Below are 55,502 nucleotides of genomic sequence, written 5' to 3' on the forward strand. Positions count from 1 at the left end.
GTGTGGACGGGATAAGTGCTGAAAGCATCTAAGCATGAAGCCCCCCTCAAGATGAGATTTCCCATAGTGCAAGCTAGTAAGATCCCTGAAAGATGATCAGGTTGATAGGTCAGAGGTGGAAGCACGGTGACGTGTGTAGCTGACTGATACTAATCGATCGAGGACTTAACCAAATTAGAAAAGCGAAGGCGACTGTTCAATTGTGAAAGGAGCCGTAGCTAGACAGTAAACTTAGTACTCAGCAAAATGTTATCTAGTTTTGAGAGAATAATCTCAATTCATGTCTGGTGGCGATAGCAGAGAGGTCACACCCGTTCCCATGCCGAACACGGAAGTTAAGTTCTCTAGCGCCGATGGTAGTTGGGACTTTGTCCCTGTGAGAGTAGGACGTTGCCAGGCACATTTAAAAGGATTAGCTTATAGCTAATCCTTTTTTTATTTCTCATTAATTTCAATAAATTACGTTTTGAACCCTATTTTAGTGGAAACCATAAAAGTAAGACAAAACTTATCAAACTACATAGTTGAAATTTCTTTCATTTCCTTTTATATTTAACTTAATAAGGTCAAATATAGTCAAAGTCAGAAGGAGGGTGCAATGTGCCAAATATCTCTGACATCATTGAACAGTATTTAAAAGAAGTGCTTGAATTAAGTGACAGAGAAATTGTGGAGATTAAACGTAGCGAAATCGCCGATAAGTTTCAATGTGTTCCGTCTCAAATCAACTACGTTATTAATACTCGCTTTACAATTGAAAGAGGTTATGTGGTTGAGAGTAAAAGAGGTGGAGGCGGCTTTATTAGAATTGCTAAAGTCCGAACTCATAATGCTTCTCATTTATTTCAACAAGTCATTGATCTTATCGAATCACAAATTTCACAGTCCTATGCTGAAAGCGTCATTTTCAGGTTAGTTGGAGAAAAGGTCATTACAGAGCGAGAAGCTAAGATAATGCTTAGCGTAATTCATCGATCGGTTATTGATCTTGAGCTACCATATCGTGATGAACTTCGAGCCAAGTTACTAAAAGCTATGTTAAATTCATTGAGGTATCGCTAATTGAATTGATTTTATGTAGACAGGGAGAGATGATTGCATGATTTGTCAGCAATGTGAGATTCGACCTGCAACACTTCACTTTACAAATGTAGTGAATGGGAATAAGACAGAAGTACACCTTTGCGAACAATGCGCTGCAGAGAGTGGAGATGTATTTTCTATATCATCTCAGCAAGGCTTTTCAATTAATAGTCTATTAGCAGGACTATTAAATTTTGAACCTTCTGCTACAGGTCCGAATACAATTAAAAAAGAACCACTACGTTGCCCTACATGCGGAATGACGTATCATCAATTTTCTAAAGTAGGTCGTTTTGGCTGTTCGAATTGTTATGAAACTTTTGAACAACCACTTGTTCCGTTTTTAAAGAGGTTACATGGGGGGAATTATTTACATCATGGTAAAATTCCAAAGAGAATTGGAAGTAATCTTCATTTAAAAAAGGAATTACAGGCTCTGAGATTGAATTTAAAGGAGTATATTGAAAAAGAGGAATTCGAAAAGGCTGCAGAGCTTCGAGATGAAATCCGCCTATTAGAGAAAAAAATTAATGAATCTACGGGAAAGGAGACATAGCCGAATGTCTGAACTATTCTTCACAAATCCCGTAAGCTCTTGGATGAAACAAGAAGCACCGGACTCTGATATTGTACTAAGCAGCAGAATTCGTCTAGCTAGAAACTTAACAAATTTTCTTTTTCCTACAATGTTAGCAAAAGAAAAAGCTGATGAAATTGTAAACGATTTTGATCAAGTATTTGAAGAAATAAGAAAAGCGGAAGATTTTGAGTTATCTTCTTTAAAAATGAGTGAATTAAAGTCACTAGAGAAACGAGTATTAGTAGAGAAGCATTTAATTAGCCCTCAATTAGCTGAATCTAATGCAGGAGCTTGTTATTTATCAAAACAAGAAGATTTAAGTATTATGGTTAATGAAGAAGATCATTTACGCATACAATGTTTATTTCCAGGCCTTCAATTATCTGAAGCATTGGAACGAGCTAATGAAGTAGATAATTTGATTGAAAATCGTGTAGATTACGCTTTTGATGAACAAAGAGGTTACTTAACGAGCTGTCCCACGAATGTTGGTACAGGACTTCGTGCTTCGGTTATGATGCATATGCCTGCGTTGGTTATGACTCGTCAAATTCATCGAATTATTCCTGCGATTAATCAATTAGGTTTAGTTGTAAGAGGAATTTATGGAGAGGGTAGCGAAGCACTAGGTAATATCTTTCAAGTTTCTAACCAAATTACGCTAGGAAAATCTGAAGCTGATATTGTATCAGACTTGAATAGCGTTGTAACACAGTTAATTGCTCAAGAAAAATCTGCAAGAGATGCATTATTTAAAACATCTCATTTAGAATTAGAAGATCGTGTTCATCGATCATATGGAGTATTAGCTCATAGTCGCATAATTGAATCTAAAGAAGCGTCTCAATGCTTGTCAGATGTTCGGTTAGGAATCGACTTGGGGTATATAACAGACATACCTAGAAATATTCTAAATGAACTTATTATAATGACGCAGCCAGGCTTTTTACAAAAGTATTCAGGCTCAGCATTAGATGCCCATGAGCGAGATGTTAAGAGAGCTACCTTAATTAGAGATCGCCTTAGCAATATTAAAAATATAGATTAAACGTGGAGGGTGACAGCCGTATGATGTTTGGAAGATTTACAGAGCGTGCACAGAAAGTATTAGCGTTAGCACAAGAAGAAGCTTTACGACTTGGACATAACAATATTGGAACTGAGCATATTTTATTAGGTATTGTGCGTGAAGGTGAAGGTATTGCTGCAAAGGCACTATCTGCACTAGGATTAAGTACTGAAAAAATTCAAAAAGAAGTTGAAGCGCTTATCGGAAGAGGTCAAGAGTTAACTCAAACAATTCATTATACGCCTCGCGCTAAAAAGGTAATTGAACTTTCAATGGATGAAGCAAGAAAACTAGGTCATTCATATGTAGGAACTGAGCATATTTTACTTGGTTTGATTCGTGAAGGCGAGGGTGTAGCAGCTCGCGTACTTAATAATTTAGGAGTGAGCTTAAATAAAGCTCGTCAACAAGTATTACACTTATTGGGTAGTAACGAAGCTGCTTCTAGCCATCAAGGTGGTGGAACTTCAAATGCAAATACACCAACTCTTGATAGTTTAGCTCGTGATCTAACAGTGGTAGCACGTGAAGGAAGTCTAGATCCAGTTATTGGGCGTAGTAAAGAAATTCAACGTGTTATTGAAGTGTTAAGTCGTCGTACAAAGAATAACCCGGTTCTTATCGGTGAACCAGGTGTAGGTAAAACAGCCATTGCAGAAGGGTTAGCCCAGCAAATTGTTAATAACGAAGTACCGGAAATTCTTCGAGATAAGCGCGTTATGACTTTAGATATGGGAACAGTAGTTGCTGGAACAAAATATCGTGGTGAATTTGAAGATCGTTTGAAAAAAGTAATGGACGAAATTCGTCAAGCTGGTAATATCATTCTATTTATCGATGAGTTGCATACACTAATTGGTGCTGGTGGTGCAGAAGGAGCAATTGATGCTTCAAACATTTTAAAACCATCCTTAGCACGTGGTGAATTACAATGTATTGGTGCTACTACTCTCGATGAATATCGAAAATATATTGAAAAAGATGCAGCTTTAGAGCGACGCTTCCAACCAATTCAAGTTGATGAGCCAACTCTAGATGAATCTATTCAAATTTTAAAAGGTTTAAGGGATCGTTATGAAGCTCATCACCGTGTATCGATTTCTGATGAAGCTATTGAACAGGCAGTAAAGTTATCCGATCGTTATATTTCAGATCGCTTTTTACCGGATAAAGCAATTGATTTAATTGATGAAGCTGGTTCAAAGGTTCGTTTACGTTCATTTACGACGCCACCTAACTTAAAAGAGTTAGAACAAAAGTTAGAATCTATTCGAAATGAAAAAGATGCTTCTGTTCAAAGTCAAGAATTTGAAAAAGCAGCATCATTACGTGATACAGAGCAACGCTTAAGAGAAGAATTAGAAGAAACAAAAAAAGCTTGGAAACAAGAGCAAGGTAAAGAAAATTCAGCTGTTACAGTAGAAGATATTGCGATGGTTGTATCTAGCTGGACTGGGGTACCAGTTTCAAAATTAGCTCAGGAAGAATCAGAGCGCTTGCTAAACATGGAAGAGATTTTACACTCTCGTGTTATTGGCCAAGAAGAAGCTGTAAAAGCAGTGGCAAAAGCTGTTCGTCGTGCAAGAGCAGGCTTGAAAGATCCAAAGCGTCCAATCGGTTCATTTATTTTCTTAGGACCAACGGGTGTAGGTAAAACAGAACTTGCTAGGGCTTTAGCTGAATCAATGTTTGGTGACGAAGATGCGATGATTCGCATTGATATGTCAGAGTACATGGAAAAGCATTCTACTTCTCGTTTAGTAGGGTCTCCTCCAGGTTACGTTGGATATGATGAAGGTGGACAGTTAACTGAGAAAGTTAGAAGAAAGCCATATTCTGTTGTACTGCTAGATGAGATTGAAAAAGCACATCCGGATGTATTTAACATCCTACTACAAGTGCTAGAAGACGGCCGCTTAACTGATTCAAAAGGTCGTACAGTAGACTTCCGAAATACAATTTTAATCATGACTTCAAATGTTGGTGCAGATACGTTAAAACGTAGCAAGCACCTTGGATTTACGGTTGAAGCAGAGGGTCAGGACTATAAAGATATGAAAGGGAAAGTAATGAGTGAGATGAAACGTGCTTTCCGCCCAGAGTTTCTTAACCGTATCGACGAGATTATTGTCTTCCATTCGTTAGAGAAACCACACCTAGCTGAAATTGTGAAGCTAATGGCTGATCAATTAACTAGACGCTTAAAAGAACAAGAAATTGAGTTGGAATTAACGACTGCAGCAATTGATAAGATTGCAGAAGAAGGCTTTGATCCAGAGTATGGGGCGCGTCCTTTACGTCGAGCAATTCAAAAGCATGTTGAAGATCGTTTATCTGAAGAGTTACTAAGAGGCGTAATTCAAAAAGGTCAAAAGGTAACGTTAGATGTAGAAGGTGAAAACTTTACTGTTAAATCTTCTTCACCGAGCAGCATTAGCTAAAGAGTTAAGAACATGTGGGGCATACGACAAAATACGTATGCCTCCATTTTTATTTACCATATAAAGATAGTGTACAATAGCATCAAGGACTTTTATAAAGAACGAGGAGAATATACTAAATAATGAGTAAAAGAAAAACAAAATTTTCATGCCAACATTGTGGATATGAATCGGCTAAATGGATGGGAAAGTGTCCTGGGTGTGGCAGTTGGAATTCGATGGTAGAAGAAATTGAAGAGACAAAGTCTTCAAGGCGAGGAGGAGCTTTTTCTGGCGCAACTTCTACAAAGGTGCAAAAGCCTCAATCTATTACAAGTATTGAATCAACGACTGAACCAAGGATATATACAAAATCGCCTGAATTAAACCGTGTTTTAGGCGGAGGAATTGTCAGAGGATCACTAGTCTTAATTGGAGGAGATCCTGGTATAGGTAAGTCAACTTTATTGCTCCAAACGTCAGCTCAGTTAGCTATGAATAAGCATAAAGTGCTTTATATATCTGGTGAGGAGTCAACAAAGCAAACAAAGCTAAGAGCCGATCGCTTAGGTATTAAAGCGGAAGATTTGTATGTGCATGCAGAAACAAACTTAGAGTCAATTACAGAAGCTATCTCAAGTATGAATCCAGAACTTGTGATTATTGATTCAATTCAAACAATTTATCACGGTGACGTTACGTCAGCGCCAGGAAGCGTTTCTCAAGTACGTGAGTGTACTGCTGAGTTAATGCGAATTGCAAAAACAAACGGCATCGCCATTTTTATTGTAGGTCATGTTACCAAAGAAGGAGCTATTGCCGGTCCAAGGTTACTTGAACATATGGTAGACAGTGTTTTGTATTTTGAAGGAGAACGTCACCATACGTATCGAATTTTAAGAGCAGTAAAAAATCGCTTTGGTTCAACAAACGAAATGGGTATTTTTGAAATGAAGGAAAGTGGTTTGGAAGAAGTGCTCAATCCATCTGAAATCTTTTTAGAAGAACGCTCTCAAGGTGCAGCCGGTTCTGTAGTTGTGGCTTCGATGGAGGGGACTCGTCCTGTATTGGTAGAGTTACAGGCACTGATTAGTCCAACAAGTTTTGGAAATCCTAGGAGGATGTCCACAGGGCTTGATCATAACCGTGTATCGCTTATTATGGCGGTATTAGAAAAGCGAGTAGGACTGCTTTTGCAAAATCAAGATGCATACTTAAAAGTAGCAGGTGGAGTAAAGTTAGATGAGCCGGCTATTGATTTGGCGGTTGCAGTTAGCATTGCATCTAGTTTTAAAGATGCACCTTCAAATCCTACAGATGTAGTAGTAGGAGAGGTTGGGTTAACAGGTGAAGTTCGAAGAGTGTCTCGAATTGAACAACGAGTACAAGAAGCTGTAAAGTTAGGGTTTAAGCGAATCATTGTTCCTGAAAAAAACTTAGGTGGTTGGAAAATACCAGAAGGCATTGACGTAGTAGGGGTGTCCACTGTGTCAGAAGCGTTACAGTACACGTTAGGAGGTTAAAACGGATGAATGATGAAAAGACAACAGAGCAAAAGCAAATCTCTGATATTTTAGAATTTGTGGCTCCTGGAACCCCTTTTCGCGATGGTATTGAAAATGTGTTAAGAGCTAAGACTGGAGGGTTAATCGTAATTGGATACAATGATCAAGTGAAAAAGATGGTAGACGGAGGGTTTTCAATTAACTGTGCATTTACACCAGCTCATTTGTATGAGTTGGCTAAAATGGACGGAGCACTTATTTTAAATGATAGTGGTAGTAAGATCTTGTTCGCAAATGCTCAATTAATGCCTGATCCTTCTACTCCTTCTTCACAAACCGGTATGCGACATCGTACAGCAGAGCGGGTTGCGAAGCAGTCAGGAGTATTGGTTATTGCTATTTCACAGCGTCGAAATGTTATTACGCTGTATAAAGGGTCGTCTCAATATGTACTTAAAGATATTAGTGTTATTTTAGCAAAAGCAAACCAAGCACTTGGTACCTTGGAGAAATATAAAGCAGTTTTAGATGAGTCCATTAATAGCCTAAGTGCTTTAGAGTTTGAAGAACAAGTAACTCATACAGACGTTTTGCAATCTTTGCATCGCATTGAAATGGTATTGCGAATTAAAAACGAAATCTTAAGTTATATTAGTGAGTTAGGAACCGAAGGAAGGTTAATTCGTCTTCAGATGAATGAATTGCTGTCTCACCTAGAAGAAGAAGCAATTCTATTAATGAAAGATTATATGTATGATACAAGCGTAGAGCCAACAAAAGTAATTGAAAAGATGCAGCAACCATCTAATAACGTGTTATTAGATGATCAAACTCTCTTAAGACTAATGGGGTACCCAATCTATACGAGCTTTGAAGAGGGAGTTGTTCCGAGAGGGTATCGAATGCTTCATAAAATCCCGCGACTACCGTCTATTATTATTGAGAACTTAATTGAAGAACTAGGTGACCTCAAATCTATTACGGATGCAACCGTTCAGGAGCTTGATGAGGTAGAGGGTATAGGTGAAATACGTGCTCGTAAAATTCAACAAGGATTAAAGCGTCTCAAGGAACAACATTTGCTAAACCGTCAGCTCTAGGATATTAATTGACTTTTTAATCTTGATTAGGATATTGTGAAAATACTAAAAGAGTGACATTTTGTTTACAAATTATGTTTTCAATTAAATAAAAGGTTTCAATCATTGTAAACTGTTTATAATGATAAAGGGAGGTGAAGGCGTGTTAAAGCGTTTTGTTCAATTGTTTTTTATCATAACAGGTGGTACATTAGGAATCTTTCTTATTCCAGAACTTATTGAATTATTAAGTCTAAAAGATATTGCATTACTAGACAAGTCATACATTCACGCCCCTTTAGGTGCAATTCTCTTTTATGTGATAACATTCTGGCTAGTAGATTATGTTGTAGGCTTCATTCGCCGCATTGAAGAGTCTCTTGTAAAGGCACCAGTAACAGATGTTTTATTTGGGAGTTTAGGCTTAATATTAGGCTTAATTGTGGCCTATTTAGTTGGTACGTTCCTAGGGAAAATTCAGCTACAAGTAGTTAGTACAGTTTTACCAATCTTCTTAAGTATTTTGTTAGGTTACTTAGGCTTTCAAGTAGGGTTTAAAAAGAGAGATGAGTTGGTTAATGTTTTTTCAATGCCTACTCGTATTGGTAAGAAAAAAGGCTCGGAAGAAGAGCAAGAGAATAATCAATCCTTGCAATCTTTAAAGATTTTAGATACAAGCGTTATTATCGATGGACGCATTGCAGATATATGTCAAACTGGCTTTTTAGATGGAACGATTGTCATTCCTCGCTTTGTATTAGAAGAGCTTCAGCATATCGCAGATTCATCAGATGTTTTAAAGCGCAATAGAGGTCGTCGAGGTCTTGATATCTTAAATCGAATTCAAAAAGAATTGTCTATGAAGGTAGAGATTTACGAGGGTGACTTTGAAGACATTCAAGAGGTGGATAGTAAACTTGTAAAGTTAGCAAAAGTTACTTCAGGCCTCGTTGTAACAAATGATTTTAACTTAAACAAAGTATGCGAACTGCAAAATGTAGGGGTTTTAAATATTAATGACTTAGCAAACGCTGTCAAACCAATTGTTTTACCAGGAGAAGAAATGAATGTACTTGTCATTAAGGATGGTAAGGAACATAATCAAGGTATTGCCTACTTAGACGATGGTACAATGATTGTTGTAGAGGAAGGCCGCAACTATATAGGCAAGCAAATTGATGTGCTTGTGACAAGCGTGCTCCAAACATCAGCTGGTCGAATGATTTTTGCTAAGCCTAAGCTCTTAGAAAAAGCCCTCTAATTTTCAGCTATAAGGGAGAAGGAACATGCAATACGATGTAATTGTTTTAGCAGCAGGACAAGGTAAGCGGATGAAAGCAGGGCGCAATAAGCAGTTCTTATTAATTCGAGACGTACCTCTTCTTGTTCATACACTAAATATATTTGAAACTGATCATACATGTAACAGCATTATTTTAGTTATCAATGACCAAGAACTAGAGGATATTACATCACTTTTAGAGCAATATCCGATGCGTAAAGTTAAGTCAGTGGTATCGGGTGGTCAAGAACGTCAGCATAGCGTGTATAATGGATTGAAAGCCCTTAAGCTTTCCAAAGTGGTTCTTATCCATGACGGTGCTAGGCCATTTGTGAAACATCACCACATCCACAAACTTGTACAAGAAGCAGCACTTAAAGAAGCGGCAACCTTAGGCGTTCCTGTTAAAGAGACGATTAAGAAAGTAGAAAACAACATCGTAGTGGAAACGATTGAACGCTCTAGCTTGTGGTCTATTCAAACCCCACAAGCTTTTCTTTCGTCTACGATTCAAAAAGCTCATCATTTAGCGAAAGAAACTGGCTATCTAGGAACAGATGATGCAAGCTTAGTGGAACAGTTAGGGCAGAAAGTCGCGATTGTACAAGGAGACTACGATAATATAAAATTAACAACACCAGAAGATTTGATTTATGCAGAAGCTATTTTAACAAAGTTGGAACAAAACAACTAAGAGGTGAAGGAAATGAATATACGTGTTGGGCAAGGGTTTGACGTTCATCAATTTGCAACAGGACGTCCACTAATTATTGGAGGAATTGAAATCCCATATGAGAGAGGGTTACTAGGCCATTCTGATGCGGACGTACTTCTACATACGATTGCAGATGCACTGTTAGGAGCAGTAGCTCAAGGAGATATCGGTAAGCATTTTCCAGACACTGATCCTGAGTTTAAAGATGCAGATTCAGCTAAGCTTTTACAACATGTTTGGAAACTAGTGAAAGAAGAAGGCTATGCACTCAGCAATGTAGATTGTACAATTATTGCACAGAAGCCTAAGATGGCACCGTACATCCAGCCAATTCGAGAGCGTATTGCCGAATTATTAGAAGCTGAAGTGTCACAGATTAATGTTAAAGCAACGACGACAGAAAAACTAGGCTTTACTGGCCGTGAAGAAGGGATTGCTTCACAAGCCGCGGTGTTAGTATATCAAAAATAATCCAGAGTCTTTAACAGAATTACATTTGGTGATAAAATTAACAATGTCGAAAAATAATAAATTACATACCTACGTAAAATAAACTGGAGGTTATCCTACTTATGTCAAAAGAAGTACGCGTTCGCTATGCACCGAGTCCAACTGGGCACCTTCATATCGGAAACGCACGAACAGCTTTATTTAATTATTTATTTGCTCGCAATCAAAACGGTAAATTCATTATTCGTATTGAAGATACAGATCAAAAGCGTAACATTGAAGGTGGAGAAGAAAGCCAGCTTCGCTATTTAAAGTGGTTAGGTATTGATTGGGATGAAAGTATTGATATCGGTGGAAAATACGGTCCTTATCGTCAATCCGAACGCACAGAAATTTACCAAAAATATACGGACGAACTATTAGAAAAAGGTGCAGCTTACTATTGCTACTGTACAGAAGAAGAATTAGAAAAAGAACGTGAAGAACAGACTGAAAATGGTCAAATGCCACGCTACTCAGGCAAATGCCGTAACTTAACAGAAGAGCAACAAAAAGAGTTAGCGGCAGAAGGTCGTAAGCCAAGCATCCGCTTCCGAGTTCCAACGGGTACAATAGTTAAGTTCAACGATATTGTTAAAGATGAAGTAGCATTCGAGTCTGATGGTATCGGTGACTATGTTATCGTGAAAAAAGATGGTACGCCAACTTATAACTACGCTGTAGCTGTTGATGATCATTTAATGGAAATGACGCACGTTTTACGTGGAGACGATCATATCTCAAATACACCAAAACAAATTATGATTTATAATGCGTTAGGCTGGGAACCACCTGTATTTGGTCATATGACATTGATTGTAAATGAAAGTCGTCGCAAACTAAGTAAGCGTGATGAGTCTATTATCCAATTTATCGAGCAGTATAAAGAATTAGGCTACTTGCCTGAAGCTCTGTTCAATTTTATTACAATGCTTGGATGGTCACCTGTAGGGGAAGAAGAAATCTTCTCAAAAGAGCAGTTTATTGAAATTTTTGATCCTGCTCGTTTATCTAAATCACCAGCATTGTTTGATACGAATAAACTTCGTTGGATGAACAATCAATATATGAAACAGCTTGATTTAGATGAAGTTGTAGACCTGTCTCTTCCTCACCTTGTAAAAGCTGGTCGTGTAGAAGAGCAAATGACGGAAGAACAAACGAAGTGGGTAAAAGAACTCATTGCCCTTTATCAAGAACAAATGAGCTACGGTGCAGAAATCGTGGAGCTAACAGAAATGTTCTTTAAAACAGAAATTGAGTACAATGAAGAAGCGAAAGCTGTACTTGCAGAAGAGCAGGTACCCGAAGTCCTACAAGCTTTTGCAGCGGAAATTGAAGCAATGGAAACATTTAGTCCTGAAGAAATTAAAGCAGCAACAAAAGCTGTTCAAAAATCAACAGGCCACAAAGGTAAGAAACTATTTATGCCAATCCGTGTAGCTACAACGGGTGAAACACATGGGCCAGAATTACCAAAAGCTATTTCACTACTTGGTAAAGACACAGTTTTAGCTCGTCTAGCAAAAGTTTCTGGTTAACAAATTGATTTAAAACCCATATAGTTAATATATATTGAAATCGTTGATAAGGAGAAGTAAATAGGTTATGGCTTTTTTAGAGAGGATTACCATCGGCTGAAAGTAATCCATGCTCATACCTATTGAAATGCACCTTAGAGACTTTTGCTGAAAACAGAGGTTAGTAAGCAGGAGCGGGTATCGCCGTTACACGAGATGAGTTGGAGTGCATATTTGCATTCAAGCAGAGTGGAACCGCGTATAAGAAACGTCTCTGTGTCAGTTGACACAGAGACGTTTTTTTTATAAAAAATGGGGGGTGAGAAAGTGATAAAGATGTTAAAAGAGGATATTGAGGTGATATTTGAACAAGACCCTGCTGCTAGGAGCTACATTGAAGTGATTTTAACGTATTCTGGGCTCCATGCTATCTGGTCACATCGTTTAGCTCATGCGTTGTTTAAACGCAAATGGTTCTTTTTAGCACGTGTAATTTCACAAATCAGTCGCTTCTTCACAGGAATCGAAATTCATCCGGGGGCAAAAATAGGACGACGCTTTTTTATTGACCACGGAATGGGAATTGTAATTGGAGAGACTTGTGAAATAGGAGACAATGTCACGGTTTATCAAGGAGTAACTTTAGGTGGTACGGGAAAAGAGAAAGGAAAACGTCATCCAACTATTAAAGACCACGTTCTTATTGCCACGGGTGCTAAAGTTTTAGGATCGATTACCATTAACGAGAACTCAAAGATTGGTGCTGGTTCGGTTGTTTTAAATGACGTTCCTGAGAATTCAACGGTTGTAGGAATTCCAGGTCGAGTCGTCATTCAAAATGGGGTTCGTATTAAAGATTTAAATCATCAAGATTTACCAGATCCAGATGCAGAACGATTTAAGCAGCTTGAATACCAATTAAGTGAACTACAACAAGAAATTAAGCAGCTCAAAGAAGGGAAGATTTATCATGACAATTAAGCTATATAATACATTAACTCGTCAAAAAGAAGTGTTTACACCTTTAGAAGAAAACAAGGTTAAAATGTATGTCTGTGGTCCAACTGTTTATAACTATATTCATATTGGAAACGCAAGACCTGCTATTGTATTCGATACAGTACGTCGTTATCTAGAGTTTAGAGGGTATGAAGTACAATATGTTTCAAACTTCACGGACGTTGATGACAAGCTAATTCGAGCAGCTAAAGAGCTAGGTGAAGATGTACCAACGATTGCAGAACGATTTATTAACGCTTATTTTGAGGATACGACAGCACTTGGTTGCAAACATGCGACTATACATCCTCGCGTAACGGAAAATATGGATATTATTATTGATTTTATTGATGAGTTAGTTAAAAAAGGCTATGCATATGAGTCAGATGGAGACGTTTATTATCGCACAAGAAAGTTTGAAGGTTACGGCAAACTTTCACACCAGTCAATTGATGAGCTGCAATCAGGTGCTCGTATTGAAGTTGGGGAAAAGAAAGAAGATCCGTTAGACTTTACGTTATGGAAAGCAGCAAAAAATGATGAAATTGCATGGGATAGCCCATGGGGACAAGGAAGACCAGGGTGGCATATCGAGTGTTCAGCAATGGCTCGCAAATACTTAGGGGATACAATCGATATTCATGCCGGTGGTCAGGATTTATCGTTTCCGCATCATGAAAATGAAATTGCGCAGTCTGAAGCATTGACGGGTAAGACATTTGCGAAATATTGGTTGCATAATGGTTATATTAATATTGATAACGAAAAAATGTCGAAGTCATTAGGTAACTTTGTACTTGTACATGACATTATTCAAAAGCATGACCCATCACTACTAAGGTTCTTTATTTTATCAGTACATTACCGTCATCCAATCAATTATAACGAAGAAATTCTAGAGAATACTCGCAAAGGATATGAACGATTACAAACGGCTTATATGAATTTAAAGCACCGTTTGGATGCAGCCACAGACTTAAGTGATGATAATTCTGAATGGGCAGCTAAAATTGATGAGCTTCACAACAGCTTTATCAAAGAAATGGATGACGACTTCAATACAGCAAATGCTATCTCTGTATTGTTTGAACTAGCTAAGCAAGCAAATGTGTATCTGCTTGAGAGTACGACATCAAAAGAAGTGATTGAAGCATTCATTAATGAATTTAACCAGTTAGGTGGAGCTTTGGGCTTAACATTTGGTGCTCAAGAATTAGTAGATGAGGAAATTGAAAATCTCATTCAACAGCGAATTGATGCCCGTAAAAACCGTGATTTTAAATTAGCTGACCAAATTCGCGACGAATTAAAAGCTAAAAATATTATTTTAGAGGATACGGCTCAAGGAACGCGTTGGAAAAGAGGATGATTGTTTGATGATTGAAAAGAAGTTAGATGTAAAGCAGTTGAATAGTCTAGCATTAGCTTATATGGGTGATGCAGTATTCGATTTACATGTTCGTAAACATTTGCTTGGGTTAGGGACAGTGCGCCCTAACCAACTTCATAATAAAGCTAAAAAATATGTGTCTGCTAAAGCGCAGGCTCAAATTGTCTATCATTTCAAAGAAAATGATTTTTTAGATGATGAAGAACTAGCTGTGCTAAGAAGAGGGCGTAATGCAAAATCAGGAACAGTTCCTAAAAACACAGATGTACAAACATATCGCTATAGCACAGCATTTGAAGCGTTAGTTGGCTACCATTATTTATTGGGTAACGATGAACGTGCTCATGAAATTATTACAAAAGCAATCTCTTTCATCTTTGAAGGAGAGGGAGGAAATTAATATGCAGCAACAAGATTATATTATCGGACGAAATGCCGTATTAGAAGCATTAAAATCAGAAAGAGAAATTAACAAGCTATGGATTGCAGAAGGATCTCAGGGTGGCTCTATGGGAGAGATTGTAAAATTTGCTAAACGAAATGGCGTATTGGTGCAGTATGTGCCTAAAAAGAAAATCGAACAAATGGTTCAGGGGACACATCAAGGTGTATTGGCTTTAGTTGCGGCGTATTCATATGCTGAAGTTGATGAACTGTTTGAAAAAGCAGCACAAAAAAATGAAGATCCTTTTTTCTTAATACTAGATGAGTTGGAAGATCCACACAACCTAGGTTCAATTATGAGAACAGCGGATGCAGTTGGTGCTCACGGCATTATTATTCCAAAGCGTAGATCTGTTGGGCTAACATCAACTGTGGCTAAATCATCAACAGGAGCTATTGAACATATTCCAGTTGCTCGCGTAACGAACTTAGCTCGCACCATTGATGAATTAAAAGAAAGAGGAGTATGGGTAGCTGGTACGGATGCAAAAGAAAGTGATGACTACCGAAATTTAGATGGTACAATGCCACTGGCTTTAGTTATCGGAAGCGAAGGTAAAGGAATGAGTCGCCTTGTTCGAGAAAAGTGTGACTTTTTAGTAAAGCTTCCAATGGTTGGTCACGTAACATCTTTAAATGCATCAGTAGCAGCAAGTTTATTGATGTATGAAGTGTATCGTAAACGTCACCCATTAGGAAGATAAAATGGACATTTTATTAGTAGATGGTTATAACATGATTGGTGCATGGCCTAACTTACGGAATCTACGTGATCATGATTTAGCGGGAGCCCGAGATTTACTTATTGAAAAGCTCGCCGAGTACCAAGCTTATACAGGCTACCGTGTCATTGTGGTATTTGATGCGCATATGGTTCAAGGGATTGAAAAGAAAGCTCATAATTATAAAATTGAAGTCGTGTTTACACGTGAAAATGAAACAGCTGATGAATACATTGAAAAGCTGGCTCAAGATTTAAATAATGTAGCCACGCAGGTTCATGTTGCGACATCAGACTTTACTGAACAGTGGGCGATATTTGGTCAAGGAGCATTACGTAAATCAGCCCGGGAATTATATAATGAAATTCAAGAGATTGAAAGATTTATTAAAATTGAAGTAAAGTCCATTCAAACGCAAAAACCAGCGGCGAGGATTAAATTGTCTGACGGAGTTGCTGAAATTTTCGAAAAATGGAGACGTGGTGAGAAGTGACGCTGTTGACGGTGAAGAATTAGCTACTGTATAATATTTCTATCTACTGTGCGGTCAGGGGGATCGATATGGGCGATAACTATGGGAGAAAACTTCATGCTCATTTCGAACAACAAGAAGATGAAGAAGTTGTCGAGCTTGTGCATAAAGGTGACATTGATGCATTAGAGTATTTGATTCACAAGTACAAGAATTTTGTTCGAGCTAAGGCACGGTCGTACTTTTTAATAGGGGCAGATAGAGAAGATATTATTCAAGAAGGCATGATAGGGCTGTATAAAGCTATTCGTGACTTTAGAGAAGATAAGCTTACTTCATTTAAAGCATTTGCTGAACTATGTATTACGAGGCAAATCATTACAGCCATAAAAACGGCTACAAGACAAAAGCATATTCCGCTAAATTCTTATGTGTCGTTGGACAAGCCTATTTACGATGAGGAATCTGATCGAACATTGCTAGATGTTATTTCAGGAACCAAGGTCATGAACCCGGAAGAACTCTTGATTAACAGAGAAAAGTTCGATGATATCGAGTTAAAGATGGCAGAACTTTTGAGTGATTTAGAAAGAAAAGTATTAGTATTGTATTTAGACGGTCGTTCTTATCAAGAAATCTCAGAAGATTTAAACCGCCACGTAAAATCGATTGATAATGCTTTACAAAGAGTTAAGCGTAAGTTAGAGCGCTACTTAGAAATCCGTGAAATTACCACATAGCCTGTATTGACACAGGAAGAAAGTGTGTGATACTTTCTTATAGACATTATCACTTATATAGGTGGCTAATAAAATGCGTAAAAAAGTTGTAATGGCATGTGTAGAATGTGGTAGTCGTAACTATACAACGATGAAAAGTACAGAGCAAAACAACATTCGTTTAGAGATGAAGAAGTTTTGCAAATCTTGCAACTCACATGTCCAGCATCGTGAAACAAAATAGATCAAAAAGCTGCACAGATTAATACCCCTTTTATTTTAATGGAGGTTACAAACATGAACCGTGTAGGGAAATTTTTGCGTGACGTTGGTCGTGAAATGAAGAAGGTCAGCTGGCCTAAACGAAATGAACTAGTTCGCTATACAATTACAGTTGTTTCTACAGTTATTTTCATGACCGTCTTTTTCGCAATTGTCGATTATGGAATCTCATCATTGATTCGTTTAATCCCTTGAATAATTTAATGATAATCATGGTATAATGAAACTAAATGATGATTTCTTCTTAAAAAGCCCGTTTACGGGTTTTTTAATTTGTTTTGAGAATGATATGAACTAGAGTGGATTTATATTCTAGTTTATCTTCTGTGCAATAGATACTTGAACACTTTACAGGAAGCTGGGAGGGAAGGACATTACGTCCTCAAAAATGGAGAAAAATTGGTATGTTGTTCATACTTATTCAGGGTATGAAAATAAAGTAAAGACAAATTTAGAAAAGCGTGTAGAAACAATGGGCATGCAGGATAAAATCTTTCGTGTAGTTGTACCTGAAGAAGAAGAAAGAGAAATTAAAAACAATAAAGAAAAGATAACGAAGAAAAAAGTATTTCCAGGTTATGTGTTAGTAGAGATTATTATGACAGATGATTCATGGTACGTGGTGCGTAATACCCCTGGTGTAACAGGCTTCGTCGGATCAGCTGGTTCAGGTTCTAAACCGACACCTCTATTACCAGAAGAAGTGGAAATGATTTTAAAACAAATGGGTATGGATGAAAGCCATGCTGGATTTGACTTTGAACTAAAAGAAACTGTTCTAGTTAAAGAAGGCCCGTTTGCAAACTTTGAAGGTACAATTGAAGAAATCGACACAGACAAGCGCAAAATTAAGGTTCATGTTGATATGTTTGGACGTCAAACACCTGTTGAGTTAGAGTTTACACAAATTGAAAAAATATAACCTTTAAAACCTTGCAATTCATTTGTTTTAATGTTAATATTTCATAAGTCAGTATGTCTCAATCCTGAGACTAAAACAACTATTTCTTTATTTTATATATAAAGAACTTGGAGTGGGAGGGCATCGCCCTATTACCACATCACGGACTTAAGGAGGTGTGTCTCGTGGCTAAAAAAGTAATTAAACTTGTAAAATTACAAATTCCTGCTGGTAAAGCAAACCCAGCACCACCAGTTGGTCCTGCATTAGGTCAAGCCGGTGTTAACATCATGGGATTCTGTAAAGAATTTAACGCTCGCACAGCTGATCAAGCTGGTTTAATCATTCCTGTTGAAATCACGGTATTTGAAGACCGTTCATTTACATTTATTACGAAAACTCCACCTGCTGCTGTATTACTTAAGAAAGCGGCTGGTATTGAGTCAGGTTCTGGTGAACCAAACCGTAATAAAGTTGCAACAGTCAAGCGTGACAAAGTACGTGAGATTGCTGAAACAAAAATGCCTGACCTAAACGCTGCTAACGTTGAGTCTGCAATGCGTATGGTAGAAGGTACAGCACGTAGCATGGGAATCGTAGTTGAAGACTAATCCCAAATGATTAGGTGTTAGAAGGTTGCGAGATAGGGGATAGCTTCCATTTCGCAACCTTTATTAGTGGGAGGTTATTCCGTTAATACCACATAAGGAGGAAAAGAACATGGCTAAAAAAGGTAAAAAGTACATTGAAGCTGCGAAGCTTGTAGATCGTACACAAGCTTACTCAGTTCAAGAAGCAATTGAATTAGTAAAGAAAACAAACACAACTAAATTTGATGCAACTGTTGAAGTAGCATTCCGTTTAGGTGTTGACCCTAAGAAAGCTGACCAACAAATTCGTGGTGCAGTAGTACTTCCAAATGGTACTGGTAAAACTCAACGTGTATTAGTATTCGCTAAAGGTGAGAAAGCGAAAGAAGCAGAAGCTGCTGGAGCTGACTACGTTGGCGATTCTGATTACATCAACAAAATCCAACAAGGTTGGTTTGAGTTTGACGTAATCGTTGCTACACCAGACATGATGGGTGAAGTTGGTAAACTTGGTCGCGTATTAGGACCAAAAGGTTTAATGCCAAACCCTAAGACTGGTACTGTAACATTTGATGTTGAGAAAGCAGTTAACGAAATCAAAGCTGGTAAAGTAGAATACCGCGTTGATAAAGCTGGTAACATCCACGTGCCAATCGGTAAAGTATCATTCGAAGATAGCAAGTTAGTTGAAAACTTCACTACAATCTTCGAAACTATGCAAAAAGCTAAGCCTGCAGCTGCAAAAGGAACATACATGAAGAACTTAGCTGTATCTTCAACTATGGGCCCTGGTATCAAAGTTGATATCGCAACTTTCAGCGCAGCTAACTAATTATTGGAAATAAATTGGTGTTGACTTTCTAAGTCGAACTGATTACAATAGATAATGTTGTTAAAAAAATAACATTTGTACCGTAGACAGTAGGTGCCTACAAGGCTTAATTTCCTACCGAGGTGTGTGTGATAAATTAGTGAACGTTCTGATTCGCTTATAACACCTCCATGTCTTAGTTGTCATGGAGGTGTTTTATTTGCACCTTGTATGAGTGTACGGAAGGAAATCTACAGGAGGTGTAAAAATGAGCAACGTAATTGAACAAAAGAAACAAGTTGTTGATGAAATTGCTGATAAGCTTAAAGCAAGTGGATCAGCAATCGTAGTTGACTACCGTGGCTTAAATGTTGCTGAAGTAACTGAACTTCGTAAGCAATTACGTGACGCGGGTATTGAGTTCAAAGTATACAAAAACACTTTAACTCGCCGTGCTGTAGAAAAGGTTGAGCTAAACGACCTTAACGAAGCGCTAGTTGGTCCAAACGCAATTGCATTTGGTGGAGAAGACGTTGTTGCTCCAGCTAAAATTCTTAACAGCTTCGCTAAAGAGCATGAAGCATTAGAAATTAAAGCTGGTGTTATCGAAGGTAACGTAGCAACTGTTGAACAAATTAAAGCTATTGCTGAACTTCCATCTCGCGAAGGCTTACTTTCTATGTTACTTAGCGTTCTTCAAGCTCCAATCCGCAACCTTGCTCTTGCTACAAAAGCTGTGGCAGATCAAAAAGAAGAACAAGGTGCATAATTTAGTCTGTTATATATAACACAATCACAAGGAGGAAATTAACAATGACTCAAGAACAAATCATTGAAGCAGTTAAAAATATGACTGTTTTAGAACTTAACGATTTAGTAAAAGCAATTGAAGAAGAATTTGGCGTAACTGCTGCTGCTCCTGTAGCTGTAGCTGGCGGTGCTGCTGGTGAAGCTGCTGCTGAGAAAACTGAATTTGACCTAGTACTTGAAAGTGCTGGCGGCCAAAAAATCAAAGTTATCAAAGTAGTACGTGAAATCACTGGTCTTGGCTTAAAAGAAGCTAAAGAAATCGTTGATAACGCTCCAAAAGCTCTTAAAGAAGGTATTTCTAAAGAAGAAGCTGAAGAAGCAAAAGCTAAACTTGAAGAAGTTGGCGCTTCTGTAGAAGTTAAGTAATTACTACTTAACATTTGATATGAAAAAGCTCGCTTATTCAAGCGAGCTTTTTTGCTTCTGTTTCTCTATTCGTTTATAGTAATAGAGGATGCCTTTTAGAAGGAGGAGTTCAGTTGACAGAACACTATTTTTCAAACACACCATCGGCTAGTAGTAATGAAGAGACGTTTTCGTTTGAACTTCGAGGACAAACTTTCCGTTTCACTAGTGATCGAGGTGTTTTCTCTAAAAAAGAAGTTGATTTCGGTTCGCGGGTACTAATTGATAGCTTTGAAGTTAATAATGTAAAAGGTCCTATTCTAGATGTCGGTTGTGGATATGGACCTATCGGTTTAACAATAGCTAAACTTCGTCCGGATGAGCAAGTGCATATGGTTGATGTTAATGAGCGTGCATTAGCTTTGTCAGAAAAAAATGCAAAAGCTAACGGTATTAACAATGTTCAAATTTATCAAAGCTCTTGCTACAGTAATGTGGAAATTAATCATTTCTCTACTATTCTTACCAACCCACCAATTCGTGCTGGTAAGAAAATTGTACATGAAATCCTTGAAGGGGCATATAATCACCTCGTTGAACAAGGTGAATTATGGGTCGTTATTCAAAAAAAGCAGGGAGCTCCTTCCGCTTTGGCGAAACTAGAGTCTCTATTTGAGGAAGTAGAGGTAGTAGAGAAGAAAAAAGGCTATTATATCATACGTGCTAAAAAATGTTGACTAATATTTTTTAGTATGTTAGCATTATAAAATGCCAATATATAAATATTCCATATAGGCCTCTGTTATACATAAAATTACACGTATAATTTGAGAATGTATGGGAAAACTAATAAAATCAATAGTACGTTTTATGAAATTGTGGTTTTCTATTTAAAGAAACCATTTTTCTTTTGTTCAATAATAAACAATAGTTTATTATATGTCTTGAATAATAACGCTTGATTTGAGGGGTGAATCAGTTGACAGGTCAACTAGTTCAGTATGGACGCCACCGCCAGCGCAGAAGTTATGCTCGTATCAGTGAGGTTCTAGAATTACCAAACTTAATCGAGATTCAAACGGCTTCATACCAATGGTTTTTAGATGAAGGATTACGAGAAATGTTCCAGGATATTTCTCCAATCGATGATTTTACTGGTAATTTATCACTAGAATTTATTGACTACAGCTTAGGTGAGCCAAAGTATTCAGTAGAAGAATCTAAAGAACGTGATGTAACTTATGCAGCACCTCTTCGTGTTAAGGTGCGTTTAATTAATAAAGAAACAGGTGAAGTAAAAGACCAAGATGTGTTTATGGGTGATTTCCCATTGATGACGGAAACTGGTACGTTTGTTATTAACGGTGCTGAGCGCGTTATCGTATCACAGTTGGTACGTTCACCAAGCGTCTACTACAGTGGAAAAGTAGATAAAAACGGTAAAAAAGGATATACAGCTACTGTTATTCCTAACCGTGGAGCATGGTTAGAATATGAAACTGATGCAAAAGACGTTGTTTACGTGCGTATTGATCGTACTCGTAAACTTCCAGTATCAGTATTGTTACGTGCATTAGGTTTTGGTTCAGACCAAGAGATTATTGATCTAATTGGAGATAATGAGTACATCCGTAATACGCTTGAAAAAGATAATACGGAAAGTACTGAAAAAGCGTTGCTAGAAATCTATGAGCGCTTACGTCCAGGTGAGCCACCAACTGTAGAAAATGCAAAATCACTGCTTGTATCTCGATTCTTTGATCCAAAGCGCTATGATTTAGCAAATGTTGGTCGTTACAAGATTAATAAAAAGCTTCATATTAAACATCGTTTGTTTAATCAAAAATTAGCAGAAACATTAGTTGATCATGAGACGGGTGAAATTATTGCTGAAAAAGGTGCAATGATTGACCGCCGTACGTTAGATCGCTTAATTCCAATGCTTGAAAGTGGAGTAAACTTCAAAACTTATAGCCCAGTTGGCGGAGTTTTAGAAGACGATGTTACGTTACAATCTATTAAGATTTATGCTCCAAACGATCCGGATGGAGAAAAAGTAATTACAGTTTCAGGTAATGCTTACGTAACAGAAGAAGTGAAGAATATTACACCTGCTGATATTCTAGCATCAATTAGCTACTTCTTTAACTTGCTTCATCAAGTAGGAGATACAGATGATATCGACCATCTAGGAAATCGTCGTCTTCGTTCTGTAGGGGAATTATTACAAAACCAATTCCGTATTGGGTTATCTCGTATGGAGCGTGTTGTTCGTGAGAGAATGTCTATTCAAGACACGAATACAATTACTCCTCAACAGTTAATCAATATTCGCCCTGTAATTGCTGCTATTAAAGAATTCTTTGGTAGTTCTCAGCTTTCTCAGTTTATGGACCAAACAAACCCGTTAGCTGAATTGACACATAAGCGTCGTCTGTCTGCATTAGGACCAGGTGGTTTAACTCGTGAGCGTGCTGGATTCGAAGTTCGTGACGTTCACTACTCTCACTATGGCCGTATGTGTCCGATTGAAACGCCTGAGGGACCAAACATTGGGTTAATCAACTCATTATCTTCTTATGCAAAAGTGAATAAATTTGGCTTTATTGAAACGCCATATCGTCGTATCGATCCTGAAACAGGTAAAGTTACGTCAAGAATTGATTACTTAACTGCTGATGAAGAAGATAACTATGTAGTTGCCCAAGCAAATGCACGCCTAGGCGAAGACGGCTCTTTCTTAGATGAAAATATTGTGGCTCGTTTCCGTGGTGAAAATACAGTTATCCGTCGCGATCGTTTAGATTACATGGATGTATCGCCAAAGCAAGTAGTATCTGCGGCAACAGCTTGTATTCCATTCTTAGAGAATGATGATTCAAACCGTGCATTAATGGGTGCCAACATGCAACGTCAAGCAGTGCCGTTGTTAAATCCAGAAGCACCACTTGTCGGAACAGGTATGGAATATGTATCTGGTAAAGACTCAGGGGCTGCAGTTATCTGTAAGCATCCTGGTGTTGTTGAGCGCGTAGAAGCAAAACAAGTTTTTGTTCGTCGTTATGAAGAAGTAGATGGACAAAAGGTTAAAGGAAACTTAGATAAATACAAGCTTCTTAAGTTCATTCGTTCTAACCAAGGTACTTGCTACAACCAACGTCCAATTGTTTCAGTTGGCGATGAAGTTGTAAAAGGTGAAATCCTAGCTGATGGCCCTTCTATGGAAAAAGGAGAGCTTGCATTAGGACGTAACGTTTTAGTAGGTTTCATGACTTGGGACGGATATAACTATGAGGATGCTATTATCATGAGTGAACGTCTTGTAAAAGACGATGTATATACTTCTGTTCATATTGAAGAATATGAATCTGAGTCTCGTGATACAAAACTAGGACCAGAAGAAATCACACGCGATATTCCAAACGTGGGTGAAGACGCTCTTCGTAACCTAGATGAGCGTGGTATCATTCGCATTGGTGCCGAAGTTAAAGATGGTGATCTTTTAGTTGGTAAAGTAACGCCTAAAGGTGTTACGGAACTAACTGCTGAAGAGCGCTTATTACATGCGATCTTTGGTGAAAAAGCACGTGAGGTTCGTGATACTTCATTACGTGTACCACATGGTGGAGGCGGAATTATCCTTGACGTTAAAGTCTTCAATCGTGAAGATGGCGATGAATTACCACCAGGTGTTAACCAACTTGTTCGCGTATATATCGTTCAGAAGCGTAAAATTTCTGAAGGTGACAAAATGGCCGGTCGTCACGGTAACAAAGGTGTAATTTCGCGTATTTTACCAGAGGAAGATATGCCTTACTTACCAGATGGAACGCCAATCGATATCATGTTAAACCCATTAGGGGTACCTTCTCGTATGAACATCGGGCAAGTATTAGAGCTTCATTTAGGTATGGCGGCTCGTAAACTTGGAATTCATGTTGCATCTCCAGTATTTGATGGTGCTCGTGAAGAAGATGTTTGGGCTACGATTGAAGAGGCAGGTATGTCACGTGATGCGAAAACTGTATTATACGATGGTCGTACAGGTGAGCCTTTCGATAATCGTGTGTCAGTAGGTATTATGTACATGATTAAACTTGCTCACATGGTAGATGATAAGCTTCATGCACGTTCTACTGGACCATATTCACTTGTTACGCAACAGCCATTAGGTGGTAAAGCGCAATTTGGTGGACAACGTTTTGGAGAGATGGAAGTATGGGCACTGGAAGCATATGGTGCTGCTTATACACTACAAGAGATCCTAACTGTGAAGTCGGATGATGTTGTAGGTCGTGTGAAAACATATGAAGCCATCGTAAAAGGTGAAAACATTCCAGAGCCAGGTATACCTGAATCATTTAAAGTATTAATTAAAGAGTTACAAAGTTTAGGTATGGATGTAAAAATGCTTTCAGCTGACGAGCAAGAGATTGACATTGTAGATTCAGAGGATGATCAAGAACAGCAGTCGGAATCTATTATGTCTGATGTAGAACCAGAAGGAATTTCTGAAGGTCAAAAAGACCCTGTTATTAAAGAGTAAGGAATTACTTTCATATAAAAGCTATACGCACGTTAAGGGAAAAAACCTGTAGATTAAAAGGGAGGTAGGCTCCTTGCTAGATGTAAATAACTTTGAGTATATGAAAATTGGTCTAGCTTCGCCAGATAAAATTCGCTCTTGGTCATACGGTGAGGTAAAAAAACCGGAAACGATCAACTATCGTACATTAAAGCCTGAAAAAGATGGTTTGTTTTGTGAGCGTATCTTTGGTCCACAAAAGGACTGGGAGTGCCACTGTGGTAAATACAAACGTGTTCGTTACAAAGGCGTAGTATGTGACCGCTGTGGAGTAGAAGTAACAAGAGCAAAAGTACGTCGTGAACGTATGGGACATATTGAACTAGCTGCACCTGTTTCGCACATTTGGTACTTCAAAGGTATCCCTAGCCGCATGGGACTTGTCTTAGACATGTCCCCTCGTGCGCTAGAGGAGATTATCTATTTTGCTTCATATGTTGTGACAGATGCTGGTGATACACCGCTTGAAAAGAAACAGCTGTTATCTGAAAAAGAATATCGTGCATATCGTGAAAAGTACGGAAAAACTTTCCATGCTGCGATGGGTGCGGAAGCTGTTAAGAAATTATTACAAGACATCGATCTTGACAAAGAAGTAGATGCTCTAAAAGAAGAGCTTAAAACTGCTCAAGGTCAACGTCGTACGCGCGCAATTAAGCGTTTAGAAGTGTTGGAAGCTTTCCGTCATTCTGGTAATGAACCTTCTTGGATGATTTTAGATGTTTTACCGGTTATCCCACCGGAACTTCGTCCAATGGTTCAATTAGATGGTGGACGTTTTGCAACATCTGACTTAAACGATTTATATCGCCGTGTAATTAACCGTAACAACCGCTTAAAACGTTTACTTGATCTTGGAGCTCCTAGCATTATCGTTCAAAACGAAAAGCGTATGCTTCAAGAAGCTGTAGATGCTTTAATCGATAACGGTCGTCGTGGTCGCCCTGTAACAGGTCCTGGTAACCGTCCGTTAAAATCTCTTTCACACATGTTAAAAGGTAAGCAAGGACGCTTCCGTCAAAACTTACTGGGTAAACGTGTTGACTACTCTGGACGTTCTGTAATCGTTGTAGGACCGAACTTAAAGATGTATCAATGTGGCTTACCAAAAGAAATGGCGTTAGAGTTATTTAAGCCATTTGTTATGAAAGAGTTAGTTGAGCGTGGTTTAGCTCATAATATTAAGAGTGCGAAACGTAAGATTGAGCGTGTCCAACCTGAGGTATGGGACGTATTAGAATCGGTTATTAAAGAGCATCCAGTTCTTTTAAACCGTGCACCTACGCTTCACAGACTAGGTATCCAAGCATTTGAACCTACATTAGTAGAAGGGCGTGCAATCCGTCTACATCCACTTGTATGTACAGCATACAATGCGGACTTTGATGGTGACCAAATGGCCGTTCACGTACCGCTATCTGCGGAAGCACAAGCAGAAGCTCGTATCCTAATGTTAGCTGCACAAAACATCCTGAATCCAAAAGATGGTAAACCAGTTGTTACACCATCTCAAGATATGGTATTAGGTAACTATTACTTAACACTTGAGCGTGAAGACGCAGTGGGTGAAGGTATGGTATTTAAAGATACAAACGAAGCATTGCTTGCATACCAAAACGGATATGTACACTTACATACTCGTGTTGGTGTCTACGCTGGTTCTTTAAATAACCAAACATTTACCGAAGCACAAAACCAACAATTATTAGTGACGACTGTAGGTAAGCTTGTATTTAACGAAATCTTACCAAAATCGTTCCCGTACATTAACGAACCAACAAGAGAAAATCTTGAAGTTAAGACACCGGATAAATACTTTGTTGAAAAAGGTGCTAACGTAAAAGAATTTATTAAAAATCAACCTGCAATTGCACCATTTAAGAAGAAAATCTTAGGTAATATCATTGCTGAAGTATTCAAACGCTTCAAGATTACTGAAACGTCTAAAATGCTTGATCGCATGAAAGACCTAGGGTTCAAATATTCTACTAAAGCTGGTATTACAGTTGGTGTAGCAGATATCGTTGTATTAGGTGAAAAAGAGGTTATCTTACAAGAAGCGCAAGCTAAAGTAGATAATGTTCTAAAACAGTTCCGTCGTGGTTTAATTACTGAAGATGAGCGTTATGATCGCGTAATCTCAATTTGGAGTAGTGCGAAAGACGTTATCCAAGGTAAGCTGATGGAATCCTTAGATAAACGAAATCCAATCTTTATGATGAGTGACTCTGGTGCCCGTGGTAACGCATCTAACTTCACGCAGCTTGCTGGTATGCGTGGTCTGATGGCTAACCCGTCTGGACGTATCATTGAGTTACCGATCAAATCAAGTTTCCGTGAAGGTTTAACAGTATTAGAATACTTTATCTCTACTCACGGTGCGCGTAAAGGTCTTGCCGATACAGCCCTTAAAACAGCTGACTCAGGTTACCTTACTCGTCGTCTTGTTGATGTGGCTCAAGATGTTATCGTTCGTGATGATGATTGTGGTACAGACCGAGGAATCTTGGCTGTTGCAATCAAAGAAGGTACGGAGGAAATCGAAAAGCTGGATGAGCGTCTAATTGGACGTTATGCACGTAAAACTGTTGTTCATCCAGAAACAAACGAAGTACTTGTAGCAGAAAATGAATTAATTACAGAAGATCTAGCTGAAGAAATCGTAAATGCTGGTGTTGAAGAAGTATGGATTCGTTCTGCATTTACTTGTAACACTCGTCATGGAGTATGTAAAAAATGTTACGGACGTAACTTGGCGACTGGTTCAGAAGTTGAAGTTGGTGAAGCAGTTGGTATCATCGCTGCTCAATCAATCGGTGAGCCAGGTACACAGTTAACAATGCGTACATTCCATACTGGTGGGGTTGCCGGAGATGACATCACTCAAGGTTTACCTCGTATCCAAGAGATTTTCGAAGCTCGTAATCCTAAAGGGCAAGCTGTTATTTCAGAAATCGAAGGTACCGTTACTTCAATTACTGAAGGACGTGACCGTCAACATGAAATTACAGTTCAAGGTGACATTGAAACGCGCTCTTACACAGCTCCTTATAGCGCACGCTTGAAGGTAACTGAAGGCCAAGAGATCGCTCGTGGTCAAGAGTTGACAGAAGGTTCAATTGATCCGAAAGAATTATTAAAAGTAAAAGATATCACTGCTGTTCAAGAATACCTACTGCGTGAAGTACAAAAAGTATACCGTATGCAAGGGGTAGAAATTGGTGATAAGCACGTTGAAGTAATGGTACGCCAAATGCTTCGTAAAGTGAGAGTAATGGATTCTGGAGATACAGATGTATTACCAGGTTCACTACTGGACATCCACCAATTTACAGATGCTAACGAAAAAGTATTACTAGAGGGTAATCGTCCAGCTACTGGTCGCCCTGTACTACTTGGTATCACAAAAGCATCTCTTGAAACAGATTCCTTCTTATCAGCAGCATCATTCCAAGAAACAACTCGTGTTCTTACAGATGCAGCTATTAAAGGAAAACGTGATGAGTTATTAGGTCTTAAAGAGAACGTTATTATTGGTAAACTTGTTCCTGCTGGTACTGGTATGACGAGATATCGTAATGCTGAACCAGTTAAGAATCAAGTTGAAGAGCCAGTAACAATCGATTAATAAGTAATCATTTTTCTAGAATGGATGTTTTTTTTAAAAAACTGCATCGTGTAGTTGACATCCATTCTAGGGAATGATACTATATCAAAGGTGCTCCTATAAACTACCTGTTGCTTTGGAGGATATGATAATGTCTTATGAAAAAGTATCACAGGCTGATCATATTATTGTAGGAACTAAGCAGACAGTGAAAGCTTTAAAAAAAGGAATTGTAAAGGAAGTTATACTTGCGGATAATGCAGACACCTACATTACCGACTTGGTAGTGAAAGTTGCTGTGCAAGAAAACACTCCCTACAGTTTTGTTAATTCTATGAAAGAGCTTGGAAAAGCTTGTGGAATAGAAGTAGATGCGGCAGCTGTTGCAATTATTAGTTAACACGTTTTTGGACTAGTGTTCAAAGACTTTGTTTTTTGCTAAAAAATGAACCACCTGGATGTGTGGTCTTACAAAAGCCGAAAGGAGGAAATTCAAATGCCTACTATTAATCAATTAATCCGTAAAGGTCGTGTGAGCAAGGTTCAAAAATCTGACTCACCTGCTTTAAACAAAGGTTACAACAGCTTCAAAAAAGCTCAAACTAACCTATCTTCTCCACAAAAACGTGGTGTATGTACACGTGTGGGTACTATGACACCGAAGAAACCGAACTCGGCTCTTCGTAAATATGCTCGTGTACGTTTAACTAACGGTATCGAGGTTACTGCTTATATCCCAGGTATCGGTCACAACTTACAAGAACACAGCGTGGTACTTATCCGCGGTGGACGTGTAAAAGACTTACCAGGGGTACGTTACCATATCGTACGTGGTGCGTTAGATACTGCTGGTGTGGATGGCCGTATGCAAGGTCGTTCTAAATATGGTACTAAGCGACCAAAAGCAGCTAAAAAATAATATAAACAACAAATAGAACTATTCTCATAAGTGAAAGGAGGAAATTAGAATGCCACGTAAGGGTCCAGTCGCAAAGAGAGACGTATTACCAGATCCAATTTACAATTCAAAGCTTGTATCACGCTTAATCAACAAAATGATGCTTGATGGAAAGCGCGGTAAGTCACAAGCTATTCTTTATAGAGCATTCGATCTAGTACAAGAGCGCAGTGGTAAAGAAGCTATGGAAGTATTCGACCAAGCTCTTAAAAACATCATGCCTGTATTAGAAGTTAGAGCACGCCGTGTAGGGGGTTCTAACTACCAAGTTCCTGTAGAAGTACGTCCAGAGCGTCGTACAACTCTAGGTCTTCGTTGGTTAGTAAACTATGCTCGTCTTCGTGGAGAAAAAACGATGGAAGAGCGTTTAGCTAACGAAATCCTTGACGCAGCTAACAACACTGGTGCTGCAGTTAAGAAACGTGAAGATACTCACAAAATGGCAGAAGCGAACAAAGCGTTTGCTCACTACCGTTGGTAATCTTTTAACGAATCAACTAAAAAAACTAATTATAATATGGAAGGAGAAATACCTAACATGGCAAGAGAGTTCTCCTTAGAAAACACTCGTAATATTGGTATCATGGCTCATATTGATGCTGGTAAAACAACAACAACTGAGCGTGTTCTTTATTATACTGGTCGTATCCATAAAATTGGTGAAACTCACGAAGGAGCTTCACAAATGGACTGGATGGAGCAGGAGCAAGAGCGTGGTATTACAATCACGTCTGCTGCAACAACTGCTTCTTGGAAAGGTCACCGTGTTAACATCATCGATACTCCTGGACACGTAGACTTCACTGTAGAAGTTGAACGTTCACTTCGTGTACTTGATGGTGCGGTGGCAGTTCTTGATGCTCAATCTGGTGTTGAGCCTCAAACAGAAACTGTATGGCGTCAGGCTACTACATACGGTGTACCGCGTGTAGTATTCGTAAACAAAATGGACAAAATTGGTGCTGACTTCTTGTACTCTGTTAAAACGATCCATGATCGTTTAGGTGCAAATGCGCACCCAATCCAATTGCCAATCGGTGCTGAAGATCAATTCACAGGAATCATTGACTTAGTGGAAATGAAAGCTTACCACTACGGTAATGACCTAGGAACTGATATTCAAGAAATCGAGATTCCAGAAGAATACAAGGAATTAGCTGAAGAATATAATGCTAAACTTGTAGAAGCTGCTGCAGAACTTGATGAAGAATTAATGATGAAGTATCTTGAAGAAGGCGAGCTTAGCGTTGAAGAACTAAAAGCTGCTATCCGTAAAGGTACTTGTGACGTTGAATTCTACCCAGTTCTTTGTGGATCAGCGTTCAAAAACAAAGGTGTACAATTAATGTTGAACTCGGTAATTGATTACTTACCAGCTCCAACAGATGTACCACCAATTAAAGGTATCACTCCTGATACTGATGAAGAAGTTGTACGTCCATCTAGCGACGATGCTCCATTCTCAGCTTTAGCGTTTAAAGTAATGACAGATCCATACGTAGGGAAATTAACATTCTTCCGCGTATACTCTGGAATTCTTAACTCTGGTTCATACGTACAAAACTCTACAAAAGGTAAGCGTGAGCGTGTAGGACGTATCCTACAAATGCATGCTAACTCTCGTGAAGAGATTTCATCTGTACATGCTGGAGATATCGCTGCTGCTGTAGGTTTGAAAGATACTACTACTGGTGATACTTTATGTGATGAAAAGAATCTTGTTATTCTTGAGTCTATGGAGTTCCCAGAGCCAGTTATTTCATTATCTGTTGAGCCTAAATCAAAAGCTGACCAAGATAAGATGACAACTGCTCTTCAAAAGCTACAAGAAGAAGATCCAACTTTCCGTGCGGAAACTAACACAGAGACTGGTCAAATTATCATCTCTGGTATGGGTGAACTTCACTTAGATATTATCGTTGACCGTATGCGTCGCGAGTTCAAAGTAGAAGCTAACGTTGGTGCTCCTCAAGTAGCATACCGTGAGACTTTCCGTGGTTCTGCGAAAGTTGAAGGTAAATTTGCACGTCAATCTGGTGGTCGTGGACAATTCGGTCACGTTTGGATTGAATTTGAACCGAACGAAGAAGGTAAAGGCTTCGAATTCGAAAACAAAATTGTTGGTGGTGTAGTTCCACGTGAATACATCCCTGCAGTTCAGGCTGGTCTTGAAGATGCACTTCAAAATGGTGTATTAGCAGGCTACCCAGTAATCGACGTTAAAGCTGCTTTAGTAGACGGTTCTTACCATGACGTTGACTCAAGTGAGATGGCGTTTAAAATTGCCGCTTCTATGGCACTTAAAAACGCAGTTTCAAAATGTAACCCAGTTATTCTTGAGCCAATGATGAAAGTTGAAGTTGTAATTCCTGATGAGTACTTAGGTGACATCATGGGTGACATCACTTCTCGTCGTGGACGTGTAGAAGGTATGGAAGCTCGCGGAAACGCTCAAGTAGTACGCGCATTCGTACCACTTTCTGAAATGTTTGGTTATGCAACTGCATTACGTTCTAATACTCAAGGTCGTGGAAACTACTCTATGCACTTTGATCACTATGAAGAAGTACCAAAATCAATTTCAGAAGAAATTATTAAAAAAAATAAAGGTGAATAATTGATTTTCACCCTTTATTAAAGTATAACTACTTATGTACGCTGTGAAAGTGGAGTTGATTCCCTTTCACGGCCTCATAAATTTACATTATAAGAAATTAAGGAGGCGTTACGAATGGGTAAAGAAAAATTCGACCGTTCAAAAACACATGCCAATATTGGTACAATTGGTCACGTTGACCATGGTAAAACAACTTTAACAGCTGCTATCACTACTGTACTTGCTAAGAAGAGTGGTAAAGGTGCAGCTATGGCTTACGACATGATCGATGCTGCTCCAGAAGAGCGCGAGCGTGGAATCACAATCTCAACTGCACACGTTGAGTACGAAACTGACACTCGTCACTACGCACACGTTGACTGCCCAGGACATGCTGACTACGTTAAAAACATGATCACTGGTGCTGCACAAATGGACGGCGGTATCTTAGTAGTATCTGCTGCTGACGGCCCAATGCCACAAACTCGTGAGCACATCCTTCTTTCTCGTCAAGTAGGTGTTCCATACCTAGTTGTATTCTTAAACAAATGTGACATGGTAGACGACGAAGAGTTACTTGAATTAGTAGAAATGGAAGTACGTGACCTTCTTTCTGAATACGACTTCCCAGGTGACGATGTACCTGTAATCAAAGGTTCTGCTCTTAAAGCTCTTGAAGGAGATGCTGATTGGGAAGCTAAAATCATCGAGCTTATGGACGCTGTTGATGAGTACATCCCAACTCCAGAGCGTGACACTGAAAAGCCATTCATGATGCCAGTTGAGGACGTATTCTCAATCACTGGTCGTGGTACAGTTGCTACTGGTCGTGTTGAGCGTGGACAAGTTAAAGTTGGTGACGTTGTAGACATCATCGGTTTAGCTGAAGAATCAAAATCTACTACTGTAACTGGTGTAGAAATGTTCCGTAAGCTTCTTGATTATGCTGAAGCTGGTGACAACATCGGTGCTTTACTTCGCGGTGTTTCTCGTGAAGATATCCAACGTGGACAAGTACTTGCTAAGCCAGGTACAATCACTCCACACACTAAATTCAAAGCTGAAGTATACGTTCTTTCTAAAGAAGAAGGTGGACGTCACACTCCATTCTTCAGCAACTACCGTCCTCAGTTCTACTTCCGTACAACTGATGTAACTGGTATTTGTAACCTACCTGAAGGCGTAGAAATGGTAATGCCTGGCGACAACATCGAAATGACTGTTGAACTTATCGCTCCAATCGCGATTGAAGAAGGAACTAAATTCTCAATCCGTGAAGGTGGACGTACAGTAGGCGCTGGCGTTGTAGCTACAATCACTGAGTAATCTCTTACTCTTAAAAAAGAAGCAGGATTTCCTGCTTCTTTTTTTTGGTCATAAAAGGTAAATAGAGATTTTATTATTACACTTGCATTGTGTATTTGTTTTATATATAATGAGAAAAGTGCGCAACAGAAAAAAAGTTTTATATTTTTTATAAAGACTGTTGCAATGCCGGCCCATTTTTAGTACAATAAGAATGTTGGTCTTTGACTGCGATGATGCGGAAGGTTGCCGATACACCCGGCCGCTTTGCCATGGCGAGTGTGGGGAAATTTCCGCGGAGAATGTCTATTTAGAAAGATAGGCGAAAAAGGAGGGAAAATAATGGCAAAAGAAAAAATTCGCATTCGTTTAAAAGCATACGATCACAGAATTCTTGATCAATCAGCTGAGAAAATCGTAGAAACTGCTAAACGCTCTGGCGCTACAGTATCTGGTCCGATTCCGTTACCAACTGAGAAATCAGTTTATACAATTCTACGTGCTGTGCACAAATATAAAGATTCTCGTGAGCAATTCGAAATGCGCACGCATAAACGCTTAATTGATATCGTGAATCCAACACCACAAACTGTTGATTCATTAATGCGTTTAGATTTACCATCTGGTGTAGATATCGAAATTAAACTTTAATTTAAAATAAAGAATGAAGACATACTTAGGAGGTGTGACTAATGGCCAAAGGAATCTTAGGAAGAAAGATCGGTATGACTCAAGTATTCGCTGAAAACGGTGATTTAATCCCTGTAACAGTAATTGAAGCTACTCCAAACGTAGTTCTTCAAGTTAAAAACGCTGAGACAGACAGTTACGAAGCAATCCAATTAGGTTTTGAAGATATTCGTGAGAAATTATCTAATAAACCTGCTAAAGGACACGCTTCTAAAGCTAATACTGCTCCTAAGCGCTTCATCCGTGAGTTACGCGGAGTGAACGCTTCAGAATATGAAGTTGGTCAAGAAGTCAAGGTTGATATTTTCGCAGAAGGCGATGTAATCGATGTAACAGGAGTTTCAAAAGGTAAAGGTTTCCAAGGTGCTATTAAACGCCACGGACAATCTCGTGGACCAATGTCTCACGGTTCTCGTTACCACCGTCGCCCAGGTTCAATGGGTCCTGTTGCTCCAAACCGCGTATTCAAAGGTAAATTATTACCAGGACGCATGGGTGGAGAGCGCATTACAGTTCAAAACTTATCAATCGTAAAAGTTGACGTAGAACGCAACCTTTTATTAGTAAAAGGTAACGTGCCAGGAGCTAGAAAATCTCTAGTAACTGTAAAATCTGCGGTTAAATCTAAATAATAATTCTTCGAGAAAGGAGGAATAACCAATGCCAAAAGTAGCATTGTTTAACCAAGACGGTAAAAACGTTGGTGAAATCGAATTACAAGATGCCGTTTTCGGTATCGAACCTAATAACAAAGTACTTTTTGATGCAATCATCATGCAACGTGCAGCGATGCGTCAAGGTACTTCTAAAGTAAAAAATCGTTCTGAAGTACGTGGTGGTGGTCGTAAGCCATGGCGTCAAAAAGGTACTGGTCGTGCGCGTCAAGGATCTATCCGTTCTCCACAATGGCGTGGTGGTGGCGTAGTATTTGGTCCAGTTCCAAGAAGCTATAGCTACAAGTTACCTAAAAAAGTTCGTCGTTTAGCTATTAAGTCTGCTTTATCTACAAAAGTTCAAGATAACAGCATTGTTGTACTTGAAGCTTTATCTTTTGATGCTCCAAAAACAAAAGATATGGTAGCAGTTCTTAAAAACCTAACAGTAGAGCGCAAAGCATTAGTAGTAACTGCTGATCTTAATGAAAATGTTGCACTTTCAGCACGTAACATTCCTGGTGTAACAGTTGTTACAGCTAACGGATTAAGCGTATTAGACGTTGTTAATCACGATAAGCTTGTAATTACTAAAGACGCAGTTGAAAAAGTAGAGGAGGTGCTTGCATAATGAAAGATCCTCGTGATATTATTAAGCGCCCCGTAATTACAGAACGTTCAACAGACTTAATGACTGAGAAGAAATACACTTTTGAAGTTGATGTTAAAGCTAATAAAACTGAAGTTAAAGATGCGATCGAAAGAATCTTTGACGTAAAAGTTGAAAAAGTAAACATCATGAACTACAAAGGTAAATTCAAACGTGTAGGTCGTTATAGCGGTCTTACAAACCGTCGTCGTAAAGCGGTAGTAACGCTAACTCAAGAAAGCAACGAAATCGAATTCTTCGAAGCTTAAGATTAATAGAGAAGGAGGGAAATTGAGATGGCGATTAAAAAGTACAAACCAACCTCAAATGGTCGTCGTGGTATGTCTGTTTCAGATTTCGCTGAAATCACTACTGACAAACCAGAAAAATCGTTACTTGCGCCTGTTACACGCAAAGGTGGTCGTAACAACCAAGGTAAAATCACTGTTCGTCACCAAGGTGGTGGGCACAAACGTCAATACCGTATCATCGACTTTAAACGTGATAAAGATGGAATACCTGGACGCGTTGCTACAGTCGAGTATGATCCAAACCGTTCAGCGAACATCGCATTAATCAATTATGCTGATGGTGAAAAACGTTACATTCTTGCTCCTAAAAACCTTAAAGTAGGTATGGAAGTTATGTCAGGTACTGAAGCTGACATTAAAGTAGGTAACGCTCTTCCATTAGCAAACATTCCTGTTGGTACAGTAGTACACAACATCGAATTAAAACCAGGTAAAGGTGGACAATTAGTACGTTCAGCTGGTGCTTCTGCACAAGTACTTGGTAAAGAAGGTAAATACGTATTAGTACGTTTAACTTCTGGTGAAGTTCGCATGATCTTAGCTACTTGCCGCGCTACTGTAGGTCAAGTAGGTAATGAGCAACACGAACTAATCAACATTGGTAAAGCTGGTCGTTCTCGTTGGTTAGGTATCCGTCCAACTGTTCGTGGTTCTGTAATGAACCCTAATGATCACCCACACGGTGGTGGTGAAGGACGTTCACCTATCGGACGTAAGTCTCCAATGAGTCCATGGGGCAAACCAACACTTGGATTTAAAACTCGTAAGAAGAAAAATAAATCCGATAAATTTATCGTTCGTCGTCGTAAAAAATAACGGGATTGAGCTACGGTTCAAACGAACCGTAGAACAATCACGAAGGGAGGTTCACTTATGGGTCGCAGCTTAAAAAAAGGACCTTTTGTTGATGGACACTTAATTAATAAAATTGAGAAGTTAAACGAAACAGACAGCAAACAAGTTGTTAAAACTTGGTCTCGTCGTTCAACTATTTTCCCTCAATTCATCGGTCACACTATTGCTGTATATGACGGTCGTAAACATGTACCTGTTTATGTAACTGAAGATATGGTAGGTCATAAACTTGGTGAATTCGCACCAACTCGTACTTATAAAGGTCACGCAAGTGACGATAAGAAAACAAGACGCTAATATGAGAGGAGGCTTTTAAATGCAAGCTAAAGCTGTTGCGAGAACAGTACGTATTGCTCCTCGTAAAGTTCGTTTAGTTGTAGATTTAATTCGAGGTAAGCAAGTGGGTGAAGCATTAGCAGTGCTACTTCACACGCCTAAGGCTGCTTCTCCGGTTGTTGAGAAACTATTAAAATCTGCTATTGCCAATGCAGAACACAATTATGAAATGGACGCTAACAACTTAGTTGTTTCTGAAGTTTTTGTTGACGAAGGTCCAACTTTAAAACGTTTCCGTCCACGTGCTCAAGGTCGTGCAAGCCAAATTAACAAACGCACAAGCCACATTACAATCGTGGTATCAGAAAAGAAGGAGGGATAATTCATGGGTCAAAAGGTAAATCCAGTTGGTCTACGCGTCGGCGTCATCCGTGATTGGGAATCAAGATGGTTCGCTGGTAAAGACTATGCTGACTTATTACATGAAGACTTAAAAGTACGTGAATATATCGCTAAACGTCTTAACGATGCAGCTGTTTCTAAAGTAGAAATCGAGCGTGCTGCTAACCGTTTAAACGTAACGATCCACACTGCAAAACCTGGTATGGTAATTGGTAAAGGTGGTACTGAAGTTGAAGCACTTCGTAAAGCTCTTAACCAATTAACAGGCAAGCGTGTACACATCAACATTTTAGAAATCAAAAGAGCTGACTTAGATGCTAAGCTTGTAGCTGAAAACATCGCTCGTCAACTTGAAAATCGTGTATCATTCCGTCGTGCGCAAAAGCAATCAATTCAACGCACAATGCGTGCTGGTGCACAAGGTATCAAAACAATGGTATCTGGTCGTCTAGGCGGAGCTGACATTGCTCGCTCTGAATACTATAGTGAAGGTACAGTTCCACTTCATACACTTCGCGCTGATATCGATTATGCTCATGCTGAAGCAGATACAACTTACGGTAAGCTTGGCGTGAAAGTATGGATCTATCGTGGAGAAGTCCTTCCTACTAAAAAGAAATCTGAGGAAGGAGGAAAATAATAATGTTATTGCCAAAACGCGTTAAATATCGTCGCGAACACCGCGGAAAAATGCGAGGACGTGCAAAAGGTGGTACTGAAGTACACTTCGGTGAGTTCGGTTTACAAGCTTTAGAAGCTTCTTGGATTACAAACCGTCAAATCGAATCTGCTCGTATCGCTATGACTCGTTACATGAAACGTGGCGGTAAAGTATGGATTAAAATTTTCCCTTCTAAACCTTATACTGCTAAACCACTAGAAGTGCGCATGGGTTCTGGTAAAGGTGCACCTGAAGGTTGGGTAGCTGTTGTTAAGCCTGGTAAAGTAATGTTTGAAATCTCAGGTGTATCTGAAGAAGTTGCTCGTGAAGCATTACGTTTAGCAGCTCACAAGCTACCAGTAAAGTGTAAGTTTGTAAAACGTGAAGAAATTGGTGGTGAATCTAATGAAAGCTAATGAAATTCGTGACCTTACCACTGCCGAAATTGAACAAAAAGTTAAAGCTTTAAAAGAAGAGTTATTTAACCTTCGTTTCCAATTAGCGACTGGACAATTAGAGAATACTACTCGTATTCGCGAAGTACGCAAAGCGATTGCTCGCATGAAGACTGTAGTTCGTGAAAGAGAGATCGCTGCTAATAAATAATAAGTCTGAGAGGAGGCTTTCAGAATGAGTGAACGCAATCAACGTAAAGTTTACACTGGCCGCGTAGTTTCTGACAAAATGGATAAGACTGTTACTGTTCTTGTAGAAACTTACAAAAAGCATTCGCTTTACGGTAAACGTGTAAAGTACTCAAAAAAGTTCAAAGCTCACGATGAGAATAACACAGCTAAAGTGGGCGATATCGTGAAAATCATGGAAACTCGTCCGTTATCAGCTACTAAACGTTTCCGTCTAGTAGAAGTTGTAGAAGAAGCTGTTATTATCTAATAGTGAAAGACAGATCGGATAAGAATGATTCATCCGAAGGGAGGTTTCGTACATGATTCAACAAGAATCTCGTTTAAAAGTTGCAGACAACTCTGGTGCGCGTGAAGTACTTACTATCAAAGTATTAGGTGGTTCTGGTCGTAAGACAGCTAATATTGGTGATGTTATCGTTTGTACGGTGAAACAAGCAACACCAGGAGGCGTTGTTAAAAAAGGTGACGTTGTTCGAGCAGTAGTAGTACGTACAAAACGTGGTGTTCGTCGTAACGACGGTTCATACATCCGTTTCGACGAAAATGCTTGCGTAATCATCCGTGACGATAAGAGTCCACGTGGTACTCGTATCTTTGGACCAGTTGCTCGTGAATTACGTGACAACAACTTCATGAAGATCGTATCTTTAGCTCCAGAAGTTATCTAATTATATATTAATGAATAAAAACAAAATGCCTTTTAAGGAGGTGCGAATAGGATGCATGTAAAAAAGGGCGACAAAGTAGTGGTTATCTCTGGTAAAGATAAAGGCAAACAAGGCGAAGTACTTGCTGCTTTTCCAAAGAAAAACCGTGTACTTGTAGAAGGCGTAAACGTAGTGAAAAAACACTCTAAACCTTCTCAAGTAAATCCACAAGGTGGAATCGTTAGCCAAGAGGCACCTATCCACGTATCTAACGTAATGCCATTAGATCCGAAATCTGGTGAGCCAACACGTGTTGGTTACAAAGTAATCGACGGCAAAAAGGTACGTGTAGCAAAAAAATCTGGTGAAACTTTAGATAAATAATTATTGAAATGTGAAGGGAGGTATAGTTCACATGAACCGTCTTAAAGAGAAGTTTACAAAAGAAATTACACCTGCTCTAGTGAGCAAGTTTAATTATGAATCTGTAATGCAAGTGCCAAAGATCGAAAAGATCGTTATTAACATGGGTATCGGTGAAGCTGTTTCTAACTCAAAAGCTCTAGATAACGCTGTTGAAGAATTAGCAGAAATCACTGGTCAAAAACCTATCGTAACTCGTGCTAAGAAATCTATTGCAGGTTTCCGTCTACGTGAAGGTATGCCAATCGGTGCTAAAGTAACTTTACGCGGCGAGCGCATGTATGAGTTCTTCGATAAATTAGTTTCAGTTTCACTTCCACGTGTACGTGATTTCCGTGGAGTATCTAAAAAAGCATTTGATGGTCGTGGAAACTACACATTAGGTGTTAAAGAGCAATTGATCTTCCCAGAGATCGATTATGATAAAGTGAGTAAAGTTCGTGGTATGGATATCGTTATTGTTACAACAGCAAATACTGATGAAGAAGCTCGTGAGCTTTTAACTCAGTTCGGTATGCCATTCCAGAAGTAATAACTGCCAACGTTAAGCAGAGGAGGCGAAAATGTGGCTAAAAAATCAATGATTGCGAAGCAAAAACGCCAGCAGAAGTTCAAAGTACAAGAGTACACACGTTGCGAACGTTGTGGACGTCCACACTCAGTACTACGTAAATTCAAGCTTTGCCGTATTTGTTTCCGTGAGCTTGCTTATAAAGGTCAAATTCCTGGTGTTAAAAAAGCTAGTTGGTAAAACCCAAGTTTGGGAAGGAGGTAAATTAATATGGTAATGACTGATCCTATTGCAGATTTACTAACTCGTATCCGCAATGCGAACATGGTTCGTCATGAAAAAATCGAAGTTCCTGCTTCAAACATTAAGAAGCAAATTGCAGAAATCCTTAAGCGTGAGGGTTTTGTGCGTGATGTAGAATACATCGAAGATAACAAACAAGGTATCATCCGTATCTTCTTAAAATACGGTGCAAACAATGAGCGTGTAATTACAGGCTTAAAACGTATCAGTAAACCTGGTCTACGTGTATATGCAAAAACAAACGAAGTACCTCGTGTACTTAACGGTTTAGGAATTGCAATCGTTTCTACTTCTCAAGGTGTTTTAACTGACAAAGAAGCTCGTCAAAAACAAACAGGTGGAGAAGTATTAGCATACGTTTGGTAATAAGTTTTTAAAGTGAATGGAGGTGTAAGTTATGTCACGTGTTGGTAAAAAGCCTTTAGAACTTCCTGCAAGTGTTACAGTTACAAACGAAAACAACACTGTAACTGTAAAAGGGCCAAAGGGTGAATTGACTCGTACATTCCACCCTGAGATTGAAATCAAAGTTGAAGATAACGTATTAGTTGTAACTCGTCCTAGCGACAACAAGGAGCACCGTGCTCTTCACGGAACTACTCGTAGCCTATTAGGTAACATGGTTGAAGGTGTTACAAATGGTTTCGAACGTGGTTTAGAATTAGTCGGTGTTGGTTACCGTGCGCAAAAATCTGGTAGCAAATTAGTATTGAGCGTTGGATACTCTCATCCAGTTGAGATTACTCCAGAGCAAGGTATCGAGGTTGAGGTTCCTTCTCAAACTAAAATTGTTATTAAAGGTATCGATAAAGAGCGTGTAGGTGCATTAGCTGCAAATATCCGTGACGTTCGCCCACCAGAGCCTTACAAAGGTAAAGGTATTCGTTATGAAGGTGAATATGTTCGTCGTAAAGAAGGTAAAACTGCTAAGAAGTAATGCCAGTTAGGTAAAAGAAAGGAGTGACCGAAATGATCACGAAGCAAGATAAGAACAAGGTTCGTAAGAAAAGACATGCTCGTGTTCGTGCTAAATTGTCTGGTACTGCAACTCGTCCACGTTTAAACGTGTACCGTTCTAACCAACATATTTATGCACAAGTCATTGACGATTTAAATTCAGTAACAATCGCTAGTGCGTCTACTCTAGATAAAGATCTTTCTTTAGAAGGTACTAGTAACGTTGAAGCTGCTACAAAAGTTGGCGAATTAGTTGCTAAGCGCGCAGTAGAAAATGGCGTGAAAGAAGTAGTATTCGATCGTGGCGGTTATTTATATCATGGTCGCGTAAAAGCTTTAGCTGACGCTGCTCGTGAAGCTGGATTACAATTCTAATTGTAAAAGGAGGGAAAATCATGCGTCGTATTGATCCAAATAAATTAGAGCTTGAAGAACGTGTTGTTACCGTTAACCGCGTAGCTAAAGTTGTTAAAGGTGGACGTCGTTTCCGCTTTGCTGCTTTAGTAGTAGTTGGTGACAAAAACGGTCATGTTGGATTTGGTACTGGTAAAGCACAAGAGGTACCAGATGCAATCCGTAAAGCAATTGAAGATGCGAAGAAAAACTTAATCACTGTACCTATGGTTGGTACTACAATTCCACACGAAATCCTTGGACAATTTGGTGCAGGTCAAATTTTCTTGAAACCTGCTTCTGAAGGTACGGGAGTTATCGCTGGTGGTCCAGTTCGTGCGGTATTAGAATTAGCTGGCGTAAGTGATATTCTATCTAAATCTTTAGGTTCAAATACTCCAATTAACATGGTACGTGCAACTCTTAACGGTTTAGCTAACCTAAAGCGTGCAGAAGAAGTTGCAAAACTACGTGGTAAGTCTGTAGAAGAACTGTTAGGATAAGGAGGGACACAGAATGGCAAACAAATTAGCAATTACCCTCACTCGTAGCGTAATTGGTCGTCCAGAAGATCAACGTGTAACTGTTCGTACACTTGGCTTACGTAAAGTAAACCAAACTGTCGTTCAAGACGATAATCCTGCAATTCGCGGTATGATTAACAAAGTAGCTCACCTTGTTACAGTAAAAGAGCAATAATTATAAATTGTCACTCTAAGGAGGTGCTCCGGAATGAAACTTCATGAATTACAACCAGCTGCAGGTTCACGTAAAGTGCGTAACCGTGTAGGTCGTGGTACTGGTTCAGGTAACGGAAAGACTTCAGGTAAAGGTCACAAAGGGCAAAACGCTCGTTCTGGCGGTGGCGTAAGACCTGGATTCGAAGGTGGTCAAACTCCTTTATTCCGTCGTCTTCCAAAACGTGGCTTCACTAACATCAATCGCAAAGAATATGCGATCGTTAACCTTGAAGCTTTAAATCGTTTTGAAGATGGAACTGAAGTAACACCAGAACTATTAATCGAAACTGGTTTAGTAAGCAAAGAGAAGGCTGGTATTAAAGTACTTGGTAACGGTACATTATCTACTAAGCTAACTGTTAAAGCTGCTAAGTTCTCCTCATCTGCTAAAGAAGCTATTGAAGCTGCTGGCGGAACTGCAGAGGTGATCTAATAATGTTTCAAACAATCTCCAATTTAATGCGCGTACGTGAAATTAGACAAAAAATCTTTTTCACATTGTTAATGTTAGTTATTTTCCGAATCGGTACTTTTATTCCTGTACCTAGTGTTAATACGGATGTACTGAAGTTGCAAGACGAGTTAAATGTATTTGGAGTTCTAAATACATTTGGCGGTGGGGCTCTTCAAAACTTCTCTATTCTTGCAATGGGCATTATGCCTTATATTACAGCATCCATCATTGTTCAATTATTGCAGATGGATGTTGTACCTAAGTTTACGGAATGGTCAAAGCAAGGAGAAGTTGGACGTCGTAAACTTGCTCAAGTAACTCGTTACGGAACAATTGTGCTTGGATTTATCCAGGCATTAGGTATGTCTATAGGATTTAACAATATGTCGGGTGGGCAATTAATTGCTAATCCCGGAGTCGCTACTTATCTTTTAATTGCTGTCGTATTAACGGCAGGAACAGCGTTCTTAATGTGGTTAGGCGAACAGATTACAGCAAAAGGCGTTGGTAATGGTATTTCTATCATTATCTTTGCTGGTATCGCTGCTGGGATTCCTACAACACTCAACCAGATCTACGCTCAGCAATTTGAAGATGTTGGGGATCAGTTATTTATTCGTATTGTGACAGTTGTTTTAATTGCACTTGCTGTATTAGCTATTGTCGTTGGTGTTATTTACTTCCAACAAGCATTACGAAAAATACCTATTCAATATGCAAAGGGTTCAGCCGGTCGTAATCCTGTTGGTGGTCAGTCCACACATTTACCGTTAAAAGTAAATGCTGCTGGGGTTATCCCTGTTATCTTTGCAGTTTCATTCATTATTACTCCACCAACGATTGCATCATTCTTCGGTCCGAATGATGTGACAGATTGGATACAAAAGACGTTTGACTATACTCAGCCAATTGGTATGATAGTATATGTTGCGTTGATCATTGCTTTCTCATATTTCTATACATTTGTTCAGGTTAATCCAGAGCAAGTAGCAGAAAACTTGAAGAAGCAAGGTGGATACATTCCAGGTATTCGCCCTGGTAAAAGTACACAAGAATATTTAACAAAAGTGTTGTACCGCTTAACATTAATCGGTTCAATTTTCCTTGCGTTAATTGCTGTATTGCCAGTGATTTTTATTCAGGTTGCAAATTTACCTCAGTCTGCACAGATTGGTGGTACTAGTTTGTTAATCGTTGTCGGTGTAGCTCTTGAGACAATGAAACAGCTTGAGAGTCAATTAGTGAAACGACATTATAAAGGGTTTATTAAATAAAAGGTTTAGTGGGAAGCAGCTTGCTTTCCCATTAAACAGATAGATACTGAGGGGGAAGCAAGAAATGAATTTAGTGTTAATGGGCCTTCCTGGTGCTGGGAAAGGTACTCAAGCAGAACAGATCGTTGAGCATTACGATATCCCTCATATCTCAACAGGAGATATGTTCCGAGCTGCAATTAAAGAAGGAACTCCTCTAGGCTTAAAAGCTAAATCATTTATGGACCAAGGTAATCTTGTGCCAGATGAAGTAACAATCGGTATTGTTCGTGAACGTTTAAACAAGCAAGATTGTGAAAATGGCTTTTTACTTGATGGATTCCCAAGAACAGTAGCACAGGCAGACGCTCTTGAAACAATCTTAGAAGAATTAAACAAAAAGATTGATTATGTTATTAATATTGATGTAGATGAAAGTATCCTTATGGAACGCCTAACAGGGCGTCGCATCTGTAAAGACTGTGGAGCTACTTACCACCTTGTGTTCAACCCTCCTGCTAAAGAAGGCGTTTGTGATAAGTGTGGAGGAGAGCTATACCAGCGTGCAGATGATAATGAGGAAACTGTTTCAACTAGACTTTCAGTCAACGTTGAACAATCAAAGCCGTTACTTCATTTCTATGAAGAAAAAGGTTATTTACGCAATATTAATGGTAATCAAGATATTAACGTTGTATTTGACGACATCCGTAATTTACTCGGGGGAGTCAAGCAATGATCATTTGCAAGACGCAGCGTGAAATTGCAATCATGCGTGAAGCAGGGAAAATTGTTGCTTTAACTCATCAAGAGTTAAAAAAACATATTCAACCTGGTATTACGACGGAAGAATTGGATGCAATTGCTGAAAAATTTATTCGTCAACATGATGCAATTCCGTCTTTTAAAGGGTATAATGGTTTTCGCGGTAGTATTTGTGCTTCTGTAAACGAAGAATTAGTTCATGGTATTCCAGGAAACAGAAAGCTGCAAGAGGGAGATATCATCAGTATTGACATTGGTGCTAAATACAATGGCTATCACGGTGACTCTGCTTGGACGTACGGGGTCGGAAAGATTTCAGAAGAAAATCAACGACTTCTAGATGTTACAGAGCAATCTCTTTATAAAGGCTTAGAGCAAGCTAAGCCCGGCGATCGATTATCGAATATTTCACATGCTATTCAAACGTATGCAGAATCTCAAAACTTTTCAATTGTAAGAGAATATGTTGGTCATGGTGTTGGCCAAGATTTACATGAGGATCCGCAGATTCCACATTATGGTCCACCAAACAAAGGACCGCGTCTACGTCCAGGCATGGTGTTGGCAGTAGAGCCAATGGTGAACGCTGGAACTCGATATGTAAAAACATTATCTGATAACTGGACTGTTGTAACAGTCGACGGAAAGATGTGTGCGCATTTCGAACATACAATTGCAATCACTGAGACGGGATATGAAATTCTAACAACGCTGTAGTTGGTAGTTAAGGTTATCTCTATCCATTCCTCGCTAGATGCACTGGACAGTTAAACAGTAATTATCTAAATTCACGGTGCTCGTTTTTCGTCTGAATTGCTGTTAAAATGGTAAAGATGTATATTACAAACGTGATCCATCATGAATTTAATGATTACGATCTCCGGATGTTCAGAACAGGTTCTTTTTAAGTCAATTAATGATAGCTTGTTACTGTTGCAAAGAAAGGAGAGCACTTTAATGGCAAAAGACGATGTAATTGAAGTAGAAGGTACAGTCCTAGAGACTTTACCTAATGCAATGTTCAAGGTAGAATTAGAAAATGGTCATACAGTACTTGCTCATGTATCTGGTAAGATTCGTATGCACTTCATTCGCATTTTACCTGGAGACAAAGTAACTGTAGAATTATCACCATACGATTTAACTCGCGGTAGAATTACGTACCGTTTCAAATAAAACCTATGCACTCCGTACTATCAAGGAGGTATGAAACATGAAAGTCAGACCATCGGTAAAGCCGATCTGCGAAAAGTGTAAAGTAATCCGCAGAAAAGGTAAAGTAATGGTAATTTGTGAAAACCCTAAGCATAAACAAAAACAAGGTTAATCATAAGGAGGTGCACTGTTCACATGGCACGTATTGCTGGTGTTGATATTCCTCGTGACAAACGCGTAGTCATTTCTTTAACATACATTTTCGGTATTGGTCGTCCAACTGCTGAAAAAGTTCTAGCTGAAGCTGGAGTTTCTGAAGATACTCGCGTTCGTGACTTAACAGAAGAAGAATTAGGTAAAATTCGTGATATTTTAGATAGCTATAAAGTAGAAGGCGATCTTCGTCGTGAAGTTTCTTTAAACATCAAACGTTTAATTGAGATTGGTTCATACCGTGGTATCCGCCACCGTCGTAGTTTACCAGTTCGTGGTCAAAACAGTAAAAACAATGCTCGTACACGTAAAGGCCCACGCCGTACTGTAGCGAACAAGAAGAAATAATTAGTAAGGGAGGTCATTAACAGATGGCACGTAAAACTAATACACGTAAACGTCGCGTGAAAAAGAATATTGAATCTGGTGTTGCTCACATTCGTTCTACGTTTAACAACACTATCGTAACTATTACAGATGTTCACGGTAATGCGATCGCTTGGTCTAGTGCAGGTGCACTTGGCTTCAGAGGTTCTCGTAAATCTACTCCATTTGCTGCTCAAATGGCTGCTGAAACAGCTGCTAAAGTATCAATGGACAATGGTATGAAAACTTTAGAAGTAACAGTAAAAGGCCCTGGTGCAGGTCGTGAAGCTGCAATCCGTGCTCTTCAAGCTGCAGGTTTAGAAGTAACAGCTATTAAAGATGTTACTCCTGTTCCTCATAACGGATGCCGTCCGCCAAAACGTCGTCGTGTATAATTAATATGTATAGATTCTGTACAATTGTCGATAATGATGATGGTATAGAATTTATTCATGCAACGAAATGTTTTTTCATTTGTTGTGCACATTCGGGAACTGTCTAATAGGGAATTTCGGTTAGGCCTTGAGAACACTCAGTCTAGCCGAGGTTTCGACGTTTTGAAGGAGGGTTTATTGTGATAGAGATTGAAAAGCCAAAAATCGAAACGGTAGAAATCAGCGATGATAGAAAGTACGGTAAATTCGTCGTCGAACCACTTGAGCGTGGATATGGTACTACTTTGGGTAACTCCTTACGTCGTATCCTATTATCCTCACTCCCTGGTGCAGCTGTAACATCTATTCAAATTGAAGGTGTATTACATGAATTCTCAACAGTCCCTGGGGTTGTTGAAGATGTAACAAACATCATTTTAAACGTTAAGAAATTAGCGTTAAAGATTTACTCTGATGAAGAGAAAACTCTTGAGATTGATGTTAAAGGTCCTGGTACTGTCACGGCTGCTGATATTCAAGCAGATAGTGATATTGAAGTTCTAAATCCAGATCTTCATATTGCTACACTTGAATCAGATGCTCATTTCCGTATGAGACTAACTGCTCGCACTGGTCGAGGTTATAATCCTGCCGATGCAAACAAGCGTGAAGACCAACCAATTGGAGTTCTTCCAATTGATTCTATTTATACTCCTGTTACGCGTGTTTCGTATTATGTAGAAAATACTCGTGTGGGTCAAATGACGAATTATGATAAGTTAACACTTGATGTATGGACTGATGGAAGCATCGAGCCAGAAAAAGCAGTAGCTTTAGGTGCAAAGATTTTAACTGAGCACTTAAACATCTTTGTTAACTTAACTGATGAAGCCCAAAAAGCAGAGATTATGGTAGAAAAAGAAGAAGATCAGAAAGAAAAAGTTCTTGAGATGACTATCGAGGAACTAGATTTATCTGTTCGTTCTTATAACTGCTTAAAACGTGCAGGCATTAATACTGTACAAGAGCTTGCTAACAAAACAGAAGAAGATATGATGAAAGTTCGTAACTTAGGCCGTAAATCTTTAGAAGAAGTGAAAGCTAAACTTGAAGAGCTAGGCTTGGGCTTACGTAAAGACGATTGATATCTTACTAATCTGTTTAACTACTTAACAAAGGAGGGGACCTCACATGTCTTACCGTAAATTAGGTCGTACAAGCGCACAACGTAAGGCGCTTCTTCGTGATTTAACAACTGATTTAATCATCAACGAGCGTATCGAAACTACTGAAGCTCGCGCTAAGGAGTTACGTTCAACTGTTGAAAAAATGATTACTTTAGGTAAACGTGGAGATTTACATGCTCGTCGTCAAGCTGCAGCTTACATCCGTAACGAAGTAGCTAACGAAGAAGCTAACCAAAGCGCATTACAAAAACTATTCAGCGATATCGCTACTCGATATGAAGATCGCCAAGGCGGTTACACTCGTATCTTAAAAGTTGGACCACGCCGTGGTGACGGTGCTCCAGTCGTTATCATTGAATTAGTTTAATAATTTATACATGTGGAAAAGGGCGAGACAGTTTGAAACTAGTCGTTGCCCTTTTTTTATACCATTAACTCTTCAACCTTTTTATATGAAGAGTAAAGATTAGAGGGATCGTTACGTTGAAAGAGACATCACTTGAAGTAAAGGATTTATGTTTTCGCTATGAGTCAAATGATGATCTAACACTCGATCAAATTAGTTTCTCTGCTTATAAAGGTGAATGGTTGGCAATTGCGGGGCATAATGGCTCTGGTAAATCAACGCTGGCAAAAATTTTAAATGGTTTGCTTCTTCCTGAATCTGGACATGTTAAAGTAATGGATACGTTTCTTGATGCTGATACTATCTGGGAAATTCGTAAACAAATTGGTATGGTGTTTCAAAATCCTGATAATCAATTTGTAGGTTCTACTGTACAAGACGATATTGCATTTGGATTAGAGAATAACGGTATTCCGTACGAGGTAATGGCTCAGCGTATTCCTGAAGCTCTTAAGCTCGTCAATATGAGCGATTATGTTAATCAAGAGCCTCATTCCTTATCTGGAGGTCAAAAGCAGCGTGTGGCAATTGCAGGCATCATAGCAGTGCAGCCAGATATTATTGTTTTAGATGAAGCTACTTCAATGTTAGATCCAATAGGAAGAACAGAAGTGCTTGAAACTGTTCGAAAATTAAAAGAAGAAAAAAAACTCACAGTTATTTCAATTACTCATGATTTAGATGAGGTAGCTATGGCTGATCGTGTAATTGTTTTAAACAAAGGAAAAGTTTTTGCGAGTGGAAAACCTAGTGAGATTTTTGCTTTAGGCTCTGAATTAACAAGAATTGGCTTAGACTTACCATTTTCAGTGAAGCTAAGTGAAAAGATTGCATCTTTAGGAATTCCGCTATCAAAAATTCATTTAACGGACGAGGATTTGGTGAACGAACTATGGACATTATATTCAAAGACGTAGAGCATCGTTATCAACTAAATACTCCTTTTGAACGTTTGGCACTCCATGATTTAAACCTCACTGTTAAATCAGGGACGTTTCTAGCAGTAATAGGACATACAGGTTCTGGTAAATCAACGATTATTCAACATCTAAATGCTCTCTTAAAGCCTACGTCTGGCTCCATTAAAATCGGCGATCGTACCATAGAGTCTAACCGTAAAGAAAAGCAATTGAAGCCAATTCGTCAAAAGGTAGGAGTAGTTTTTCAGTTTCCAGAGCATCAACTGTTTGAAGAAACAATTGAGAAGGATATATGCTTTGGGCCAATGAATTACGGGGCAAGCTTGGAAGATTCACAGAAAAAAGCAAGAGAGTTAATTGAATTGGTAGGTTTATCACAAGATATGCTTCAGCGCTCTCCATTTGATTTGAGTGGAGGACAAATGAGAAGGGTAGCTATTGCGGGAATTCTAGCAATGGAGCCTGAAGTTCTGGTGCTAGATGAGCCAACAGCAGGTTTAGATCCAAGAGGTCGAAAAGAGATTATGGATATGCTTTATACGCTTCATAAGGAAAAAGGCCTTACAACAATTCTCGTTACTCATAGTATGGAAGATGCTGCAATGTATGCAGATGAAGTCTTGGTTATGAATAAAGGGACTATTGCTATCAAGGGTACTCCTAAAGAAGTATTCAGTCAGTATGAGAAATTGAATGAATACGGCCTACAGGTTCCGGAGACGCTTCGTTTTTCTTTAAAGCTACAAGAGAAATTCATGCATAAGGATAATCAGGTTCCCCTCACTTTTCAAGAGGTTATTCACCAGGTACAAGGATTAATGTTAAAGGGTGAGAAGCCATGATGAATTCCATGATTATAGGGAAGTATGTCCCGGGGGAGTCAGTTGTTCATAGAATGGACCCTCGAGCTAAGCTTTTACTCGTATTTGCTTATATTCTAATCGTATTCCTAGCTAATAATGCAGGTGGTTACCTGTTACTAGGGGTCTATACGGCTGTCTTGGTCTTTATGAGCAAGGTTCCATTTTCATTTATCTTACGAGGTTTAAAGCCGGTTATATGGATTATTATTATCACGTTTATCTTGCATATCATTATGACCAAAGAAGGGCCTGTCCTGTTTGAATTAGGTTTCTTATCTGTCCATCAAGGAGGAGTTATTCAGGGGTTATTAATATCCCTGCGCTTTTTATTTTTAATCTTAATTACTACTTTGCTAACGTTGACAACAACGCCAATTCAAGTAACAGATGGTATTGAGAGTTTACTAGCTCCTTTAAAGAAGCTAAAATTTCCTGTTCATGAACTAGCATTAATGATGTCTATATCATTACGCTTTATCCCAACTTTAATGGATGAAACAGATAAGATTATTAAAGCTCAAACAGCCCGTGGTGTAGACTTTAGTAGCGGTCCTATCATGGAGCGACTAAAAGCAGTAGTTCCGCTGTTGGTCCCTCTTTTTATTGGCTCATTTAAGCGAGCTGAAGAGCTAGCCATCGCGATGGAAGCTAGAGGATACAGAGGGGGCGAAGGGCGTACAAAATATCGACAGCTAACCTGGGGAGCAGTTGATACCATTATGCTAATTACCCTCATTTGTTTAGCTGTTGGTCTATTATTTATTCGAAATTAAACTGGTTTGGTGAATAAAATGAAACGCTTAAAATGTATCGTAGCGTATGACGGTTCTCTTTTTGCTGGCTATCAGGTACAGCCAGCAAAAAGAACAGTCCAAAGTGAAATAGAGAAGGTTTTAACCCAGATGCATAAGAGGAAAATAACCATTTATGCATCTGGTCGAACGGATGCACAGGTTCATGCTCAAGGTCAAGTTATTCACTTTGACACAGACCTAAATATTCCACTCAATAAGTGGAAAAAAGCATTGAATTCAATGCTCCCAGATGATATTGTAATTAAGTATGTAAGTGAAGTCGATTCTGAGTTTCACGCTCGTTTCAATGTGAAGGCGAAAGAGTATCGTTATTATATTGATAGGCAGGAAAATCGCAATCCTTTCACTCGTTATTATGCATACCACTATCCTTATAAACTTGATTACATGAAGATGAAAGAAGCAAGTCACTATCTCACCGGCACTCATGATTTTACGAGTTTTTGCTCTGCAAAAACAGAAGTAGAGGATAAAGTGCGGACAATCTATGATATAGGTTTGGTTGAAGAGAATAACCAGCTTGTACTTACGTTTAAGGGAAATGGCTTTTTATACAATATGGTACGTATCCTTGTTGGTACATTGTTAGATGTAGGACAAGGTAAAATAGATCCTGTTGATATAAAAGCAGTATTAGAGAGCAAGTCACGGCCTTTAGCGGGGAAAACAGCTCCAGCGGAAGGGCTCTATTTGTGGCAAGTTTTCTATGACAACTAAACCTGGTGTAACATTTTCTTGACATTAGTAGTGTAAACATATAATATATCATATGGTATGTATTTTAACCCCACGGTTAGCCCCGGAAATTAATCGTGTTGAAATATAAGGTTGAAATAATTTTATTATTGATGAAAATTAGGAGGGAAACTCATGCGTACAACTTTCATGGCGAAAGCAAACGAAGTAGAGCGTAAATGGTATGTTGTTGATGCTGAAGGTAAAACTTTAGGTCGTCTTGCTAGTGAAGTAGCATCTATCTTACGCGGTAAACATAAACCAACTTTTACACCACACGTTGATACAGGTGATAACGTTATCCTTATCAATGCTGAGAAAATCGAATTAACAGGTAAGAAATTAACTGACAAGATTTACTACCGTCACAGCATGCACCCAGGTGGTTTAAAGCAACGTACAGCATTAGAAATGCGTACTAACTACTCTGAAAAAATGCTTGAATTAGCAATCAAAGGCATGCTTCCAAAAGGTAGCTTAGGTCGTCAAATGTTCAAAAAACTTCATGTATATGCTGGTAACACACATCCACATGAAGCTCAAAAACCAGAAGTTTACGAACTTCGCGGATAATTAATAAGGAGGTTATTATCTTGGCACAGGTACAATATTATGGAACTGGTCGTCGTAAAAGCTCTGTTGCTCGTGTACGTTTAGTACCAGGTAACGGTCGCGTTGTAATTAACGGTCGTGAAATCGAAGAGTACATCCCATTCGCTGCACTACGTGAAGTAGTAAAGCAACCACTTGCTTTAACTGAAACTGTAGGTAACTATGACGTATTTGTAAACGTTGATGGTGGAGGTTATGCAGGTCAAGCTGGCGCTATCCGTCACGGTATTTCTCGTGCTTTATTAGAAGCTGATCCAGAATACCGCGTAACATTAAAACGCGCTGGTCTATTAACTCGTGACGCTCGTATGAAAGAACGTAAAAAATACGGTCTTAAAGGCGCTCGTCGTGCACCACAATTCTCAAAACGTTAATTTTATTATCGTTTCAACCCTTGGTCTCAAAGACCGAGGGTTTTTTTTATGTTGTCTATGTTTTTAATGAATGAGATTAAAGGTTGTGTAGACAATATGAGAAAAAGGAGTCTTGTATATTTATGTATGAAGCGAACACGTTTAAAGAGAAGCGATACGAAAGAGAAATGAAGTATGAGCGCAAAGTTTTACGAGATTTGTCCATTGAGGAACTACACAGAAAAGCTGATAAAACATTCCGACCTATTTTTCAGTGGCATGTGATGAGTGAATACCATGTTGAAGAGTACTGTATGGATATTGCTATTGAATCATTTTTGCTAGGAGCACGAACAAGTAAGTTCTTCACTTGGGGAGAAACATTGGAACAATCAAAACTTCGCAGTGTAAATGAAGAGAAGCTGTTAGCCGATACACTATTTGAAGTGCTATGTTCCGCTTCAAATCAAGTGTCTAAAGATAGCCTTTATTATCTGTGCCAGTCTTATGTAGAAGAGTGGTGGAACGAAGGGTACGAAACAGGTATTCGTAGACATCGTCTTCGCCTCAGTTAAAAAACAATCATAAATTCACTCCTTGTCCCATATAGAAGTAAATAGATATGTGGGAATGGGAGGGGATTTTTTGTCTAAAGCAAAAATTATAAGCGGGCTATTAGCGTTTGTTGTTATTGCATTTATCATTCAATATCAGTTTGGTACCAAGATATCGTCGGGCTCTTTCTCTTTACCTCTAAGCGGGAAAATCATTGTAATTGACCCTGGTCATGGAGGGCCTGATGGTGGAGCTGTTGGTGGGAAAGAAACCTTAGAGAAAGATATTACGTTAAAAATGTCACTTGAACTTAGAGACTACCTTCAAGAACAAGGTGCTTTGGTTATTTTGACGCGAGAAACAGACAAAGACTTAGCTAAAAAAGAAACAAAAGGATATAGCAGGCGTAAGGTTGAAGATTTAAAAAAGCGACTTGATATCATTAATGAATCTAATGCAGATTTGTATTTAACTATACATCTTAATGCTATCCCATCTCCGGCTTGGAGAGGTGCTCAAACATTTTATCATGGTTCTTTAAAAGAGAATGAGCAAGTAGCGAAATTGATTCAAAATGAACTAAAAGCAAACCTAGCGAACACCACTAGAGAAGCTAAAGTCATGCAAACTCTCTACTTATTAAAGCATGCAGATCCACCAGGTGCCTTAGTTGAAGTTGGCTTTTTATCCAATCCTTCTGAGCGTGAACTGTTAGAAACTGAAAAGTATCAACAAAAGGTATCCGAATCTATCTACGAAGGAATAAGCCGCTATTTTGCAGGTGAAAGACCAAAATAGAGTAACATATAACCTTGTATGTATTAGAGTATGGTATACTAAAAGTGGAAAATGACTTTTAACATGGTGGTGGGAATATGCTTACGGAACAACAGGTAAAAGATGCAATAGGGGAAATTGTAGATCCATTTTTAAACAAATCATTAAACGAAACAGATGCAATTAAAGAAATTTCAATCAAAGAAGAGAAAAAGCATATTAGTGTAAAAGTTGCCGTAGCTAAAACTGGTACGAGCGAACAGCTTTCATTACAATCAACTCTCGTTGAAAAACTAAAAGAAATCGGTGCTGCGACAGTAGGAATTCGGTTTATTGAATTTACTCCTGAAGAATTAGCACCGTTTCGCGCTGAGCAAAAGAGCGATGGTAATTTACTTACGAGTCTTAATCCTCCGCAATTTATTGCTGTTGCGAGTGGTAAGGGTGGAGTAGGAAAATCAACGGTTTCTGTAAACTTAGCAATATCTCTAGCACGTTTAGGGAAAAAAGTAGGCTTAATTGACGCTGATATCTACGGATTTAGCGTTCCGGATATGATGGGGATTACTCAGCGCCCTACGGTACAAGGGGAACGTATTATCCCTGTAGAAAGATTAGGGGTTAAAGTAATCTCAATGGGATTCTTTGTTGAGGACAATTCACCAGTTATCTGGCGTGGTCCCATGCTTGGTAAAATGCTGACAAGCTTCTTCACAGAAGTTGAATGGGGAGAGTTAGATTACTTATTATTAGATTTACCTCCAGGTACGGGTGACATTGCGTTAGACGTGCATTCGATGCTTCCATCTTGTAAAGAAGTTATTATTACAACTCCTCATCCAACTGCAGCATTCGTTGCAGCAAGAGCTGGTGCAATGGCATTGAAGACGAATCATGAAGTAATTGGAGTCGTTGAAAACATGTCCTTTTTTGAGAGCAAGTTGACTGGCGAGAAGGAATATGTGTTTGGAAAAGGTGGCGGTCAAAAATTAGCTGAAGAACTTCAAACCAAGCTATTAGGCCAGCTTCCTTTAAGTCAACCAGACTGGAATGAAGAAGACTTTGCTCCGTCTGTGTATGACGAGTCCCATCGTTTAGGGAAAGTGTATAAAGAAATTGCTCAAAAAGTAGCGGATATTTGCGAACAAAACGTCTATAATTAAAAAAACCCCAAAGATACAAAGGTATCTTTGGGGTTTTTTATCCTTATCCTTGTTCTTGTTGTTGTTCTTCACCGTCAGCGGATGCTTCTTCTGAAGATCCTTCCCCACTATTTTCACCTTTTTGACCTTGCTGTTCAGAA

At 38.9% G+C, this 55,502-nt stretch carries 71 protein-coding genes, 2 rRNA genes and 2 other annotated features (1 of these 75 running past the window's edge); of the genes, 72 read left to right on the forward strand and 1 reads right to left on the reverse strand.

Going from position 1 to position 55,502, the window contains the following annotated elements; translation table 11 throughout:
• The 72 genes from EPL02_RS07270 to EPL02_RS07625 all read left to right on the forward strand — a co-directional run.
• Window positions 1-173, forward strand: a 23S ribosomal RNA gene (locus tag EPL02_RS07270); the annotation flags it as partial.
• A 110-nt stretch (window positions 174-283) separates the two neighbouring features.
• Window positions 284-399: ribosomal RNA gene (gene rrf, locus EPL02_RS07275) — 5S ribosomal RNA — on the forward strand.
• A 201-nt stretch (window positions 400-600) separates the two neighbouring features.
• Window positions 601-1,062 carry a CtsR family transcriptional regulator gene (locus EPL02_RS07280; protein WP_094913098.1) on the forward strand — a complete coding sequence of 154 codons (462 nt, stop codon included), beginning with the start codon at window positions 601-603 and terminating at the stop codon, window positions 1,060-1,062.
• Between the two features lie 37 nt (window positions 1,063-1,099).
• Window positions 1,100-1,639, forward strand: coding sequence for a protein-arginine kinase activator protein McsA (gene mcsA, locus EPL02_RS07285; RefSeq protein ID WP_094913097.1), 540 nt, complete (start codon window positions 1,100-1,102; stop codon window positions 1,637-1,639).
• Window positions 1,640-1,643: 4 nt separating this feature from the next.
• Window positions 1,644-2,711, forward strand: a complete 1,068-nt coding sequence (gene mcsB, locus EPL02_RS07290; RefSeq protein ID WP_094913096.1) for a protein-arginine kinase McsB — start codon at window positions 1,644-1,646, stop codon at window positions 2,709-2,711.
• Window positions 2,712-2,731: 20 nt separating this feature from the next.
• Window positions 2,732-5,173 carry an ATP-dependent protease ATP-binding subunit ClpC gene (gene clpC, locus EPL02_RS07295; protein ID WP_094913095.1) on the forward strand — a complete coding sequence of 814 codons (2,442 nt, stop codon included), beginning with the start codon at window positions 2,732-2,734 and terminating at the stop codon, window positions 5,171-5,173.
• Window positions 5,174-5,295: 122 nt separating this feature from the next.
• Window positions 5,296-6,675, forward strand: coding sequence for a DNA repair protein RadA (radA, locus tag EPL02_RS07300; RefSeq protein WP_094913094.1), 1,380 nt, complete (start codon window positions 5,296-5,298; stop codon window positions 6,673-6,675).
• Between the two features lie 5 nt (window positions 6,676-6,680).
• The gene (gene disA, locus EPL02_RS07305) at window positions 6,681-7,757 is read left to right on the forward strand and encodes a DNA integrity scanning diadenylate cyclase DisA (protein ID WP_131887384.1); all 1,077 of its coding nucleotides are present in this window, start codon (window positions 6,681-6,683) and stop codon (window positions 7,755-7,757) included.
• A gap of 142 nt (window positions 7,758-7,899) precedes the next feature.
• Window positions 7,900-8,997 carry a PIN/TRAM domain-containing protein gene (locus tag EPL02_RS07310; RefSeq protein WP_094913092.1) on the forward strand — a complete coding sequence of 366 codons (1,098 nt, stop codon included), beginning with the start codon at window positions 7,900-7,902 and terminating at the stop codon, window positions 8,995-8,997.
• Window positions 8,998-9,022: 25 nt separating this feature from the next.
• Window positions 9,023-9,712: a 2-C-methyl-D-erythritol 4-phosphate cytidylyltransferase gene (ispD, locus tag EPL02_RS07315; RefSeq protein WP_094913091.1), complete on the forward strand. Its 690-nt coding sequence runs from the start codon at window positions 9,023-9,025 to the stop codon at window positions 9,710-9,712.
• Window positions 9,713-9,724: 12 nt separating this feature from the next.
• Window positions 9,725-10,204 carry a 2-C-methyl-D-erythritol 2,4-cyclodiphosphate synthase gene (gene ispF / locus EPL02_RS07320; RefSeq protein WP_094913090.1) on the forward strand — a complete coding sequence of 160 codons (480 nt, stop codon included), beginning with the start codon at window positions 9,725-9,727 and terminating at the stop codon, window positions 10,202-10,204.
• A 101-nt stretch (window positions 10,205-10,305) separates the two neighbouring features.
• Window positions 10,306-11,763, forward strand: coding sequence for a glutamate--tRNA ligase (gene gltX, locus EPL02_RS07325; protein WP_131887385.1), 1,458 nt, complete (start codon window positions 10,306-10,308; stop codon window positions 11,761-11,763).
• Between the two features lie 34 nt (window positions 11,764-11,797).
• Window positions 11,798-12,021, forward strand: a binding site (T-box leader).
• Between the two features lie 33 nt (window positions 12,022-12,054).
• Entirely contained in the window at window positions 12,055-12,723 is a 669-nt protein-coding gene (cysE, locus tag EPL02_RS07330; protein ID WP_165932528.1) for a serine O-acetyltransferase, read from the forward strand.
• On the forward strand, window positions 12,713-14,110 hold the full coding sequence (gene cysS, locus EPL02_RS07335) for a cysteine--tRNA ligase (RefSeq protein ID WP_131887386.1): 1,398 nt from the start codon (window positions 12,713-12,715) through the stop codon (window positions 14,108-14,110). The genes cysE and cysS overlap by 11 nt, the downstream gene beginning before the upstream one ends.
• A 7-nt stretch (window positions 14,111-14,117) precedes the next feature.
• Complete coding sequence (locus EPL02_RS07340) at window positions 14,118-14,531, forward strand: Mini-ribonuclease 3 (protein ID WP_094913086.1); 414 nt, start codon at window positions 14,118-14,120, stop codon at window positions 14,529-14,531.
• A 1-nt stretch (window position 14,532) separates the two neighbouring features.
• Window positions 14,533-15,279, forward strand: a complete 747-nt coding sequence (gene rlmB, locus EPL02_RS07345) for a 23S rRNA (guanosine(2251)-2'-O)-methyltransferase RlmB (protein WP_094913085.1) — start codon at window positions 14,533-14,535, stop codon at window positions 15,277-15,279.
• Window position 15,280: 1 nt separating this feature from the next.
• Window positions 15,281-15,790, forward strand: a complete 510-nt coding sequence (locus tag EPL02_RS07350; protein ID WP_094913084.1) for an NYN domain-containing protein — start codon at window positions 15,281-15,283, stop codon at window positions 15,788-15,790.
• Window positions 15,791-15,858: 68 nt separating this feature from the next.
• On the forward strand, window positions 15,859-16,509 hold the full coding sequence (gene sigH / locus EPL02_RS07355) for an RNA polymerase sporulation sigma factor SigH (RefSeq protein WP_025909710.1): 651 nt from the start codon (window positions 15,859-15,861) through the stop codon (window positions 16,507-16,509).
• 73 nt (window positions 16,510-16,582) lie between these two features.
• Window positions 16,583-16,732: a 50S ribosomal protein L33 gene (gene rpmG / locus EPL02_RS07360; protein WP_094913083.1), complete on the forward strand. Its 150-nt coding sequence runs from the start codon at window positions 16,583-16,585 to the stop codon at window positions 16,730-16,732.
• Window positions 16,733-16,785: 53 nt separating this feature from the next.
• Window positions 16,786-16,965 (forward strand): preprotein translocase subunit SecE, encoded by a 180-nt coding sequence (secE, locus tag EPL02_RS07365; protein ID WP_094913082.1) that lies wholly within the window; start codon window positions 16,786-16,788, stop codon window positions 16,963-16,965.
• Window positions 16,966-17,158: 193 nt separating this feature from the next.
• The gene (nusG, locus tag EPL02_RS07370; RefSeq protein WP_094913081.1) at window positions 17,159-17,692 is read left to right on the forward strand and encodes a transcription termination/antitermination protein NusG; all 534 of its coding nucleotides are present in this window, start codon (window positions 17,159-17,161) and stop codon (window positions 17,690-17,692) included.
• Between the two features lie 164 nt (window positions 17,693-17,856).
• Complete coding sequence (gene rplK / locus EPL02_RS07375; protein ID WP_025909714.1) at window positions 17,857-18,282, forward strand: 50S ribosomal protein L11; 426 nt, start codon at window positions 17,857-17,859, stop codon at window positions 18,280-18,282.
• Between the two features lie 109 nt (window positions 18,283-18,391).
• Window positions 18,392-19,093, forward strand: a complete 702-nt coding sequence (rplA, locus tag EPL02_RS07380) for a 50S ribosomal protein L1 (protein ID WP_094913080.1) — start codon at window positions 18,392-18,394, stop codon at window positions 19,091-19,093.
• A 62-nt stretch (window positions 19,094-19,155) separates the two neighbouring features.
• Window positions 19,156-19,299, forward strand: a sequence feature (ribosomal protein L10 leader region).
• 41 nt (window positions 19,300-19,340) lie between these two features.
• Window positions 19,341-19,841 carry a 50S ribosomal protein L10 gene (rplJ, locus tag EPL02_RS07385; RefSeq protein WP_131887387.1) on the forward strand — a complete coding sequence of 167 codons (501 nt, stop codon included), beginning with the start codon at window positions 19,341-19,343 and terminating at the stop codon, window positions 19,839-19,841.
• A 44-nt stretch (window positions 19,842-19,885) separates the two neighbouring features.
• Window positions 19,886-20,248, forward strand: a complete 363-nt coding sequence (gene rplL / locus EPL02_RS07390; protein WP_013054917.1) for a 50S ribosomal protein L7/L12 — start codon at window positions 19,886-19,888, stop codon at window positions 20,246-20,248.
• Between the two features lie 113 nt (window positions 20,249-20,361).
• Window positions 20,362-20,964: a class I SAM-dependent methyltransferase gene (locus EPL02_RS07395; RefSeq protein ID WP_131887388.1), complete on the forward strand. Its 603-nt coding sequence runs from the start codon at window positions 20,362-20,364 to the stop codon at window positions 20,962-20,964.
• A gap of 242 nt (window positions 20,965-21,206) precedes the next feature.
• Window positions 21,207-24,773 (forward strand): DNA-directed RNA polymerase subunit beta, encoded by a 3,567-nt coding sequence (gene rpoB / locus EPL02_RS07400; RefSeq protein ID WP_094913077.1) that lies wholly within the window; start codon window positions 21,207-21,209, stop codon window positions 24,771-24,773.
• Between the two features lie 73 nt (window positions 24,774-24,846).
• Window positions 24,847-28,440 carry a DNA-directed RNA polymerase subunit beta' gene (rpoC, locus tag EPL02_RS07405; RefSeq protein WP_094913076.1) on the forward strand — a complete coding sequence of 1,198 codons (3,594 nt, stop codon included), beginning with the start codon at window positions 24,847-24,849 and terminating at the stop codon, window positions 28,438-28,440.
• A 130-nt stretch (window positions 28,441-28,570) separates the two neighbouring features.
• Complete coding sequence (locus EPL02_RS07410; protein ID WP_025909720.1) at window positions 28,571-28,819, forward strand: 50S ribosomal protein L7ae-like protein; 249 nt, start codon at window positions 28,571-28,573, stop codon at window positions 28,817-28,819.
• 96 nt (window positions 28,820-28,915) lie between these two features.
• Complete coding sequence (rpsL, locus tag EPL02_RS07415; protein ID WP_094913074.1) at window positions 28,916-29,338, forward strand: 30S ribosomal protein S12; 423 nt, start codon at window positions 28,916-28,918, stop codon at window positions 29,336-29,338.
• Window positions 29,339-29,387: 49 nt separating this feature from the next.
• Entirely contained in the window at window positions 29,388-29,858 is a 471-nt protein-coding gene (rpsG, locus tag EPL02_RS07420; RefSeq protein ID WP_013054923.1) for a 30S ribosomal protein S7, read from the forward strand.
• Window positions 29,859-29,915: 57 nt separating this feature from the next.
• The gene (gene fusA / locus EPL02_RS07425) at window positions 29,916-31,994 is read left to right on the forward strand and encodes an elongation factor G (RefSeq protein ID WP_094913073.1); all 2,079 of its coding nucleotides are present in this window, start codon (window positions 29,916-29,918) and stop codon (window positions 31,992-31,994) included.
• Between the two features lie 114 nt (window positions 31,995-32,108).
• Entirely contained in the window at window positions 32,109-33,299 is a 1,191-nt protein-coding gene (gene tuf / locus EPL02_RS07430) for an elongation factor Tu (protein WP_025909723.1), read from the forward strand.
• 321 nt (window positions 33,300-33,620) lie between these two features.
• The gene (rpsJ, locus tag EPL02_RS07435; protein WP_061784777.1) at window positions 33,621-33,929 is read left to right on the forward strand and encodes a 30S ribosomal protein S10; all 309 of its coding nucleotides are present in this window, start codon (window positions 33,621-33,623) and stop codon (window positions 33,927-33,929) included.
• Between the two features lie 41 nt (window positions 33,930-33,970).
• The gene (rplC, locus tag EPL02_RS07440; protein ID WP_025909725.1) at window positions 33,971-34,600 is read left to right on the forward strand and encodes a 50S ribosomal protein L3; all 630 of its coding nucleotides are present in this window, start codon (window positions 33,971-33,973) and stop codon (window positions 34,598-34,600) included.
• A gap of 28 nt (window positions 34,601-34,628) precedes the next feature.
• On the forward strand, window positions 34,629-35,252 hold the full coding sequence (gene rplD / locus EPL02_RS07445; RefSeq protein ID WP_131887389.1) for a 50S ribosomal protein L4: 624 nt from the start codon (window positions 34,629-34,631) through the stop codon (window positions 35,250-35,252).
• Complete coding sequence (gene rplW, locus EPL02_RS07450; protein WP_061784776.1) at window positions 35,252-35,539, forward strand: 50S ribosomal protein L23; 288 nt, start codon at window positions 35,252-35,254, stop codon at window positions 35,537-35,539. Before rplD ends, rplW begins: the two co-directional genes overlap by 1 nt.
• A gap of 27 nt (window positions 35,540-35,566) precedes the next feature.
• Window positions 35,567-36,397, forward strand: coding sequence for a 50S ribosomal protein L2 (gene rplB, locus EPL02_RS07455; RefSeq protein WP_025909728.1), 831 nt, complete (start codon window positions 35,567-35,569; stop codon window positions 36,395-36,397).
• A 57-nt stretch (window positions 36,398-36,454) separates the two neighbouring features.
• On the forward strand, window positions 36,455-36,733 hold the full coding sequence (gene rpsS, locus EPL02_RS07460) for a 30S ribosomal protein S19 (RefSeq protein WP_025909729.1): 279 nt from the start codon (window positions 36,455-36,457) through the stop codon (window positions 36,731-36,733).
• Between the two features lie 19 nt (window positions 36,734-36,752).
• Window positions 36,753-37,094: a 50S ribosomal protein L22 gene (rplV, locus tag EPL02_RS07465; RefSeq protein WP_025909730.1), complete on the forward strand. Its 342-nt coding sequence runs from the start codon at window positions 36,753-36,755 to the stop codon at window positions 37,092-37,094.
• A gap of 3 nt (window positions 37,095-37,097) precedes the next feature.
• Complete coding sequence (gene rpsC, locus EPL02_RS07470) at window positions 37,098-37,754, forward strand: 30S ribosomal protein S3 (protein WP_094913071.1); 657 nt, start codon at window positions 37,098-37,100, stop codon at window positions 37,752-37,754.
• Window positions 37,755-37,756: 2 nt separating this feature from the next.
• Window positions 37,757-38,191, forward strand: a complete 435-nt coding sequence (gene rplP, locus EPL02_RS07475; protein WP_025909732.1) for a 50S ribosomal protein L16 — start codon at window positions 37,757-37,759, stop codon at window positions 38,189-38,191.
• Window positions 38,181-38,381, forward strand: coding sequence for a 50S ribosomal protein L29 (gene rpmC, locus EPL02_RS07480; protein WP_025909733.1), 201 nt, complete (start codon window positions 38,181-38,183; stop codon window positions 38,379-38,381). The genes rplP and rpmC overlap by 11 nt, the downstream gene beginning before the upstream one ends.
• A 24-nt stretch (window positions 38,382-38,405) precedes the next feature.
• Window positions 38,406-38,669, forward strand: a complete 264-nt coding sequence (gene rpsQ, locus EPL02_RS07485) for a 30S ribosomal protein S17 (RefSeq protein WP_025909734.1) — start codon at window positions 38,406-38,408, stop codon at window positions 38,667-38,669.
• A 52-nt stretch (window positions 38,670-38,721) separates the two neighbouring features.
• Entirely contained in the window at window positions 38,722-39,090 is a 369-nt protein-coding gene (gene rplN / locus EPL02_RS07490) for a 50S ribosomal protein L14 (protein ID WP_025909735.1), read from the forward strand.
• A 51-nt stretch (window positions 39,091-39,141) separates the two neighbouring features.
• On the forward strand, window positions 39,142-39,453 hold the full coding sequence (gene rplX / locus EPL02_RS07495; protein ID WP_025909736.1) for a 50S ribosomal protein L24: 312 nt from the start codon (window positions 39,142-39,144) through the stop codon (window positions 39,451-39,453).
• Window positions 39,454-39,484: 31 nt separating this feature from the next.
• Window positions 39,485-40,024, forward strand: a complete 540-nt coding sequence (rplE, locus tag EPL02_RS07500; RefSeq protein WP_061784775.1) for a 50S ribosomal protein L5 — start codon at window positions 39,485-39,487, stop codon at window positions 40,022-40,024.
• Window positions 40,025-40,057: 33 nt separating this feature from the next.
• On the forward strand, window positions 40,058-40,243 hold the full coding sequence (locus EPL02_RS07505) for a type Z 30S ribosomal protein S14 (RefSeq protein ID WP_025909738.1): 186 nt from the start codon (window positions 40,058-40,060) through the stop codon (window positions 40,241-40,243).
• A 30-nt stretch (window positions 40,244-40,273) separates the two neighbouring features.
• The gene (gene rpsH, locus EPL02_RS07510) at window positions 40,274-40,672 is read left to right on the forward strand and encodes a 30S ribosomal protein S8 (RefSeq protein WP_025909739.1); all 399 of its coding nucleotides are present in this window, start codon (window positions 40,274-40,276) and stop codon (window positions 40,670-40,672) included.
• A gap of 31 nt (window positions 40,673-40,703) precedes the next feature.
• Window positions 40,704-41,243: a 50S ribosomal protein L6 gene (gene rplF, locus EPL02_RS07515; protein ID WP_025909740.1), complete on the forward strand. Its 540-nt coding sequence runs from the start codon at window positions 40,704-40,706 to the stop codon at window positions 41,241-41,243.
• A 32-nt stretch (window positions 41,244-41,275) separates the two neighbouring features.
• On the forward strand, window positions 41,276-41,638 hold the full coding sequence (gene rplR, locus EPL02_RS07520; RefSeq protein WP_094913070.1) for a 50S ribosomal protein L18: 363 nt from the start codon (window positions 41,276-41,278) through the stop codon (window positions 41,636-41,638).
• A gap of 20 nt (window positions 41,639-41,658) precedes the next feature.
• Entirely contained in the window at window positions 41,659-42,159 is a 501-nt protein-coding gene (rpsE, locus tag EPL02_RS07525) for a 30S ribosomal protein S5 (RefSeq protein WP_025909742.1), read from the forward strand.
• Window positions 42,160-42,172: 13 nt separating this feature from the next.
• Complete coding sequence (gene rpmD, locus EPL02_RS07530; protein WP_025909743.1) at window positions 42,173-42,355, forward strand: 50S ribosomal protein L30; 183 nt, start codon at window positions 42,173-42,175, stop codon at window positions 42,353-42,355.
• A gap of 33 nt (window positions 42,356-42,388) precedes the next feature.
• Window positions 42,389-42,829 (forward strand): 50S ribosomal protein L15, encoded by a 441-nt coding sequence (gene rplO / locus EPL02_RS07535; protein WP_025909744.1) that lies wholly within the window; start codon window positions 42,389-42,391, stop codon window positions 42,827-42,829.
• A gap of 2 nt (window positions 42,830-42,831) precedes the next feature.
• Window positions 42,832-44,124 carry a preprotein translocase subunit SecY gene (gene secY / locus EPL02_RS07540; RefSeq protein WP_094913069.1) on the forward strand — a complete coding sequence of 431 codons (1,293 nt, stop codon included), beginning with the start codon at window positions 42,832-42,834 and terminating at the stop codon, window positions 44,122-44,124.
• A gap of 64 nt (window positions 44,125-44,188) precedes the next feature.
• Window positions 44,189-44,842 (forward strand): adenylate kinase, encoded by a 654-nt coding sequence (locus EPL02_RS07545; RefSeq protein WP_094913068.1) that lies wholly within the window; start codon window positions 44,189-44,191, stop codon window positions 44,840-44,842.
• Window positions 44,839-45,585, forward strand: a complete 747-nt coding sequence (gene map / locus EPL02_RS07550) for a type I methionyl aminopeptidase (protein ID WP_094913067.1) — start codon at window positions 44,839-44,841, stop codon at window positions 45,583-45,585. The genes EPL02_RS07545 and map overlap by 4 nt, the downstream gene beginning before the upstream one ends.
• A gap of 240 nt (window positions 45,586-45,825) precedes the next feature.
• Window positions 45,826-46,044, forward strand: a complete 219-nt coding sequence (gene infA, locus EPL02_RS07555) for a translation initiation factor IF-1 (protein ID WP_025909748.1) — start codon at window positions 45,826-45,828, stop codon at window positions 46,042-46,044.
• Between the two features lie 37 nt (window positions 46,045-46,081).
• A complete protein-coding gene (gene rpmJ, locus EPL02_RS07560) occupies window positions 46,082-46,195 on the forward strand; it encodes a 50S ribosomal protein L36 (RefSeq protein WP_003156543.1) in 114 nt (37 codons plus the stop codon).
• A gap of 23 nt (window positions 46,196-46,218) precedes the next feature.
• Window positions 46,219-46,584, forward strand: a complete 366-nt coding sequence (gene rpsM / locus EPL02_RS07565) for a 30S ribosomal protein S13 (RefSeq protein ID WP_013054950.1) — start codon at window positions 46,219-46,221, stop codon at window positions 46,582-46,584.
• A 23-nt stretch (window positions 46,585-46,607) separates the two neighbouring features.
• Window positions 46,608-46,997 carry a 30S ribosomal protein S11 gene (gene rpsK / locus EPL02_RS07570; RefSeq protein ID WP_025909750.1) on the forward strand — a complete coding sequence of 130 codons (390 nt, stop codon included), beginning with the start codon at window positions 46,608-46,610 and terminating at the stop codon, window positions 46,995-46,997.
• A 179-nt stretch (window positions 46,998-47,176) separates the two neighbouring features.
• Complete coding sequence (locus EPL02_RS07575) at window positions 47,177-48,121, forward strand: DNA-directed RNA polymerase subunit alpha (RefSeq protein ID WP_013054952.1); 945 nt, start codon at window positions 47,177-47,179, stop codon at window positions 48,119-48,121.
• Window positions 48,122-48,167: 46 nt separating this feature from the next.
• The gene (gene rplQ, locus EPL02_RS07580; RefSeq protein WP_094913066.1) at window positions 48,168-48,530 is read left to right on the forward strand and encodes a 50S ribosomal protein L17; all 363 of its coding nucleotides are present in this window, start codon (window positions 48,168-48,170) and stop codon (window positions 48,528-48,530) included.
• Between the two features lie 116 nt (window positions 48,531-48,646).
• Window positions 48,647-49,486 (forward strand): energy-coupling factor ABC transporter ATP-binding protein, encoded by an 840-nt coding sequence (locus tag EPL02_RS07585; RefSeq protein WP_131887390.1) that lies wholly within the window; start codon window positions 48,647-48,649, stop codon window positions 49,484-49,486.
• Window positions 49,462-50,331, forward strand: a complete 870-nt coding sequence (locus EPL02_RS07590) for an energy-coupling factor ABC transporter ATP-binding protein (protein WP_094913064.1) — start codon at window positions 49,462-49,464, stop codon at window positions 50,329-50,331. The genes EPL02_RS07585 and EPL02_RS07590 overlap by 25 nt, the downstream gene beginning before the upstream one ends.
• Window positions 50,328-51,125, forward strand: a complete 798-nt coding sequence (locus EPL02_RS07595; protein WP_094913063.1) for an energy-coupling factor transporter transmembrane component T family protein — start codon at window positions 50,328-50,330, stop codon at window positions 51,123-51,125. The genes EPL02_RS07590 and EPL02_RS07595 overlap by 4 nt, the downstream gene beginning before the upstream one ends.
• An 18-nt stretch (window positions 51,126-51,143) precedes the next feature.
• A complete protein-coding gene (gene truA / locus EPL02_RS07600) occupies window positions 51,144-51,884 on the forward strand; it encodes a tRNA pseudouridine(38-40) synthase TruA (protein WP_094913062.1) in 741 nt (246 codons plus the stop codon).
• Window positions 51,885-52,037: 153 nt separating this feature from the next.
• Window positions 52,038-52,475, forward strand: coding sequence for a 50S ribosomal protein L13 (gene rplM, locus EPL02_RS07605; RefSeq protein ID WP_025909756.1), 438 nt, complete (start codon window positions 52,038-52,040; stop codon window positions 52,473-52,475).
• Window positions 52,476-52,495: 20 nt separating this feature from the next.
• Window positions 52,496-52,888 carry a 30S ribosomal protein S9 gene (gene rpsI, locus EPL02_RS07610; RefSeq protein WP_025909757.1) on the forward strand — a complete coding sequence of 131 codons (393 nt, stop codon included), beginning with the start codon at window positions 52,496-52,498 and terminating at the stop codon, window positions 52,886-52,888.
• Window positions 52,889-53,010: 122 nt separating this feature from the next.
• Entirely contained in the window at window positions 53,011-53,442 is a 432-nt protein-coding gene (locus tag EPL02_RS07615) for a DUF2521 family protein (protein WP_094913061.1), read from the forward strand.
• A gap of 55 nt (window positions 53,443-53,497) precedes the next feature.
• Window positions 53,498-54,220: an N-acetylmuramoyl-L-alanine amidase CwlD gene (gene cwlD, locus EPL02_RS07620; RefSeq protein WP_094913099.1), complete on the forward strand. Its 723-nt coding sequence runs from the start codon at window positions 53,498-53,500 to the stop codon at window positions 54,218-54,220.
• A gap of 77 nt (window positions 54,221-54,297) precedes the next feature.
• Window positions 54,298-55,362 carry an Mrp/NBP35 family ATP-binding protein gene (locus tag EPL02_RS07625; RefSeq protein WP_131887391.1) on the forward strand — a complete coding sequence of 355 codons (1,065 nt, stop codon included), beginning with the start codon at window positions 54,298-54,300 and terminating at the stop codon, window positions 55,360-55,362.
• A 43-nt stretch (window positions 55,363-55,405) separates the two neighbouring features.
• On the opposite strand, the gene gerD is transcribed toward EPL02_RS07625, so the two are convergent.
• On the reverse strand, window positions 55,406-55,502 hold the 3' end of the coding sequence (gene gerD, locus EPL02_RS07630) for a spore germination lipoprotein GerD (protein WP_131887392.1). It continues 545 nt past the right edge of the window; the window shows 97 of its 642 coding nt (coding positions 546-642); the start codon falls outside the window, past its right edge — the gene reads right to left on this strand; the stop codon is at window positions 55,406-55,408.

Source organism: Bacillus sp. CBEL-1, from assembly GCF_004348885.1.
Classification (GTDB): domain Bacteria; phylum Bacillota; class Bacilli; order Bacillales; family Bacillaceae_H; genus Priestia; species Priestia aryabhattai_A.

Excerpts from the sequence above, each read along its gene's own strand:
- rpsQ (WP_025909734.1), top strand. The coding sequence starts at position 38,406 with ATGAGTGAACGCAATCAACGTAAAGTTTACACTGGCCGCGTAGTTTCT.
- EPL02_RS07410 (WP_025909720.1), top strand. The coding sequence starts at position 28,571 with ATGTCTTATGAAAAAGTATCACAGGCTGATCATATTATTGTAGGAACT.
- rpmJ (WP_003156543.1), top strand. The coding sequence starts at position 46,082 with ATGAAAGTCAGACCATCGGTAAAGCCGATCTGCGAAAAGTGTAAAGTA.
- rplP (WP_025909732.1), top strand. The coding sequence starts at position 37,757 with ATGTTATTGCCAAAACGCGTTAAATATCGTCGCGAACACCGCGGAAAA.
- rpsE (WP_025909742.1), top strand. The coding sequence starts at position 41,659 with ATGCGTCGTATTGATCCAAATAAATTAGAGCTTGAAGAACGTGTTGTT.
- rplE (WP_061784775.1), top strand. The coding sequence starts at position 39,485 with ATGAACCGTCTTAAAGAGAAGTTTACAAAAGAAATTACACCTGCTCTA.
- sigH (WP_025909710.1), top strand. The coding sequence starts at position 15,859 with ATGGGCGATAACTATGGGAGAAAACTTCATGCTCATTTCGAACAACAA.
- rpmC (WP_025909733.1), top strand. The coding sequence starts at position 38,181 with ATGAAAGCTAATGAAATTCGTGACCTTACCACTGCCGAAATTGAACAA.
- rplW (WP_061784776.1), top strand. The coding sequence starts at position 35,252 with ATGAAAGATCCTCGTGATATTATTAAGCGCCCCGTAATTACAGAACGT.
- rplR (WP_094913070.1), top strand. The coding sequence starts at position 41,276 with ATGATCACGAAGCAAGATAAGAACAAGGTTCGTAAGAAAAGACATGCT.
- rplV (WP_025909730.1), top strand. The coding sequence starts at position 36,753 with ATGCAAGCTAAAGCTGTTGCGAGAACAGTACGTATTGCTCCTCGTAAA.
- mcsB (WP_094913096.1), top strand. The coding sequence starts at position 1,644 with ATGTCTGAACTATTCTTCACAAATCCCGTAAGCTCTTGGATGAAACAA.
- rplQ (WP_094913066.1), top strand. The coding sequence starts at position 48,168 with ATGTCTTACCGTAAATTAGGTCGTACAAGCGCACAACGTAAGGCGCTT.
- rplJ (WP_131887387.1), top strand. The coding sequence starts at position 19,341 with ATGAGCAACGTAATTGAACAAAAGAAACAAGTTGTTGATGAAATTGCT.
- rplM (WP_025909756.1), top strand. The coding sequence starts at position 52,038 with ATGCGTACAACTTTCATGGCGAAAGCAAACGAAGTAGAGCGTAAATGG.
- rpmG (WP_094913083.1), top strand. The coding sequence starts at position 16,583 with ATGCGTAAAAAAGTTGTAATGGCATGTGTAGAATGTGGTAGTCGTAAC.
- rplC (WP_025909725.1), top strand. The coding sequence starts at position 33,971 with ATGGCCAAAGGAATCTTAGGAAGAAAGATCGGTATGACTCAAGTATTC.
- rpsM (WP_013054950.1), top strand. The coding sequence starts at position 46,219 with ATGGCACGTATTGCTGGTGTTGATATTCCTCGTGACAAACGCGTAGTC.
- EPL02_RS07595 (WP_094913063.1), top strand. The coding sequence starts at position 50,328 with ATGATGAATTCCATGATTATAGGGAAGTATGTCCCGGGGGAGTCAGTT.
- cysS (WP_131887386.1), top strand. The coding sequence starts at position 12,713 with ATGACAATTAAGCTATATAATACATTAACTCGTCAAAAAGAAGTGTTT.
- fusA (WP_094913073.1), top strand. The coding sequence starts at position 29,916 with ATGGCAAGAGAGTTCTCCTTAGAAAACACTCGTAATATTGGTATCATG.
- rplD (WP_131887389.1), top strand. The coding sequence starts at position 34,629 with ATGCCAAAAGTAGCATTGTTTAACCAAGACGGTAAAAACGTTGGTGAA.
- nusG (WP_094913081.1), top strand. The coding sequence starts at position 17,159 with ATGGAGAAAAATTGGTATGTTGTTCATACTTATTCAGGGTATGAAAAT.
- cwlD (WP_094913099.1), top strand. The coding sequence starts at position 53,498 with ATGGGAGGGGATTTTTTGTCTAAAGCAAAAATTATAAGCGGGCTATTA.
- rpsL (WP_094913074.1), top strand. The coding sequence starts at position 28,916 with ATGCCTACTATTAATCAATTAATCCGTAAAGGTCGTGTGAGCAAGGTT.
- rpmD (WP_025909743.1), top strand. The coding sequence starts at position 42,173 with ATGGCAAACAAATTAGCAATTACCCTCACTCGTAGCGTAATTGGTCGT.
- map (WP_094913067.1), top strand. The coding sequence starts at position 44,839 with ATGATCATTTGCAAGACGCAGCGTGAAATTGCAATCATGCGTGAAGCA.
- rpsK (WP_025909750.1), top strand. The coding sequence starts at position 46,608 with ATGGCACGTAAAACTAATACACGTAAACGTCGCGTGAAAAAGAATATT.
- EPL02_RS07340 (WP_094913086.1), top strand. The coding sequence starts at position 14,118 with ATGATTGAAAAGAAGTTAGATGTAAAGCAGTTGAATAGTCTAGCATTA.
- radA (WP_094913094.1), top strand. The coding sequence starts at position 5,296 with ATGAGTAAAAGAAAAACAAAATTTTCATGCCAACATTGTGGATATGAA.
- tuf (WP_025909723.1), top strand. The coding sequence starts at position 32,109 with ATGGGTAAAGAAAAATTCGACCGTTCAAAAACACATGCCAATATTGGT.
- rplN (WP_025909735.1), top strand. The coding sequence starts at position 38,722 with ATGATTCAACAAGAATCTCGTTTAAAAGTTGCAGACAACTCTGGTGCG.
- rplX (WP_025909736.1), top strand. The coding sequence starts at position 39,142 with ATGCATGTAAAAAAGGGCGACAAAGTAGTGGTTATCTCTGGTAAAGAT.
- secY (WP_094913069.1), top strand. The coding sequence starts at position 42,832 with ATGTTTCAAACAATCTCCAATTTAATGCGCGTACGTGAAATTAGACAA.
- EPL02_RS07625 (WP_131887391.1), top strand. The coding sequence starts at position 54,298 with ATGCTTACGGAACAACAGGTAAAAGATGCAATAGGGGAAATTGTAGAT.
- EPL02_RS07545 (WP_094913068.1), top strand. The coding sequence starts at position 44,189 with ATGAATTTAGTGTTAATGGGCCTTCCTGGTGCTGGGAAAGGTACTCAA.
- cysE (WP_165932528.1), top strand. The coding sequence starts at position 12,055 with ATGGGGGGTGAGAAAGTGATAAAGATGTTAAAAGAGGATATTGAGGTG.
- rplF (WP_025909740.1), top strand. The coding sequence starts at position 40,704 with ATGTCACGTGTTGGTAAAAAGCCTTTAGAACTTCCTGCAAGTGTTACA.
- rpsS (WP_025909729.1), top strand. The coding sequence starts at position 36,455 with ATGGGTCGCAGCTTAAAAAAAGGACCTTTTGTTGATGGACACTTAATT.
- rplL (WP_013054917.1), top strand. The coding sequence starts at position 19,886 with ATGACTCAAGAACAAATCATTGAAGCAGTTAAAAATATGACTGTTTTA.
- rpsH (WP_025909739.1), top strand. The coding sequence starts at position 40,274 with ATGGTAATGACTGATCCTATTGCAGATTTACTAACTCGTATCCGCAAT.
- ispF (WP_094913090.1), top strand. The coding sequence starts at position 9,725 with ATGAATATACGTGTTGGGCAAGGGTTTGACGTTCATCAATTTGCAACA.
- EPL02_RS07615 (WP_094913061.1), top strand. The coding sequence starts at position 53,011 with ATGTATGAAGCGAACACGTTTAAAGAGAAGCGATACGAAAGAGAAATG.
- rplB (WP_025909728.1), top strand. The coding sequence starts at position 35,567 with ATGGCGATTAAAAAGTACAAACCAACCTCAAATGGTCGTCGTGGTATG.
- gltX (WP_131887385.1), top strand. The coding sequence starts at position 10,306 with ATGTCAAAAGAAGTACGCGTTCGCTATGCACCGAGTCCAACTGGGCAC.
- rplO (WP_025909744.1), top strand. The coding sequence starts at position 42,389 with ATGAAACTTCATGAATTACAACCAGCTGCAGGTTCACGTAAAGTGCGT.
- rlmB (WP_094913085.1), top strand. The coding sequence starts at position 14,533 with ATGCAGCAACAAGATTATATTATCGGACGAAATGCCGTATTAGAAGCA.
- clpC (WP_094913095.1), top strand. The coding sequence starts at position 2,732 with ATGATGTTTGGAAGATTTACAGAGCGTGCACAGAAAGTATTAGCGTTA.
- infA (WP_025909748.1), top strand. The coding sequence starts at position 45,826 with ATGGCAAAAGACGATGTAATTGAAGTAGAAGGTACAGTCCTAGAGACT.
- rpsC (WP_094913071.1), top strand. The coding sequence starts at position 37,098 with ATGGGTCAAAAGGTAAATCCAGTTGGTCTACGCGTCGGCGTCATCCGT.
- rplA (WP_094913080.1), top strand. The coding sequence starts at position 18,392 with ATGGCTAAAAAAGGTAAAAAGTACATTGAAGCTGCGAAGCTTGTAGAT.
- ispD (WP_094913091.1), top strand. The coding sequence starts at position 9,023 with ATGCAATACGATGTAATTGTTTTAGCAGCAGGACAAGGTAAGCGGATG.
- rpsG (WP_013054923.1), top strand. The coding sequence starts at position 29,388 with ATGCCACGTAAGGGTCCAGTCGCAAAGAGAGACGTATTACCAGATCCA.
- secE (WP_094913082.1), top strand. The coding sequence starts at position 16,786 with ATGAACCGTGTAGGGAAATTTTTGCGTGACGTTGGTCGTGAAATGAAG.
- rpsJ (WP_061784777.1), top strand. The coding sequence starts at position 33,621 with ATGGCAAAAGAAAAAATTCGCATTCGTTTAAAAGCATACGATCACAGA.
- disA (WP_131887384.1), top strand. The coding sequence starts at position 6,681 with ATGAATGATGAAAAGACAACAGAGCAAAAGCAAATCTCTGATATTTTA.
- EPL02_RS07590 (WP_094913064.1), top strand. The coding sequence starts at position 49,462 with ATGGACATTATATTCAAAGACGTAGAGCATCGTTATCAACTAAATACT.
- truA (WP_094913062.1), top strand. The coding sequence starts at position 51,144 with ATGAAACGCTTAAAATGTATCGTAGCGTATGACGGTTCTCTTTTTGCT.
- EPL02_RS07350 (WP_094913084.1), top strand. The coding sequence starts at position 15,281 with ATGGACATTTTATTAGTAGATGGTTATAACATGATTGGTGCATGGCCT.
- mcsA (WP_094913097.1), top strand. The coding sequence starts at position 1,100 with ATGATTTGTCAGCAATGTGAGATTCGACCTGCAACACTTCACTTTACA.